The organism is Paenibacillus sp. B2(2019) (assembly GCF_008370385.1).
Lineage (GTDB): Bacteria > Bacillota > Bacilli > Paenibacillales > Paenibacillaceae > Paenibacillus_AQ.
The window spans coordinates 115,344-166,022 of record NZ_VTZR01000003.1; the positions used below are offsets into that span (position 1 = coordinate 115,344).

At 44.6% G+C, this 50,679-nt stretch carries 39 protein-coding genes and 3 riboswitches; of the genes, 30 read left to right on the forward strand and 9 right to left on the reverse strand.

What is annotated here, in order from left to right:
• Window positions 1-158 precede the first annotated feature (158 nt).
• The gene (locus PAENI_RS06130; RefSeq protein WP_076285877.1) at window positions 159-1,199 is read right to left on the reverse strand and encodes an alpha/beta hydrolase; all 1,041 of its coding nucleotides are present in this window, start codon (window positions 1,197-1,199) and stop codon (window positions 159-161) included.
• Between the two features lie 271 nt (window positions 1,200-1,470).
• On the opposite strand from PAENI_RS06130, the gene PAENI_RS06135 reads away from it, so the two are divergent.
• Window positions 1,471-2,214: an IclR family transcriptional regulator gene (locus PAENI_RS06135; protein ID WP_076285876.1), complete on the forward strand. Its 744-nt coding sequence runs from the start codon at window positions 1,471-1,473 to the stop codon at window positions 2,212-2,214.
• Between the two features lie 451 nt (window positions 2,215-2,665).
• Here PAENI_RS06135 and acnA read toward each other — a convergent pair whose 3' ends face one another.
• Window positions 2,666-5,407: an aconitate hydratase AcnA gene (gene acnA, locus PAENI_RS06140; RefSeq protein ID WP_076285875.1), complete on the reverse strand. Its 2,742-nt coding sequence runs from the start codon at window positions 5,405-5,407 to the stop codon at window positions 2,666-2,668.
• Between the two features lie 270 nt (window positions 5,408-5,677).
• On the opposite strand from acnA, the gene PAENI_RS06145 reads away from it, so the two are divergent.
• The 9 genes from PAENI_RS06145 to PAENI_RS06185 all read left to right on the forward strand — a co-directional run bounded on the left by PAENI_RS06145 (window position 5,678) and on the right by PAENI_RS06185 (window position 13,462).
• Window positions 5,678-6,709, forward strand: a complete 1,032-nt coding sequence (locus PAENI_RS06145; protein ID WP_081951017.1) for an amidase domain-containing protein — start codon at window positions 5,678-5,680, stop codon at window positions 6,707-6,709.
• A 22-nt stretch (window positions 6,710-6,731) separates the two neighbouring features.
• Window positions 6,732-7,823 (forward strand): D-alanine--D-alanine ligase, encoded by a 1,092-nt coding sequence (locus PAENI_RS06150; RefSeq protein ID WP_149644661.1) that lies wholly within the window; start codon window positions 6,732-6,734, stop codon window positions 7,821-7,823.
• Between the two features lie 47 nt (window positions 7,824-7,870).
• Window positions 7,871-8,188: a hypothetical protein gene (locus tag PAENI_RS06155; RefSeq protein WP_042123954.1), complete on the forward strand. Its 318-nt coding sequence runs from the start codon at window positions 7,871-7,873 to the stop codon at window positions 8,186-8,188.
• Window positions 8,185-9,192, forward strand: a complete 1,008-nt coding sequence (gene uvsE, locus PAENI_RS06160) for a UV DNA damage repair endonuclease UvsE (protein ID WP_149644662.1) — start codon at window positions 8,185-8,187, stop codon at window positions 9,190-9,192. Before PAENI_RS06155 ends, uvsE begins: the two co-directional genes overlap by 4 nt.
• A gap of 239 nt (window positions 9,193-9,431) precedes the next feature.
• On the forward strand, window positions 9,432-10,316 hold the full coding sequence (locus PAENI_RS06165) for an inositol monophosphatase family protein (RefSeq protein ID WP_042184672.1): 885 nt from the start codon (window positions 9,432-9,434) through the stop codon (window positions 10,314-10,316).
• Between the two features lie 15 nt (window positions 10,317-10,331).
• A complete protein-coding gene (locus PAENI_RS06170; protein ID WP_149644663.1) occupies window positions 10,332-10,592 on the forward strand; it encodes a hypothetical protein in 261 nt (86 codons plus the stop codon).
• Window positions 10,593-10,719: 127 nt separating this feature from the next.
• Entirely contained in the window at window positions 10,720-12,012 is a 1,293-nt protein-coding gene (locus PAENI_RS06175; protein ID WP_149644664.1) for a stalk domain-containing protein, read from the forward strand.
• 100 nt (window positions 12,013-12,112) lie between these two features.
• Window positions 12,113-12,664, forward strand: a complete 552-nt coding sequence (gene def, locus PAENI_RS06180) for a peptide deformylase (protein ID WP_076285953.1) — start codon at window positions 12,113-12,115, stop codon at window positions 12,662-12,664.
• Between the two features lie 177 nt (window positions 12,665-12,841).
• Window positions 12,842-13,462, forward strand: coding sequence for a hypothetical protein (locus PAENI_RS06185; protein WP_149644665.1), 621 nt, complete (start codon window positions 12,842-12,844; stop codon window positions 13,460-13,462).
• Window positions 13,463-13,536: 74 nt separating this feature from the next.
• Here the strand turns inward: PAENI_RS06185 and PAENI_RS06190 are convergent, their stop codons facing one another.
• Together PAENI_RS06190 and PAENI_RS06195 are read right to left on the reverse strand one after the other, a co-directional pair.
• Complete coding sequence (locus PAENI_RS06190; protein WP_149644666.1) at window positions 13,537-14,853, reverse strand: glutamate-1-semialdehyde 2,1-aminomutase; 1,317 nt, start codon at window positions 14,851-14,853, stop codon at window positions 13,537-13,539.
• Window positions 14,854-14,975: 122 nt separating this feature from the next.
• Entirely contained in the window at window positions 14,976-16,028 is a 1,053-nt protein-coding gene (locus tag PAENI_RS06195) for an LCP family protein (protein WP_149644667.1), read from the reverse strand.
• Window positions 16,029-16,133: 105 nt separating this feature from the next.
• Here PAENI_RS06195 and bcp point away from each other — a divergent pair, with 105 nt between their 5' ends.
• Together bcp and PAENI_RS06205 are read left to right on the forward strand one after the other, a co-directional pair.
• Window positions 16,134-16,601 (forward strand): thioredoxin-dependent thiol peroxidase, encoded by a 468-nt coding sequence (gene bcp / locus PAENI_RS06200; RefSeq protein ID WP_410477455.1) that lies wholly within the window; start codon window positions 16,134-16,136, stop codon window positions 16,599-16,601.
• 123 nt (window positions 16,602-16,724) lie between these two features.
• The gene (locus PAENI_RS06205; protein ID WP_262495517.1) at window positions 16,725-21,008 is read left to right on the forward strand and encodes a 2-hydroxyacyl-CoA dehydratase; all 4,284 of its coding nucleotides are present in this window, start codon (window positions 16,725-16,727) and stop codon (window positions 21,006-21,008) included.
• Window positions 21,009-21,089: 81 nt separating this feature from the next.
• Here PAENI_RS06205 and PAENI_RS06210 read toward each other — a convergent pair whose 3' ends face one another.
• Window positions 21,090-21,401 carry a zinc ribbon domain-containing protein gene (locus PAENI_RS06210; RefSeq protein ID WP_262495518.1) on the reverse strand — a complete coding sequence of 104 codons (312 nt, stop codon included), beginning with the start codon at window positions 21,399-21,401 and terminating at the stop codon, window positions 21,090-21,092.
• Between the two features lie 91 nt (window positions 21,402-21,492).
• Window positions 21,493-22,443, reverse strand: coding sequence for a helix-turn-helix transcriptional regulator (locus tag PAENI_RS06215; RefSeq protein ID WP_149644670.1), 951 nt, complete (start codon window positions 22,441-22,443; stop codon window positions 21,493-21,495).
• A 151-nt stretch (window positions 22,444-22,594) separates the two neighbouring features.
• Between PAENI_RS06215 and PAENI_RS06220 the strand changes: the two genes are divergently transcribed.
• Window positions 22,595-23,881 (forward strand): MFS transporter, encoded by a 1,287-nt coding sequence (locus tag PAENI_RS06220; protein ID WP_188114490.1) that lies wholly within the window; start codon window positions 22,595-22,597, stop codon window positions 23,879-23,881.
• On the opposite strand, the gene PAENI_RS06225 is transcribed toward PAENI_RS06220, so the two are convergent.
• Window positions 23,856-24,524 (reverse strand): DedA family protein, encoded by a 669-nt coding sequence (locus PAENI_RS06225; protein WP_076285863.1) that lies wholly within the window; start codon window positions 24,522-24,524, stop codon window positions 23,856-23,858. The two genes, PAENI_RS06220 and PAENI_RS06225, sit on opposite strands and share 26 nt — an antisense overlap.
• Before the next feature lie 107 nt (window positions 24,525-24,631).
• On the opposite strand from PAENI_RS06225, the gene PAENI_RS06230 reads away from it, so the two are divergent.
• From PAENI_RS06230 to PAENI_RS06260, 7 genes are all read left to right on the forward strand, one after another.
• Window positions 24,632-26,044: a polysaccharide deacetylase family protein gene (locus PAENI_RS06230; protein ID WP_149644672.1), complete on the forward strand. Its 1,413-nt coding sequence runs from the start codon at window positions 24,632-24,634 to the stop codon at window positions 26,042-26,044.
• Between the two features lie 58 nt (window positions 26,045-26,102).
• Window positions 26,103-27,518, forward strand: a complete 1,416-nt coding sequence (locus PAENI_RS06235; protein WP_149644673.1) for a DUF58 domain-containing protein — start codon at window positions 26,103-26,105, stop codon at window positions 27,516-27,518.
• Window positions 27,487-29,880 carry a DUF4129 domain-containing transglutaminase family protein gene (locus tag PAENI_RS06240; protein WP_149644674.1) on the forward strand — a complete coding sequence of 798 codons (2,394 nt, stop codon included), beginning with the start codon at window positions 27,487-27,489 and terminating at the stop codon, window positions 29,878-29,880. The genes PAENI_RS06235 and PAENI_RS06240 overlap by 32 nt, the downstream gene beginning before the upstream one ends.
• A 160-nt stretch (window positions 29,881-30,040) precedes the next feature.
• Window positions 30,041-31,579: a glutamine-hydrolyzing GMP synthase gene (gene guaA / locus PAENI_RS06245; RefSeq protein WP_149644675.1), complete on the forward strand. Its 1,539-nt coding sequence runs from the start codon at window positions 30,041-30,043 to the stop codon at window positions 31,577-31,579.
• A 242-nt stretch (window positions 31,580-31,821) separates the two neighbouring features.
• Window positions 31,822-32,535 carry a purine-nucleoside phosphorylase gene (gene deoD / locus PAENI_RS06250; RefSeq protein WP_410477457.1) on the forward strand — a complete coding sequence of 238 codons (714 nt, stop codon included), beginning with the start codon at window positions 31,822-31,824 and terminating at the stop codon, window positions 32,533-32,535.
• 129 nt (window positions 32,536-32,664) lie between these two features.
• Window positions 32,665-33,843 (forward strand): phosphopentomutase, encoded by a 1,179-nt coding sequence (deoB, locus tag PAENI_RS06255; protein ID WP_149644677.1) that lies wholly within the window; start codon window positions 32,665-32,667, stop codon window positions 33,841-33,843.
• Between the two features lie 128 nt (window positions 33,844-33,971).
• Window positions 33,972-34,715, forward strand: coding sequence for a GntR family transcriptional regulator (locus PAENI_RS06260; RefSeq protein ID WP_149644678.1), 744 nt, complete (start codon window positions 33,972-33,974; stop codon window positions 34,713-34,715).
• 100 nt (window positions 34,716-34,815) lie between these two features.
• Here PAENI_RS06260 and PAENI_RS06265 read toward each other — a convergent pair whose 3' ends face one another.
• Together PAENI_RS06265 and PAENI_RS06270 are read right to left on the reverse strand one after the other, a co-directional pair.
• Window positions 34,816-36,393: a carboxylesterase/lipase family protein gene (locus PAENI_RS06265; RefSeq protein WP_223178911.1), complete on the reverse strand. Its 1,578-nt coding sequence runs from the start codon at window positions 36,391-36,393 to the stop codon at window positions 34,816-34,818.
• A 199-nt stretch (window positions 36,394-36,592) separates the two neighbouring features.
• A complete protein-coding gene (locus PAENI_RS06270; protein WP_149644679.1) occupies window positions 36,593-37,465 on the reverse strand; it encodes a helix-turn-helix domain-containing protein in 873 nt (290 codons plus the stop codon).
• A 289-nt stretch (window positions 37,466-37,754) separates the two neighbouring features.
• Between PAENI_RS06270 and PAENI_RS06275 the strand changes: the two genes are divergently transcribed.
• The 10 genes from PAENI_RS06275 (at window position 37,755) to PAENI_RS06315 (ending at window position 50,264) form a co-directional block, all read left to right on the forward strand.
• Complete coding sequence (locus tag PAENI_RS06275) at window positions 37,755-38,489, forward strand: CPBP family intramembrane glutamic endopeptidase (protein WP_149644680.1); 735 nt, start codon at window positions 37,755-37,757, stop codon at window positions 38,487-38,489.
• Between the two features lie 163 nt (window positions 38,490-38,652).
• Entirely contained in the window at window positions 38,653-39,114 is a 462-nt protein-coding gene (locus PAENI_RS06280) for a hypothetical protein (protein ID WP_149644681.1), read from the forward strand.
• A 190-nt stretch (window positions 39,115-39,304) separates the two neighbouring features.
• A riboswitch (purine riboswitch) is annotated at window positions 39,305-39,404 on the forward strand.
• 125 nt (window positions 39,405-39,529) lie between these two features.
• A complete protein-coding gene (locus PAENI_RS06285) occupies window positions 39,530-40,930 on the forward strand; it encodes an NCS2 family permease (protein ID WP_042184716.1) in 1,401 nt (466 codons plus the stop codon).
• A 158-nt stretch (window positions 40,931-41,088) separates the two neighbouring features.
• Window positions 41,089-43,068: a glycosyltransferase family 39 protein gene (locus tag PAENI_RS06290; protein ID WP_149644682.1), complete on the forward strand. Its 1,980-nt coding sequence runs from the start codon at window positions 41,089-41,091 to the stop codon at window positions 43,066-43,068.
• Window positions 43,065-45,119, forward strand: a complete 2,055-nt coding sequence (locus PAENI_RS32510; RefSeq protein ID WP_262495519.1) for a glycosyltransferase 87 family protein — start codon at window positions 43,065-43,067, stop codon at window positions 45,117-45,119. Before PAENI_RS06290 ends, PAENI_RS32510 begins: the two co-directional genes overlap by 4 nt.
• On the forward strand, window positions 45,109-46,887 hold the full coding sequence (locus PAENI_RS32515; protein ID WP_262495520.1) for a phospholipid carrier-dependent glycosyltransferase: 1,779 nt from the start codon (window positions 45,109-45,111) through the stop codon (window positions 46,885-46,887). Before PAENI_RS32510 ends, PAENI_RS32515 begins: the two co-directional genes overlap by 11 nt.
• A gap of 100 nt (window positions 46,888-46,987) precedes the next feature.
• Window positions 46,988-47,968 (forward strand): glycosyltransferase family 2 protein, encoded by a 981-nt coding sequence (locus PAENI_RS06300; protein WP_076285851.1) that lies wholly within the window; start codon window positions 46,988-46,990, stop codon window positions 47,966-47,968.
• A complete protein-coding gene (locus PAENI_RS06305) occupies window positions 47,958-48,362 on the forward strand; it encodes a GtrA family protein (RefSeq protein WP_042184722.1) in 405 nt (134 codons plus the stop codon). The genes PAENI_RS06300 and PAENI_RS06305 overlap by 11 nt, the downstream gene beginning before the upstream one ends.
• A gap of 34 nt (window positions 48,363-48,396) precedes the next feature.
• A complete protein-coding gene (locus PAENI_RS06310) occupies window positions 48,397-49,047 on the forward strand; it encodes a class D sortase (protein ID WP_149644683.1) in 651 nt (216 codons plus the stop codon).
• Between the two features lie 124 nt (window positions 49,048-49,171).
• A riboswitch (cyclic di-GMP riboswitch) is annotated at window positions 49,172-49,252 on the forward strand.
• A 108-nt stretch (window positions 49,253-49,360) separates the two neighbouring features.
• Window positions 49,361-49,441: riboswitch (cyclic di-GMP riboswitch) on the forward strand.
• Between the two features lie 13 nt (window positions 49,442-49,454).
• Window positions 49,455-50,264: a transglutaminase-like domain-containing protein gene (locus tag PAENI_RS06315; RefSeq protein ID WP_081383096.1), complete on the forward strand. Its 810-nt coding sequence runs from the start codon at window positions 49,455-49,457 to the stop codon at window positions 50,262-50,264.
• Window positions 50,265-50,679 lie beyond the last annotated feature (415 nt).

Sequence of the window (50,679 nt, forward strand, 5' to 3'; positions counted from 1 at the left end):
TCAGTCCATTATATGAACGGTCTTGGAAGGTTATGAAGAACATAAACTTAGAGTGCCTCTTTGGCTTCTTTCTTTCCTGGGGATGAAAACAGCCTCTTCCTAGGATACATTTCTTTCTGTCCCTGGAAGAGGCTGTTCGTATGGTTATTAGCGCTTAGTTAATTACTTGCCATCGCCGGCTGATCGCCATTATTATTTTTGGCCAGATGGACATTCCCTAAGAAAGCGGAGACCCGCCGCAAATACTCACGGGGATGCTCGCGGAACAACAGCTCATGATGACTACCCTCGATGATCCAGGAATCAGAGAACGGATTGTTCTGATTTGCTGCTAGTTCTTCGGCAATAGGATAAGGTGCTTTATCGTCTTTGGTTCCATGCATGAATAGGATAGGGAAAGGATAGTCTTTGGATTTAACCTTTGCATAAGGAATTTGATCTAGTCCCGTACCGTTCAGCACCGGGAACAGCATTTCCATAATCGCCAGGGAAGGCTGGCGCGGCAGATCGATATTCTGCTTGATATTATGATACAGCGTGTCTGGTTCTAACAAAAAGGTGCTGTCCAGAATCATCGCGTCGATGTCCTCAGATACTAATCCTGCTTGCAGTGCTGTGCCAGCACCCATGGAGAAGCCCCAAACAACGAGCTCTTTAGCTCCGCGTTCCTTTGCGAAATCAATGGCGCCTAGAAGCTGCTGGGATTCTTTTTTGCCGCCGGTTGCAATATCCTTATTACCTTGGGCAGCAAATCCGTAATCAAACATTACGACATTGAAATTCAGACTGTGTGCATAGTGAGCGAGATCGTACATAGGTACCCAAGACTCTTCGCGGTTGGCACCATAGCCATGACTGAACACGATAGTCTTAGTGGCATCCTTGGCTGGAATATACCAGCCGTTCATCATGCGACTGCCATCCTTAGCTGGGAAGGTTACATCCTCGTAGGCGAGGCCTTTGGCCATCATAGGATTGGAGTACAGTGGCGCGACGGTTGGATTGGATAGTACCCAAGCGATGTAGCCATGGAGCGAGACAAAACAAAATGCTAAAAAGAAAAATATAGATAATAGCAATGCAACGATAATATGCTTAACACGGATCATCCGCAGCGATAGTCGTGATGAACTGCCCTGTTTAGGTAGTTTAGGACGACGGGAGACTGACGTGCCGGCTCGGCTGGTTGTCAGATCCATAAGGTCCCCTCCTAAGTATGATGTGAGTACTAGTGCCTAGGATAATTTGTCGAAAATGATACTAAAGCATTAGTATATTTAATATGTTTATCGTAAGTTGAAGCACTTACAAAGTCAATGAATTGGACCGTTTTGTAATGTAACTGTAAAGTGCGGACCAGTCTTTTTCGGCTCAGTGAATATACTGGACTTTCCGTAGAGTTTTGCACTAAGATAGAGTTAATTATAATGTAACCGCGTTTCATTTGATGAAACACGAGGGGGGATTACTGTGGAGGACCGAAAGCTAACGGTACGCGCGGTAGAACGTGCGCTCGACATATTACTTTGTTTTACGCAGGACAGTGATTTAGGGTTAACGGAGATCGCATCAAAGATTGACTTACATAAGAGTACAGTCCACAGATTGCTGGCAACACTAGAGGAAAAGGGCTTTCTTATTCGCAATCCGGCGACAGAAAAATATAGGTTGGGTATACGAATCTGGGAGTTGTCTACGCATCTGCCTGCTTTTGACGAGTCGGCAGCGGTATTGCTGCCATCTATGGAACGGCTGAGAGATCGACTCGGTGAGACGGTAAGTCTTTACTTAAGGGATGGTATTGAACGCGTACGTATTCAGGCGGTACAGAGCCAGCAGGCGATCCGTAGAGTCGCACAGATCGGTGCGAGGCTGCCATTATCCGTAGGGGCGTCGAGTAAGGTGTTAGCAGCGTATGCACCACCTGAGGTGTTGAGAGAGCTGCTGGAGAGTTCGGAGTGGCCGGATTACGTTGAGAAGAGTGTATACAAAGATCAGCTTAATGAGATCATCCGGCTGGGGTATGCCACGAGTTTCGAAGAACGTGAGTCTGGTGCGGCCGCTGTGGCGGTACCTGTCACAGGCCGTAGTGGAAATGTGATTGCGGCGTTATCGCTGTCAGGGCCGGTCAGCCGCCTGTCTAGGGATACGTTAGTGGAGTATGCCGCTATCTTGAAGGAAGCAGCAAGTGAAATGGGCATGATGATTCCATAGGAAGAACAGGGCGGTCTCATAAAGTGGGCTTTTCGCTGAATGAGACAGACCGTTAAGAAGCAGAACAGCGATCTCTCCGTTACTGGAGGATCGCTGTTTGTTTTTGGAAGGTGCAGCTTATGCTAGAGCCAGAAACCCGTACCACGTAACCGTATCCTTATCCCGTGCCGCTTAATTCGATCACCAGTCATCTGAGTCCTATAAGATAGGCGTGGAATCATAAACACTCCCTATATTCGACAACTGCTTCGAACACGTAAGCATCAACGAATCAAACGTAGCTTAGAGTTAGGAACGTGCATGGAGGTAGGTACAAGAAACAGGGATGCCCCAGCAGCCCATTCGATTCATGGCTGCAAGAACACCCCTCTAATCTATAGAAGCCCCTAATAACTACACAAAAAAACTGCCTCACAGCCACTCATGGCCGCGAGACAGTTCTTTATTAAGTCTATTCTACAGATACAGCCGAAGAATCTGTGGCATCCGCCAGCATTTGACGAAGTACAGTTTGTAGAATACCACCATTGCGATAGTAATCAATATCAACCGTACTGTCGAGGCGTGCTGTGACAGGGAAATCGAACTGAGTACCGTCTTCACGGGTAGCGGTAACAGTTAGATCTTGGCTTGGCGTCACCTCGTTATCGAGACCGGTAATGTTGAAGGTCTCGCGTCCGGTCAGTCCCAAGCTGCTCCAGCCGTGTCCTTCCTGGAATTGCAGTGGAAGCACACCCATACCAACCAGATTGCTGCGGTGAATCCGCTCAAAGCTCTCAGCGATAACAGCTTTAACACCCAACAGAAGCGTGCCCTTGGCAGCCCAGTCACGTGAGCTTCCTGTGCCGTATTCTTTACCGGCGATAACGATGAGATTCTGTCCAGCGTCCTGATACAGCATGGAAGCGTCATAGATGGACATGACTTCATCGCTTGGCAGGAAGGTTGTAACTCCGCCTTCTGTACCTGGAGCTACTGCGTTACGAATCCGAATATTAGCGAATGTACCACGCATCATGACTTCATGATTTCCGCGGCGTGAGCCGTAGGAGTTGAAGTCTGCACGTTCTACACCATGATCGCGTAAATATTCGCCGGCAGGACCAGAGGTAGAGATATTACCTGCAGGTGAGATATGGTCGGTCGTTACGGAATCAGCAAGCAACGCCAGAACGCGTGCATCCTTGATATCCTTGATGTCTCCCAGACCGTCTGCCAGATGCTCAAAGAATGGCGGATTCTGAATATACGTGGAATTATCATCCCACTCATACAGCTCGCCTTGTGGAACAGGGATAGAATTCCAACGTTCATTAGCAGTGAATACATTCTCGTATTTACGACGGAACATCTCCGGACTAAGGGAGAGACCGATTGCTTCACGAATTTCAGCAGTAGTTGGCCAAATATCCTTCAGGAATACTGGCTCACCTTGTGGATCAAATCCGAGCGGTTCAGTCTGTAAATCGATATTTACAGTGCCAGCCAGTGCGTAAGCAACTACGAGCGGCGGTGAAGCCAAGTAGTTGGCTTTGACCTGAGCATGTACGCGGCCTTCAAAGTTACGGTTACCGGAGATTACAGCAGCTACGGTCATATCGTTATCAGTGATGGCTTGGCTAACCTCTTCAGGCAACGGACCGGAGTTACCGATACAAGTAGCACAGCCATATCCCGCCAAGTAGAAGCCCAGTGCTTCAAGTGGCTTCAGCAAGTCTGCTTTTTCCAAATATTCAGTAACAACCAATGATCCTGGAGTCAAGCTGCTCTTAACGTATGCTGGTTTGGTCAGACCACGTTCCACAGCTTTTTTCGCCAAAAGACCTGCACCAAGCATAACGCTAGGGTTGGAAGTATTCGTACAGCTTGTAATCGCTGCGATCACGACCGCGCCTGTGCTCAGCTTGCTTTTGGTGCCATTTTTATGTTCTATTTCTACAACTTGGGCGATTTTCTCATCGCTGAGACCGTAACCGCCTTTGTCTACAGGTGTACGGATAATACCTTCGAAATTTTCTTTCATATGCGTAAGTTCGATCCGGTCTTGCGGACGTTTTGGTCCAGCCAAGCTTGGAACGACAGAAGCTAGGTCAAGTTCAATTACATCGCTGAACTCAGGATCTGGCGTATTCGAAGTGCGGAACATGCCTTGTGCTTTGTAATAAGACTCAACGAGCTCTACCAGATCATCTGGACGACCTGTGCTGCGAAGATAAGCAAGTGTCTCTTCATCTACAGGGAAGAAACCGATCGTTGCTCCGTATTCTGGCGCCATGTTAGCAACCGTTGCCCGGTCAGCAAGACTGATGTTAGCAAGACCAGGACCGTAGAATTCGACGAATTTGCCGACTACGCCCTTTTTACGCAACATTTCAGTCACTGTCAGTGCCAAGTCTGTTGCTGTAGCCCCTTCGATAAGACTACCTGTAAGCTTGAAGCCCACTACATCTGGTGTAACAAAATAGAGCGGTTGTCCGAGCATACCTGCTTCAGCTTCAATACCGCCTACACCCCAGCCCACAACACCAAGTCCATTGATCATCGTAGTGTGGGAGTCCGTTCCAACAAGGGAATCTGGATAAACGACAGTTTCACCATCGATAGTTTTAGTGGTGGCTACGGAAGCCAAATACTCCAAATTCACCTGATGCACGATACCGGTAGCTGGAGGAACTGCACGGAAATTATTGAAAGCGGTCTGTGCCCAGCGAAGGAAACGGTAGCGTTCCTCGTTGCGCTCAAACTCCACGTTCATATTATATTCCAAAGCGTCTGCCGTACCGAAAGCATCAACCATAACAGAGTGGTCAATTACAAGGTCAACGGGAACGAGCGGGTTAATCTGTTTAGGATCTCCGCCGGCTTTCTTTACGGTGTCACGCATAGCTGCCAGATCTACGACTACCGGAACACCGGTAAAGTCCTGAAGTACGATACGAGCAGGGATAAACGGAATTTCTTTATTGCGATCAATGTCGCCTGACCAATCAGCCAATTGTTTCACATGTTCTTCTGTAATCGCCCGTCCGTCAAATTGACGAACAGCCGCCTCAAGTAATACTTTGATCGAGAAAGGAAGGGAAGAGATAGAGCCCAATCCTTGTTCCTCAAGGGAGTTAAGATCATAATAGCGATAAGATTTGCCACCTGATTCCAGGGTGCGGGCCAACGAGAAATGATCCTTGCTTGGCATATGTGCGCCTCCTTGTTTCATCTATTGAAACTCAATTTCACATTGCATGTTATTTAATTATAACGGTTACAAAGAGGGGAGTAAAGTTTTTTTTCCTATATATAAAGCCCGAATATCGCATCTCTGAAACCATTTAGAGTTACCTCTAAAACGTAAGCTATAAGCAAAGCATATGCCCTACCATGTAAATTGAAGCGATCTGTATAGCGGCCTGTTTCCTTTCATATACATAGAGCAGTAGTTAAAAGGGAATGAAGGGGTGCGAGTATAATGGAACAACAGTGGAAGCAGAGTCTATATGTATATGTAGATCAAGTGAATAAGGCCAAGGTGGAACCTAAGTCCTCATCGCAAACAGTTTCCGTATCCGTTAAAGATCCACGTTTTCTGGTGGAGCAAGGGGAACGTTCACGCCGTATCGCTGAATGGTATACCGCTCGTGGGATCACTCCGCTGCGTGGGGAAACAGGTGTAAAGACTTTACGGACCGTCCGGCAGACTCCGACTGAGGTGGTAGCAGAGGTTACGCTGCATAGTGCACTCTATTATGAAAAAGGAGGCGTTAACCACCGCGAGGATAGGGTTGAGCTGGAGCGGTTGACCTTTGTGCGGGACGGAGGGGGTTGGGAAATCGCTGCTATTGAACGAACCATTCCCGAAAGGAATACAGTTCATAGAGCTGAGGTGGAGCTATCAGGCAGGTTGTCCAAATGGGGGGAAGCTTTGCCTGCTCCGCTGCCATCACAGCCCCTTCTAAACCGGAATATTCTTGGTGAGATCTCGGGCTCAAGAGAGGTTCGCTACAACCGTGAAGAAGCGGTGGCTTATGCCGATCGTTGGTGGAAAGACGGGAATCCGGAGTTCGAAACATTTGAGGTAGATTGTACGAATTATGTCTCCCAATGCCTCTTTGCAGGGGGCGCGCCTATCAACTATACTGGTAAAAGAGAAACGGGTTGGTGGTACAAAGGCTACCAAGGAAAACAAGAATGGTGGAGTTATAGCTGGGCTGTATCAGACAGTCTGCAGCGCTATTTGAGCGTTAGCCGGAGCAGTGGCTTGCGTGCGGAAGTCATGGAGCGGCCGGAGCAATTAATGCTGGGCGATATCATTCAATATGACTGGGATGGTAACGGGCAATATCAGCACAGCACGATCGTCACAGCCTTTGATGCTGGTGGCATGCCGCTTGTGAATGCACGTACAGTTAGCAGTCGTCATCGCTTCTGGGACTATCGTGATTCCTACGCATGGACGGATCAAACGAAATACCGTTTTTTTCATATTAACGACTATTTATAAGACAGAAAGAGGTTATAAAGGTATGGGGAACGCAAAACTAACCGTAGGGCTGGTGTACGGGGGCAAATCCGGAGAACATGAGGTATCGCTACAGACGGCTTTTGCCGTGATGAACTCATTTGATTACGATAAATATGAGATTATCCCTTTTTATATTTCAAAACAGGGCTTGTGGAAAGTCGGAGAGACATTATCGGCACCTTATAGTGAGGTAGGGCAGCTCAAGCTTTCAGATGCAACGGAAGATATGGGCACAGCCCTGAATGTAGTATTTAGTGGACTATCCGGTGCGGATAAAGCGGTGGACGTTATGTTCCCACTGCTGCACGGCACATATGGCGAGGACGGAACAATTCAAGGGTTATTTGAAATGGCGAATATTCCTTACATTGGGGCTGGTGTTCTTGCCTCTTCGGCAGGGATGGATAAGGTTGTTATGAAGAAGCTATTCGCTGATGCAGGTCTGGATCAGTGTGAATATTGTTATTTTAACATCAGCGCTTGGAAAAGAAAAAGCCATGAGTTGATTGTGGGTGTAGAGGATAAACTGGGATATCCAGTATTCGTAAAGCCTGCTAATCTGGGCTCAAGTGTAGGTATTTCTAAGGCTTCTGATAAGGAAAGTCTTGTAAAAGCTATAGATTTCGCCTTCCGTTATGACACCAAAGTCATTATTGAGGAATTCGTGGATGCTCGTGAGGTAGAGGTCGGTGTGCTCGGAAATGATGAGCCAGAGGCCTCTGTTCCGGGTGAAATCGTTTCTTCTGGAGAATATTATGACTACGCAGCTAAATATACGGACGGTAAATCGCAAATGATGATTCCTGCGCCAGTAGATTCTGAAGTTGCTGATCGTTTGCGGGAGTCCGCGATAACCGCTTTTAGAGCGATTGAGGGTAGCGGGATTACCCGGGCGGACTTCTTCCTGCGGAGATCGGATGGTAAAATTCTAATTAACGAAGTGAATACGATGCCTGGCTTCACTCCTTACAGCATGTATCCGCTATTGTGGCGTGAGACAGGTGTATCCTATAGAGCTCTGTTAGACCGTATGATTGAGTTAGCCTTAGAGCGCTATAATTTCAAACAAGGTCTTAAGTATGACAACGAGTAATTGAAGCTACTAGCGGGTTCATCCCGACTGGAAAGGGGCGACAAAATATGGGTTTTCAAACTGAATTCAATTCCGTCTGTAAGTTCAAGAATGAACAAGAGCTGTACGAGCTGCTGGAGTATGGGCGTACCAAAATGGTGAAGCAGGGCTTTCGCGTGTATCCGACGGGTCAGAAGGTGATTGCCTACACACCTGAGAATGTAGCTGTAGCGATCGTCAAAATCTCAGCCTCGATCGCAGAGATTAATTTTCAGGGGCATGAGGTTACAGCGGTCGAAATGGAACTCGTGCGTAAATTGAATGAAGAAGAATCAAAAGTGCAAACTGCACTAGCAGATGAAATGTTTTTTGGAGCGCAGGGATGATTGTCCGATTTGGATATGTAGCGATGTCCACCGTTATCAAAGACTGCTCACCATCCAAGACTATGACGATGGCCTCCTTCAAGAAGCTGGATGACCGTGAAGCGGCACTTCGGCGTTTGGAGAACCTCGCTCGGATGAATCTGCACAATACGCTGCGACTAATGAAGCATAATGTGGGTTCGGACATCTTCGTGTACCGTCTCACTTCCAAGTTGATTCCTCTGGCGACGCATCCTGATTTACAGGATTGGAATCCGTTTGCTGCGCTCGCTGAGGAATTTGCGGAAGTGGGGCAATTTGTGAAAAAGCATGGGATGCGGGTGTCTTTTCATCCAGATCACTTTACAGTGCTTAGTACACCCCGTCCTGAGGTGCTAGTAAGTTCCATCCGGGATTTGCAGCACCACACGGACATGCTGAATGCCATGGGACTTCCTGCCATGGCGAAGAACAATATTCATATTGGCGGAGCCTATGGGGACAAGCCGGTGGCAGCCAAGCGGTTTGAGAAGCATTTCCGCGAGCTACCAGCAGCGCTGCAGGCACGTATTACGCTGGAGAATGATGATAAGACATTCACAGCCCCGGAGACACTGGCAGTCTGCCAGAACGTAGGCCTGCCGATGGTGCTGGATATTCACCATCAATGGGTGAATAATGAAGGTGAGCTCCCTTGGGAGCTGTGGCCTGACATTCAGCAGACATGGCGGAGCGAGTTTGCACAGAAGGATGCTCCACTGGGAGAGCTTCTCCCGCCTAAGATTCATGTATCTAGTCCGCGCAGTCCGTCTGATCCGCGCAGCCATGCCGATGGTGTGGAGCCTGCGCCATTAGTAGCTTTTCTAAAGCGAATAGCTGCAGATACCCCTGCTGTCGATGTTATGATTGAGGCAAAACTAAAAGATGGCGCGTTATTTGGATTGATGGAAGCAATGAAGGAGCTGGCGGATGCCGGTAATGGAATTTCTGTATTAAATGGGGCAAGTGTGAATATCGAACCTTAAATAATGAAAACAAGGCGATAGGTCCCGAATACGGGCCCTATCATGACTTGATATGTAACTTGAAATAGGGTACGTTGAATGAAACTTTATTACGATTAGTATTCAAGGGATCATAGAAGTGGGTATGCCCCTTATGGCGGAACTTTGAGAACGTTTTGGCGTATTGAACGGTATTGTGAATAGGATTGCTTTAAATTTCATGCCAATGGCGATTATGTTCAAGGAAGCGGAGTGAAGATATGAGTCCTTTAAAACCAGAGGGTAAGAAAGAACGTGAACCCTATGTAGTAACGAGCAAGGGACATACGGCGGTGGCTATTAATGCTGCTGCCAAAGCAGGAGAATGGATAAAGAGCAGACAGGGCCTGGTGAAGGAACTTAATACAAAGACATCGGCACAGGATCTGGTCACGGAAGTAGATAAAGGCGTTGAACAGATGATCCGCAGGTTGATCCTGACACATTATCCAGATCATGCGATCCTCGGTGAGGAAGGCGTATCCCCGGGAGCAGCAGCGGCAACCGCTGCATTGGAAGAAGCTCGTGAGCATGAATATCTGTGGATTGTAGATCCCGTAGATGGTACGACTAATTTTGTACACGGATTTCCTTTTTACTGTGTTTCCATTGCTTTAGTGATTCGTGGAGAATTAACGGTGGGTGTAATTTACGATCCGATTCGTGATGAAATGTTCGTTGCTGAAAAAGGTAAGGGAGCCTATATGCATGGTGTTCCTACCGCAGTTTCTACGGAGGACGTTTTTGGAGACAGCTTGATTGCAATGGGCTTTCCGCCGGACCGTGAATTTGCGCAACCTGTGAATATGGCAGGACTGCAGAGCATTCTTCCGCAGATTCGTGGTATTCGTGCAGGAGGTTCAGCTGCTCTACACTTGGCTTATGTGGCAGCTGGTCGGGTAGATGGATACTGGGAAGTAGGCTTAAGCCCTTGGGATTGTGCAGCAGGAGTACTGCTAGTGCTTGAATCAGGGGGCAGAATTACGGATACGCTTGGGCGTCCATACGATATTGGCACTCGTCATATAGTAGCAAGTAATGGTCATATTCACGAATATTTGGTTTCGTCACTGAAGAATGCTGAAGCAACAGGATATAAGCTTTAGGGAGGACGATGCATCATGAGCGAGAAGGATGATCTGGAACGCAAGCTAAGCGAAATGTTGGTTGATGGTGAGATGGAACAGGGTGACCGTATAGCTAAAGAAATCCGTGAGATCTCTCCGAAGTATGAAATTCGTATCCAGACCACAATGGATCCTATTGTGGAGGAGACGCTGCGGTATCGTAAGATTGGACATGAACTAGACGATCGTTATGATAAATATCTGGAACGTGCCGGGAAAAATTTGAATTCACAAGAGGATTCAAATAAAGAATAGGACATTCGTTTCTTGCTGTGATAATAATTGTGATTTTCAGAGCGGTTTCCCGAATATGGGAGGCCGCTCTTTTGCGTTGCTATCAGGGATGGTAGAATGAGAATTAGAACATTTTGGGAGGGATACGATGCTAAGCAGGTGGAGAAGAATTTTAGCAGCTAGCACAAGCAGTATGCTTTTGTTATCTGTGCTGATTGGCGTAGGTGCCGGATCAGCAAATGCAGCTGACACGTCTACAACACAAGGTACAAGTCAGGATGTCTTTCGCATCGTAGCTCTTGGCGATTCGATTACTGCCGGATACGAGCCGGGAATGACGGATGTGAATACCAAGCCTTACGGTTATGCGGAGCGACTACTGGAGCAGGGGTGGTATCATGGCCGGAGCGAGCTTACCAATTATGGTATTCTTGGATTGACCACTGCTGGATTACGTAATTACACAGGAGCCATCAAGGAGGGTTCAGTGATTACTGCTGAAGGTATTCAGTCAGGTCTCCCAGATCCGCGGATAGACCAGTTCGTAAAGTTAACCCCACAGATCGCATCAGAGCTGAAGGAAGCCGATCTGATTACGATTACCATTGGCGGGAATGATGTAAGCCGTCTTTTCTTACAGGTTAAGGAGCTGACAGATACAGATTTCGAATCTCAGCTGGAGCAGAAGCTAGCGGATTACAATACGAATGTGAAGGCCAGTCTTGAGAATATTCGTGCGATAAATCCTCAAGCAACAATTATACTGGCTGACCAATATCAGCCTGCTCCTAAGATCGCTCTTGGTGCAATGTACACTAAATTGATGACCGCAGCAGCGAAATTTACGGATTCGGCAGATCGTGTGGCTGCAAGTATGAATCAAGAGGGAGCCAAGGTAGTAGTAGCTCATGTAGCGGCAAAGTTTGCCGGCTCAGAGGGATCACTCACGCATATTATCGGGGCAGGACAAGCGGATTTTCACCCTACGCAGCTCGGATACGAGACCATTGCAAAAGTATTTGCTGAATTACAATGGGGGGAATACCGCATTCCCACTGTAGCGGCGATGGCTACGGATACTGTACCGATGTCGATTGTTGTAAAGGGTGTAGAGTTAAATACGCCGAATAAGCCCATCCTTAAGAATGGTCAGAACTTCTTGGCGCTTAAAGATATTCTAAATGCCGTAGGCGCTAACGGAAAGTGGGATAATAAGACCTCCAGTGCGACTATTGAATACGGTGGACGGACGGTTGTAATCACGATCGGCAGCAAATTTATTAAGGTGAATGGACAGAATGTAGCCATTGATACCCCTGCTTTTCTGCAAAAGGTAGGCAAAGAAGATAAAACTTATCTTCCCCTTGCTGCATTGGCGACCGGACTTGGATTTGATGTTAATTATAGTAGCAAACTGCGAACGGCTTTCATAAATCCATAAATCTGCATACTATATCATAGGTACTTTAAATTAAGCCCGTAAGGCAAAGGTGGATGGAATATTGTCTAGTTCAAAATTTAGTGCTGAATATATCATCACTATGGATGATATTGTACGGGAAGGTCATCCCGTACTTCGTACCGTAGCTCAACCAGTGGAGCTTCCTCTACATAAGGAGGATCGTGAGACTCTGCAATGTATGCTTCAGTTTCTGAAGAACAGCCAGGACCCGGAGATTTCCGAAGAATACAATTTACGCTCTGGCGTAGGTCTGTCGGCGAATCAAATCGGACTGTTGAAGCGTATGTTCGTGATGTATTCTACGGACGAGAGAGGGAGGATTGTAGAGCATGCTTGGGTTAATCCTAAGATCATCAGTCACTCACTAACCATGGTGTACTTACCGGAGAGCGAGGGGTGTCTGTCCGTTGATCGGCCGGTGCATGGTTTTGTACCTCGTTATGAATCTGTGAAGGTAAAGGGATATGATCTTGAGGGGAAGGAAGTGGTCCTTAAATTTAAGGGCTACCAAGCCATCATCATCCAGCATGAGATTGATCATCTCGATGGGATCATGTTCTACGACCGAATCAACAAGGAAAATCCATTCAAGCTTCCTCAGGGAGTGGAAATCCGTAACTTGTACGAGTAAAAGAAAATCTCTGAATCATAAAGCGTGTGGTCTTTGCAGCATAAAGCTGAGGGGCGCATGCTTTTTTTTGCTATCTGCAAGATTGAATGATTTCGAATATTTTACAAATTAATCCACAGGAGGTACCATGTAGCTAATGGGTAGAAAGTAACTTTATTATCAGAAGGAGGTTATTAAATGGGTTGGGGTAGAATGCCAATAAGAGGCGTGGTCAACGAATATAATGATGAGGTTAAGAAGATTGATGAGCAGATTTTGACTCTGATTCAGGAACGTAAAGCTATAACAGGCAAGAAACGGTTTTCCCCCGAAAGTGAGGTCCTTGAGGAGTGGTCAACTAGATTCGAGATGGACACTTCTCAGATTGTACAGTATATACACAGTCTGAATGAGGCTGTACCCAGACGGAAATATTGGGAAGAACCCGGCTTGCTTCTCGGTGTACTTCCAATCGTGAAGCGGATAGTCCTCGAAGATTGCGAATATACACTTACACATGCTATGCAGTATGAAGCTCTCAGCATCGTTACTGTGGAAATTAAGTATTTAAAAGAAACGGTGGAGCACGTTCATCTTAGAGCCGCCCTAACATTGGAAATTATGAGTGAGGCAGCCTATGAAATCCAACCGCATGGAGGCCACGGAGGGGGCGCACATACACAAATGAAATTCTTGGTCTGGCCACCGCTACCAACGGATCTGGATACGGTTCAATTTTCCTTAATACCTGGTGAAGATAGAATGTTTGGGCCTTCAATGACGGAGATTATATTGGACAAGCAAGTAGACTTCGAATAGTACCTATGCAAAAAAACCTACCACCAGAAGCTTGGTGGTAGGTTTTAGTATGTTTAGTGGCCGTAAATAACGTCTTATTTCTCAGCCGCCATAGCACGGAATGACGCTTCTGCTGCAATTAGCGTAGCTTCGATATCAGTAACGGTATGTGCTGTGGTCAGGAACCAAGCTTCATATTTCGAAGGGGCAAGGTTAATCCCGCGGTTCAACATGTGACGGAAGAAGCTAGCGAACAATTCGCCATCTGTATCCTGTGCCTCATCGTAATTCGTAACTGGATGCTTGCAGAAATGAGTAGAGAATGAACCACGGATGCGGTTGATCGTCAGTGGAATGCCATGACGGTCAGCAGATTCATGGAGTCCGTCGACGAGACGGATCGCAAGCCGTTCCATCTCATCGTATACGCCTTCTGCACTCAGCACTTCCAGACAGGCGATCCCTGCGGAAATGGAAGCAGGATTTCCCGCCATTGTTCCCGCTTGGTATGCCGGTCCTAGTGGGGCTACTTGTTCCATCACATGCTTACGTCCGCCGTACGCGCCGATCGGTAGGCCGCCGCCGATGATTTTGCCGAGTGCTGTAAGGTCAGGAGTAATGTCTTCATGGTTATCCAGTCCTGCATATGTCTGTGTGGAACCATAGTGGAAGCGGAAGGCAGTAATGACTTCGTCATAAATAACGAGTGAGCCGTTATCATGAGCCAGCTTGCAGAGTCCTTCGAGGAATCCGGGCTTCGGCATCACCATACCGAAATTACCGACGATCGGTTCAACCATTACAGCGGCGACATCTTCGCCCCATTTTTCCAGTGCTTCTTGCAGGCTGTCCAGATCATTAAAAGGAACAGTGATTACTTCCTGTGCAATACTGCTAGGAACGCCGGCACTATCTGGAATACCAAGCGTAGAAGGCCCGGATCCTGCTGCTACGAGCACCAGATCAGAGTGGCCGTGATAACAGCCAGCGAATTTCACGATTTTGCTGCGCTTTGTATAAGCACGAGCGACACGAATGGTAGTCATAACCGCTTCTGTGCCGGAATTGACAAACCGGACTTTATCCATAGACGGAATAGCTTCTTTAAGCATTTTAGCAAGCTTGATTTCGAGCTCTGTTGGGGTTCCGTAAAGGACACCATTCTCAGCTGCTATGGTAATTGCCTTCGTTATATGTGGGTGAGCATGGCCGGTAATGATCGGTCCATAGGCTTGGAGATAGTCGATATATTCATTGCCATCTACATCCCAGAAGTGAGATCCACTGGCACGTTTCATAAATACAGGTGCTCCGCCTCCAACGGCTTTAAAAGAGCGGGAAGGGCTATTTACACCTCCAACGATATGCTGGAGGGCTTCGTGATAAAGTTGTTCAGATGTGGAACGATTCATAATGTGATCATCCTTTCGATTGTCGATGCTCATGGGAAAGGGCGAACATCGGTGTTTCCGCTGTCCGCCCGTATTATACCATTGCCTGCTGTGTCTACTTGTGGACGTTGCTTGTCAGATCCTTACTTGGTTCCGCTTGTATTACTATTTGAAGTAGTCTCTGGTGAAGTTGAAGGTGTAGGCGTTGGCTCAGGACCATTCAAGGTATCCTGTACAAATTCCCTCAACTTATTTTCACTGCGAATGCCGATAACCTGTGATCCGTCACTTGTAGTTTTCTCTTTGAGCAGATCCATGGGCGGAATTTGCTCACTACCGCCCATGGTGCTGTCGTACCCAACGGTTGCCAGCTTCCACATGTCATTGACTGACATATTGGTTTCAATATAAGGTGTAACTTGACCTAGGATATTCGGGAGCTTGATTATGGATGTGGTCTGGATCAGTTTGTCAGCTACAACCTTGAGAAATGCACGCTGGCGTTCGGTCCGAGTAAAGTCGGAGGTGGCGTCATGCCGAAAACGTACATATTGCAAAGCTTTATTACCGTCGAGATGCTGATATCCTTTTTTTAGATCAATGTCATACTCGGGACCATCTGCAATGGTCTTGTACACCATATCTTTCTCGACTTCATAATCTACACCACCAACGGCATCTACTAGCTTGATGAATCCTTGGAAGTCCGTGTAGACATAATATTGAATCGGGATGCCGAGCAGATCGCTTACAGTCTGCATCGCCGTGTTAGGTCCATAAATGATAGCTGAATTAATACGTTTTTCGCCGTGATCTGGAATCGGAACGTAAGTGTCTCTAAGAATTGAGAATACGCTGATTTTCTTCTTCACGGGATCAAGTGAGGCGACGAGCATTGTATCGGAACGAGGAATTTCCCCCTTCTTGACACCGCGGGCATCCACACCCATTAGTAGTATATTAACAGGTTCTGTACCTTCCCACTTTGGAGGTTCTGGCGTGTCAACATCAACGGTTTCAGCATTCTTGAATGGTGAATTCTCGGTGTTCGACATGCTGCCAAGCTCATTGTAAATGGTTGTAAAGTAGTAAATGGCCCCGCCGATAATAAGGAGGAGTATAATGGCCAGTATCCAAAGCAGCGGTTTCTTCTTTGACTTACCAGTCTTTGCGTGCCTTTTCTTTCTAGGTGGCATTTCTCGTTCTTCCTTTCGCATTCACATTCTCTACATTATAATTTCTTTTGGGGATACGCGCAATTCATGCTCGATCCTCCAATATCAAGAAGGAGTGGATATAACTTGAACGAAGTAGCGATAGGACATAAAGTACCGAATTTCACCCTTCCGTCTTCCAACGGGCAAGAGGTTAGTTTAAGTGATTACCTGGGCCGAAAGGTCATTTTATATTTTTATCCTAAAAATATGACACCAGCCTGTACACAGGAGGCCTGCGAATTCCGGGACGCCCATGATCAGATTACTACGCTTGGTGCGGTTGTTCTAGGCATCAGTCCAGATCCTTTGGCTTCGCATATGAGATTTACGGAGAAGAATAGTCTAACCTTTCCACTGTTGTCTGATGAGGATCATAAGATCAGTGAAATGTTCGGTGTATGGCAGCTTAAGAAGCTCTATGGTAGAGAATACATGGGCATAGTACGTTCTACTTTTCTGATCGATGAGCAGGGGACCTTAGTCGAGGAATGGCGGAAAGTACGAGTGAAAGGTCATGTAGCATCAGCCATAGCAGGGATTTCCAAATCATAAAGTTTGTTAATAACTTTTTGTAAAAGTCTGTTACATTTTTAACAGCTTTCATAAGGTGTTGTCATGATATAGTTTCCTCATAATTGCTTCAAATTTGGAGCAAGACGAGGTGGTGTAGTGATAATGCTGCGTATTGGCCTTGATATCGGATCAACTACTGCAAAATTGGTTGTTATAGAGCGTAACACTATTGTTTATCAGGACTATGTAAGACATTATAGCGATATAAAAAAAGCAGCCCTTTCTCTTCTATCTGACGTACAGAGCAGATTTCCAGAGAGAGGAGCGGCCTTAACTGTAAGCGGTTCCTCAGGCTTATCTTTATCCAAACTGGGAGGCGTACCGTTCGTTCAGGAGGTGATCGCCTGTACGAAGGCGATTGGCGAGCTGATTCCAGAATGCGATACGGCGATTGAACTGGGTGGTGAGGACGCCAAGATCATCTATCTCCGAGGCGGCATTGAGCAGCGTATGAATACGGCTTGCGCGGGAGGAACGGGAGCATTCATTGATCAGATGGCATCGCTGCTACAGATCGACCCAGCGGGCTTAAACGCATTGGCAGAGAAGCATGAGCGAATCTATCCTATCGCTTCACGCTGCGGTGTATTCGCCAAAAGCGATGTGCAGCCGCTATTAAACGAGGGGGCTCGCCGGGAGGATGTGGCGGCTTCAATCTTTCAGAGTATTGTTAATCAGACGATCAGTGGTCTCGCTTGCGGACGTCCGATTCGCGGACGGGTGGCTTTCCTTGGCGGACCGCTAACCTTCCTGCCAGCCCTGCGTCAGCGTTTTGCGGAGACGCTTGAACTTGCGGAGTCAGATATTCTTTTCCCCGAGCGGTCGCAGTATTTCGTAGCGATTGGATCAGCACTCTCTGAAGCGGATCCTACTATTTTGCCGCTTTCAGGTTGGATCGCGCGAATAGCGGCTGTGGATTTTACAGCGGATCGGGCAGCGGATGCTGAATTACCACCGCTGTTTGAGAACCCCGAAGAGCTTGCTGCGTTCCGTCAGCGCCATGGTAAAGCTTCTGCTGCCAGATCAGACCTGGCTGTGTATCGTGGCCCTTGTTATCTGGGGATCGATGCGGGGTCAACAACAACCAAACTCGTATTGACCGGCTCTGCTGACGAAATTCTACATACCTTTTATGGCAGCAACAAGGGGAATCCCTTGTATTCTGTCAGTGAGGCACTGAAGGAAATGTATCGGGTTCTACCGGAAGGCTGTTATATTGCAGGTTCTTATGTAACAGGTTATGGAGAGGGGTTAATCAAAGCCGCTTTATGGACGGACGGCGGTGAAGTGGAGACGGTTGCTCATTACAAGGCCGCATCTAAGTTCATGCCGGAAGTAGACTTTATTTTGGATATCGGCGGACAGGACATGAAATGCATCAAGATCCGCGGCGGTGCTATCGACAGTCTAATGCTCAATGAAGCCTGTTCGGCAGGCTGCGGCTCTTTTCTGGAGAGCTTTGCTTCTGCGCTCGGATTAGGTATCGAGGAGTTTGCCAAGTCAGCGCTGGAAGCGGTCAAACCGGTTAATTTGGGTTCCCGCTGTACGGTATTCATGAATTCTAAAGTGAAGCAGGTTCAGAAGGAAGGTGCGTCGCTGGCTGATCTTTCGGCAGGTCTTGCCTATTCCGTGATTAAGAATGCCCTGCAAAAAGTAATTAAAATTCGCAACCCTGAGGAATTAGGGCGGAATATTATTGTTCAGGGCGGCACCTTCTATAACGAAGCCGTATTGCGGGCCTTTGAGCGCCTAACGGGGAGAACGGTAGTCAGACCGGATATTGCTGGCGTTATGGGAGCGTACGGTTGTGCACTGATTGCCCGTGAGCAGGCAGGGGCTGACGGAAAAAGTACACTGCTTGGACCGGAGGAAATAGCCAACTTTAAGTACGAGGTATCTTCAGGTCGCTGTGGCCGCTGTGGAAATAACTGTGCGTTAACGATCAGTCGGTTCCCGGACAAGAGCTTCTACGTTACAGGCAATCGCTGCGAGCGTGGTGCAGGAGGCAGGAAAGAGAAGAATGTACTGCCAAATTTGATGCAGTATAAGTATGAACGTTTCTTTGACTATGAAGCATTACCTGAGGCAAGTGCAGCACGGGGCACTGTCGGTATTCCACGTACGATGAATATGTTCGAGAATTACCCGTTCTGGCACACTTTTTTCACCAAACTTGGCTACCGGGTAATTCTCTCTCCTAAATCAAGCAAGAAGCTCTACGAAAGTGGGATGGATACGATTCCTTCAGAATCGATCTGCTATCCTGCAAAGATGGCGCACGGACATGTGCAGAGCTTGATTGGTAAAGGCGTCGATTTTATTTTTTATCCTGCGGTGGTATATGAGAAGAAGGAAGATGAAGCAGCGGATAATCATTTCAATTGTCCGGTGGTCGCCTCTTACCCTGAGGTCATTCGCAACAATATGGATGGGCTAAAGGATAATGGAATCACGCTGGTCAGTCCGTTTCTGACCTTCGACGATAGATCTGCGCTGACTAAGGGACTCGTGAAGACATTTACAGGGATTCCGAGAGAAGAGATTGCGAATGCTGTGCAGGCAGGACTTGCTGAAGCTGACCGCGCCAAAAGTGATGTGCGTACCAAAGGTGAAGAGACGCTTGCGTATCTTGCCAGCACTGGGAACAAGGGAATACTTCTCTGTGGTCACCCTTATCATGCGGATCCTGAAATTAATCACGGCATTGCAGATATGATTACCGGTATGGGACTCGCCGTGCTGACAGAAGATTCTGTCTGCCATCTGGACCGAAGTGAAGGGGATGTGGCGGTAGTTAATCAGTGGACCTATCATGCCCGAATGTACCGCGCAGCCCGCCTTGCCGCAGTCCGAACCGACCTGGAGCTTGTTCAATTGACTTCCTTCGGTTGTGGGATTGATGCGATCACCTGTGATGCCGTACAAGACATTATGGAAAGGCATAACAAAGTATATACGCTGATCAAAATCGATGAGATTAGCAACCTTGGCGCTGCGCGCATTCGGCTGCGTTCACTGCTGGCAGCGATGCGCGAACGGGAAAAAGGAAAGGTGCTGCCACAGAAGCCGCCTAAAATACAGGCTAATGTAGCATTCACGAAGGAAATGAAAGAAACGTACACGATCCTTGCGCCGCAGATGTCGCCCATTCATTTTGAATTGTTTGAACAGGTCTTCCGCGATGTGGGATACCGTCTCAAGATCCTTGAAACCACTGGGCCTGAAGAGACGGAAGAGGGCCTTAGATACGTAAACAATGATGCATGTTATCCCGCTATTGTAACGATAGGGCAGATTCTGTCGGCACTGAAGAGTGGGGACTATGATCCGAATCGTACCGCTGTAATCATGTCACAGACGGGCGGTGGCTGCCGGGCGACGAATTATATTTCTTTGCTCCGCAAAGCCCTAAAGGATTCAGACCTAGAACAGATTCCTGTGATTTCGCTGAATGCTTCTGGAATGGAGAACCAGCCAGGCTTCCGAATCAGTCTTAAGCTGGCAAATCGGCTGATCGCTGCGGCTTGCTATGGTGATCTAATGATGCGGTTGCTAAATCATTTTAGGCCGTATGAGGTCGTTCCACAGAGTGCTGAGCGTTTATTCCGTAAGGGGATGGAGCGCTGTAAGGTCAGCCTAGTCAACTTCTCGTTCCGAGAATATAAACGTCTGATTCGTGAAATTGTAGCTGATTTTTGTAAGCTGCCCGTTACAGGTGCTACTAAACCAAGAGTAGGCATTGTTGGAGAGATCCTGATTAAATTTCATCCGGACGCCAACAACCGCATCATCGAGATGATTGAGGCAGAGGGCGGAGAAGCGGTAATGCCAGACTTCTTAGATTTCATCTTTTATTGCGTGTATAATCCGATCTACAAAGCCGAGCAATTCGGTAAAAGTAAACGGCTAGGATATATTAATCCGATGTTGATCTCCTATCTGGAGATTTATCGCAAGCCGATAAAGGTAGCTCTTGAGGATGCCGGACTGGCTAAAGGACGGGAAAATATTTATGGTCTTGCTGAGAAGGCCAGTCGACTGGTATCCGTAGGAAATCAGATGGGTGAGGGATGGTTCCTGACTGCAGAAATGATGGATCTGCTGGATAATGGTGTGAATAATATTGCTTGTATTCAACCGTTCGCCTGCTTGCCCAATCATATCACCGGGCGTGGGATGATTAAGGGCCTTAAGGAGTTGTATCCAGGTGCGAATATCGTCGCCATTGATTATGATGCTGGAGTTAGTGTAGTTAACCAAGCGAATCGAATCAAGCTGATGATGTCGATTGCTAGCAGTCATGAAGGGAATACTGTGTCTGATTTAGAACCATCACTTAAACCGCTGCAGCAGACCCTACTTGAAGGCTCGTACAGTTTGACCTGAGCTTAAAAAGGTAACATATAGAAGAAGTGCCTATAAAAAGCGGACCAAGAATTCACTTGGTCCGCTTTTTTGTGCTGATTATTAGTTTGTTGAGGGATAGCTGGCTACGCCTCTCCACCGTTTCAGATGAGGCAGCTGTTCGGCGAGTAATTTGCGGGCAACAGCCTCATCCATTCCTTCTTGAACCAAGTAGCCTGTACAAATGTCAGACATTTCTTGCAGCGTAATATCAGGCTGTTTAAATGCTCCATCTTCGTAGCAGTATACACAATAATCCTCGATCTTTTGCCCTTCCTTGTTCGTTCCAAGTAAATCTTCCGTAGGCATAGGCATCCCACAGCTTTGACAAAATTTCGGTTCGCCTTGCATTTGCCCTACATGCTCTTGATTCATATACAGCACTCCTTTTAAAAGTATGCGAAGCTTATGAGCACTCGCTTTAAGTACATTATAGAACTATGAATCTGACGACATACCGTCAAGTTTAAAGCGAGGTTGCATATTTTTTGGCAACCCCAAGAGCCAACTCTCCAAGCTTCTGACGAATATGTTCCGGCTCTAGCACTTCTAAAGCCGTTCCGAAGCTGAGCAAGAAACCATAGAGCCATCCGTCCTCGGGATAATGGATGGACACGTTATATCCACCATGTCCGTCCGGTTGAAGCTCAGTGGAGTCAAAGCGATCTTCCGCTAGATGTCTGCCTTCAGCTGTGAAGTGCAGAAGGATTGGCGACACTACTGAGGCAGAAGTCACTCGCTGATAATCAGTGCTCCAGGGCAGCTCATGCATGTCCCTATCTTCTCTAATGAATTCCCGTTTTTCTTTAGCGAGTCCTTTCATACGATGCAGCTTGAATAATCTGAAATCCTGGCGTTGCAGACAGTAACCATACAAGTACCATGCTTGTCCTTTTAAGACTAAAGTATAGGGCTCGACAGAACGCAGACTGGACTGCCCCTCGGCATTGACATAATCAAAGGCCACAGTTCTGTTTTCTTCCAGCGCCTCTTTTAGAGTTGCGATCTTCTCTTCTAGGATAGGCTGAAGACCCCAAGGAGAGAAATCGATGATAAGCTGGGTCGTTTTGCTTCGGAAAGCGGCGGTCTGTGAGGGCGGGATTACGCTGCTGATCTTCTCCATGAGCAGAGTGTGTTCAGTTCCGCCATAAGAGGAGACGCTTTGCAGAGCGGAGAAAATATCAGCCAGCTCGCGGTCGGTCAATACATTGCGGTCTAACCGGTAGCCTTCCATAAGGCCGATTCCACCACCCGATCCCTGATAGGTGACGATAGGAATTCCAGCCCCATTAATACTTTCAATATCACGGTAAATGGTACGCACGGACACTTCGAACATGTCGGCGAGCTCCTTCGCCTGAATGAGACGCCGGTTCATTAGTAGAATGACGATAGAGAGCAATCGATCAATTTTCAAAAGGTAGAGCCCTCCTTTTCGGATAATTTCGTTATGTAATGATGTACTACATCTTAGCAAATTCTTGAAAATAAAGCATTGTCATAAAATAATGATTCGATTAATATCTAATTAGATGTTCATATAAATAGATGAAGCGAGGTTTATGATAATGGGTAACCAACCAGCTATTGCAATTTTTAAAGCTCAAAAGGGATATTCACGTCTGTTCACAGCCGGACTAATCAATGGAATCGGTGATCGTTTTACTAGTGTTGCCGTGCTGGCATTGGTGCTGCAATTAACGGGGTCAGGGATGGCTGTGGGGATATCGCTAGGTGTGCGGCTGCTTCCTTATTTGTTTCTGGCACCGCTTGGAGGTGTACTTGGCAGCAAATTCCCTCGTAAATACATTATGATCGCTATGGATGTGCTTAGGGTTCCGGTTGCACTAACCTTTTTGTGGGTAGATGGGGAAGATAAGCTATGGCTGTTATATATAGCGAGTTTTTTGCTGGCGGCGGGGGAAGCGATCTACAGTCCTGTTCGTAAATCCTCCATTCCTTTGTTGGTGACCAAAGACTCTTTACTGACCGTTAATGGACTAGAGCAGCTTATGAGTGGCTGTGTACTTATATTGGGTGCATTAAGTGGGGGTGTAGTTTCGATGTGGTTCGGCCCAGAGGCAGCATTCGTGATGAATGCAATATCCTTTATGGTCGCAGCGCTCTTAATCTTCGGTATCGATATTCCACAAAATACTAATAGGGTAAATGAGGATAAGAGAAAGATAGATTCTCCGGATAAACTCAAAACTAAAGTAGACCGTCAGCAAAAGACAAGTAAAATGCGTGCGCTGTGGATTTTAATCAGCGGGAGTATCACGTTACAGGTTATTTTCGGGTATGAGCTGCTTGTTCCGATGCTGAATGGTCTGGATAATGTACTGATTAGTGTATATGCAGTACAGGAATTTGAAGCGGGAGATATAGGAGTAGGGGCTTTTTATGCAGCGCTCGGAATCGGGCTTAGTCTCAGTTTTTTTGCCGGACGATATGTAACAAAAGGGCTACTGGGTGTTGCGATTGGTGGGCTTATGATCGAAGGATTACTGCTGATGAGCATCAGTGTTAGCAATCAATTTACGATGGTTTTTATGTTATATATTTTATTATCTTTTGCCGGAGGGACGGGGAATGCTTGCCTGGATACACTGGTTATGCGAGAGACGCCTTCCGCTATGCAACCTGTTATTTTTGGACTCTTGTCGGCAGTAGGAAATACGCTGCTTGGGTTATCCATGCTGGTCGCGGGGTGGTTATTAGAATGGATGGAGCCTCGGGCGCTGGGTTTTGCTGGGGGAGCAGGGTTTTCTGTAATTGCTATACTGTTGGCAGGGTATGCGTTGATACGTAGTAAAAAGAGCGGTGAATTCACCGCTCCTTGGAAGGTTTTTTAATCTGTGCCTGAATCCGAGTGGCAGCTTTGCCAGGGAAGAGGCGGGCACCAATGTTTTTGCGATAACGGTAAATGATCACAAGAGCTGCTATTACTGCACCACCAGAAATAATCCAAAGCGCATATGACTCGAACAAATGGAAGATGCCCATCCACTGTGGACCAAACACCTTTCCGATGCTAAGAAACAGTACTACCCAGAATACGGCTCCACTATAAGCATATAGGGCGAATTTACGGAAGGGAAGCGCGATAATACCAGCAAAATAACCTGTAAAGTGCCGTACCCCTGGAATGAAATAACCGATAAAAATTAGAAAGCTTCCGTATTTCTCAAACCATTTCTGTGTTTTTTCTAGCTTAGTAGGTGAGAATAGAAACCATTTTCCATATCGCTGGATAAAGGGCATACCGGCTTTTAATCCGACAAAATAGGTGAGGGTCATCCCAGCTGTGGTGCCTGCAAAAGCAACTACAATTAGCGTAAAGAAATCAAGTCTCCCAGTATAGGAAAGGAAACCGGCAAACGCCATAGTGGTCTCTCCGGGAAAGGGCAGGGCAACGAACTCGAGAAGTAATCCAAAGAATAATACGCTATATCCATATTTGGTGAATAATTCTTGTATAAAACTCAGCATTTCCATAAGATTGTCACTCTCCAAGAGGCAGTTGCCTTATTCTATTTTACAGCTTGTCTTCATACAATCTACCAAATGGCTTTTAAGCCAATAGAATGCTGGAGGTAGAGAAGATGAAGGGTAATAAAAGCGCACACAGCCGCCGAAAGTTGATAAGCGGATTGCTCGTTATGGTTGTAATATTCATTGTAATGCTCGGATGGAGTATAGGGAAAAACTTGAATTCATGGGAGCTCCGATCCTTGCAGCCCGCTAGCGCGGAGTCTATATCTGTTAAGAATAAGCTTACCACAGCGACGATGCAAGATTTGCCATCTGCAGTAGAACCACTCGCTTCTGCATTTCCGGAAGTTCACTCCTCTTCAAGTGCGGCCCTTACTGTGACTCAACTCCCTCAAGCTAATGGGGTAGAGAAAATATCCAAGGTTTCGACAACGAGTTCTGCAATCACAGCAGCCAAAAAATCAAAAAAAACAGTCTATATTACATTTGACGACGGACCTAGCGATAACACCTTCAATGTACTTGAAATTTTACATCAGGAAGGTGTGAAGGCAACCTTTTTTGTTCTTGGTAATCAAGCGAAAAGCCATCCTGAGCTCATCGACTCCATATGGGAACAGGGCCATGCGATTGGCAATCATACCTATAATCATAATTACCATGATTTATATAGTGAATTCACGGAATTTTGGAATCAAATTAAACAGACTGAAGATATTGTTCAGGGGATTACAGGGGTTCGGCCACAGCTTATCCGCGCCCCAGGTGGAACCTATGATCATTTTGATAATACCTATTTCAATTTATTGAAGCAAGCAGGTTATAAGGTGATGGATTGGACGGTGGATAGCGGCGATTCTAAACGGAAAGGCGTGCCAGCCTCAGAAATTTTGAAGGAATCCACAATGGATATGAAGTCTTCCCAGGTTATTTTACTACTACATGATGGTGGCGGTCATCAAGAGAGCGTCAAAGCGCTGCCGGACATTATTGCACGCTATAAGGCGGCTGGATATGACTTTGGCCTATTGGATGAAACGGTAGAACCTGTACAATTTAGAGTCTCTTCAAAAGCCACTAATTTGGGGCGGAAAAAGCCTTCAGAAGCTTGGGTCGCCTCAAATATCACACCGAATGCGGAGCTCTTTGCGCCTGGAAAGCCATTGATTCTGGAGGTCGGAAAGTTGGAGACGAAGCTGAATCCCGGGGAATATTCCGTGCGAAATGGACAGTATATGGTTCCGCTTCGTGCTGTAATTGAACGGCTTGGAGGGCGAGTTAGCTGGGATGTGAATAGCCGAAGTGGAGAAATAGATTGGAACGGGAAAGCGATCATTGCCGATGTAATGAACAAACAATTGATTCTAAACCATCCTGATAACGGTCAAAAGACAATCGATGCGAGGGTAGAAATGATTGGTGGATCGATCTGGGTATCGCTACGAGAACTGCTGGAGACAACAGGTCATCCTCCGCTTAATATAAGCGTTACTGAAGTAGAACGCCGAGTAAAAACATTCTGAAAGAAGAGCTGAGGCTGTCTAGTAAAAAGAAAAAACAAATGTCTGGGCACCCTTTTTCATGGGAAGAATAGATAGTAATAAGTTCCTGAGCTGGGAACAAGTCTATGACCAAAGGATGGGTGTCCCATTGTCCTCTTCATCACTAATTGATCAATTGAAGAAAGATGCCGGAAGTGTCAAAAGCTTCTCTTATCCGCGTAGCCGAAGTGCTCTGATGGAATGGTTAAGGATGCTGACTGTGGCTGGAATTATAGGTGCTTTATATGTTTGGCGAGGAGGTCCGTCTTTGCTGTTTCTCCTGATCGTTGTTGGAGTTATTATGCTCGGTGGACTTATGCTTCAGCTCTCTGGTCCACGGACGATTAAGCTAGTTCGTACAATTACTCCTGCGAGACCGATGGCTGGAAATACACTTCATGTGAAGGTGCAGCTGAGCTTCTCTTCTCGGTTGCCTCTCCCTTGGATGACCATTGCCGATTATTGGGGCGATAGCCATCATCAGAAGCTGCTATTTCCTGGATTCAAACGTTCTTTTTCATACACATACACGATTGAAAATTTATCTCGCGGCAATCATCATCTGCTTGGCTGTAGAGTAACTTGGGGAGATTTTCCGGGTTGGTTCACGGGAAGGTCTGAACCGGATGGAGGACAGAGTTTTAAGGTGCTGCCAGCGCCTTTATACTTTGGTGGAACTGTACCAGATAGCGGATTTATGACGGGTGACACCTTGTATTCTAGACGGGGAAGAAGCATCAGCGATGAGGCTTTGGAATCCAGGGATTATGAGCCAGGAGATCCACTTAGCCGAATTCATTGGAAGAATAGTGCAAGAACGGGAGCACTGCAGAGCAAAGTTCCAGAACGGGAAAAGGCAAGAATGACCTGTATCGTTTTGGCTAATGACCCGTTCAGCTACGAAGTTCCTACAGATGCGCTTAAACCTCGTGGGAGCCGAGACGATTCGCCTCCAGCATTTGAGAAAGCGGTGTCGACAGCGATGGGGCTGATGCTCTCCGCTGAGCGTTCAGGTGCTTATGTTCAGTTGTTTAGCGGCGGTTGGCCAGAAGGTATGGCTAGACATGAAGGTCTGGGTAAAATCCCAGGGAGAGTGCTGGATATTCTGACTGAAATTTCTCTGAATGGCACTAGAAATCTGTCGCTGCTGCTTGATGATGCCTCCCGAGGCTGGATTCCGGGGATGACAGTAGCCATTATCACGGGACGACTAGAAGAGGAATCTGCCAAGGTGATTGCCAAGTTCTTGATGCAAGGTGTGAAGGTGGAGCTTTATTATGCTTGGGACCAATCAGCACCAAAGCCAGGGGAGGCTCGCCAGCCTGGAAGGGGAACTGTCGGAGATAGTTTGGCTCGTCTTGGAGCACGAATGTTTTGTCTGGATGATGCATTGCCAGCATTCAGATTCAGGGAGGTAGAGTTCCATGAATCATCCGGAAAACCAACACTACGGTAAGGGAAAATCGGGTGATACAGAACTGGCTATGAATGGCTTTCAGTTCAACTTGGGGCAAATAGAGAACAGACATGCCGGTAAGCAGAGAAAAGTGCCTCTGTACTATCGTTTGCTGTTCTCTTTGGCCATTATGGGGCTATTTATTGAATGGTTACTCCCTTTATATAGGTCTGCTTTATTAGAGGATACCTCCAAGATGCTACAAGTTCTAATGGTATTGGCGGCAGTGTTGCTGTTATGGGGGATATTTCAGATTCCGGGGTGGCTTCTGCTAAGTATTCAATTTCTTATTACTGTTTCAGCATGGCTTTACTTATGCAGTGGGGGCGAAGGCATAGGGTGGTTAGGGATTTATGCGGACGAAATTCCGAATGATCTTATTCTGCTTCTTTCTGGACATGTTTCTCAGTTAAGCGAGATCAGCAGGCTTTTGATATTGATTGTAGGTTGGGGGCTATTGGTATCCTCAGTACAGCAGCTTGCACTCTTCCGAGGGAGTACAGTGCTATTCACGGCAGTTACAATCATTTACTTGCTGATCTTGGATATGGGCTTTGACGTCAATACCACAATGGATATTGTGATATCAATGGGTCTTATTTTTTGGATGCACGCGATGAGTGGTCTCCTGCGTCTTCAAGAACGTGAGGGAGTTACTACACTGCCTTATGCGCGTTGGGGAGGGCTGACTTTGGCGACAGCCATTGTCGTGATGGCAACAGCATGGTTCGGTGGGCAGTTGTTGGGGGCAAGACCAACCAGCGAGCTTACGCTGCAATCGACATTTCAGAAGCTGCAGACTTGGGCTTCAGGCCATTTGCCAGAAGATAAGGCGTCTAATGCTTCAGGAACAACAGGGTATAGTTCGAATGACGGTGAACTCGGTGCCCCGTTATCCCGCAATACTGAACCAGTCTTTACAGCTATAACTAGCGAGCGTACTTACTGGCGAGGTGAGAGCATTGCTTACTATGATGGTCGCCGATGGATCAGGGGGGGCGAAGAGTTTATGCCCCTTAATCTGTCCGGTATTCCAAAGAATCCTTCATTGATGCTAAGCGGTGAAACTAGGAAACGAACACTTCAGCAGCGGATACAATTTGCCACCCCTTCTTCCGGGGGAATTCCTTTATTCAATGCGGGAATAATAACTGATGTTGAGTCGGTTGAACTCTTGGGCGGAAGTAAATTGGGATATGTGCTGTCTAACATAGACAGAGAGAGTTTTCGTCTGCCTGATTCAATAGGCTCTGCACGGATCACAGAATATTCAGTGGAGTCCTTACTTCCTGAGAGCGATCCAGTACTGCTTCGTGGTTTAAGCAGTGGCGATCCCCAGGAAATTATGGGCAAGTATTTGCAATTGCCAGATTTGTTACCCGTACGAGTGAGAGATCTGGCGGAGATGCTTACAGCTTCTTCAGGTAACCGCTATGACTCCGTAACTGCCATTAAGGATTACTTACAACATGGATATTCCTATACGTTGAACACAACGGTTCCACCATCCGGATCTGATTTTGTGGATCACTTTTTATTTGAGACGAAACAAGGCTACTGTGTTCATTTTGCAACAGCTATGACCGTACTGCTGCGCAGTGCAGGAATTCCTGCTCGTTATGTCCAAGGCTTTGGGCCTGGGACCTTGCAGGACGATACTATGCCGGCGAAGTATTTAGTCACCCAGGGCGATGCCCATGCTTGGGTGGAGGTCTATTTCGCCGGCGCCGGTTGGGTCCCATTCGACCCAACGCCTGGCCCCGCCCTTGCCGCCGGCTTCGCCGCACCGGCGCTGCCAGCGGCAGCCTCGCTCGCGCCGCAAGCTGCGCGAAGCGCGGGCCTGCCCGCCCTGCCGCTGGCGGGCGAAACCTCTGCCGCGCCGCTCGCTGCCGCGGCGCTGCTTCCCGCCGCCGCTTGGCGCTGGCGGCGTAGCCTGGCTCTGCTGCTGGCCGCGCGCAGCGCCAGCAGCATGAGCCGCGAGAGGCAGCTGCGCGCTGCCTCTCTAGCTTGGCACGGGCTGGCGGAGCGGTATGGACCGCCGGCGCCCGGTGTCACTGGCAGGGAGTATGTGGACTCCCTGCAGATCTACGATGCCGGACTAAGCGAAGCCGTCCGGCAGTTCGTACGCCAGTGGGAGACCCTGGCGTACGCGCCTTCAGCCATCGTCGCAGCCGATCCCGTGAACGAAATGCCTACAATGTCTGCAACGTCTAGAATGTCAGCAAGGTCGATGATATCTGCAATCCCTGCAATGTCTGCGGCGCCAGCATCACCCGCACCGGCAGAGATCAGCGAGCTTACTACTCATGATGCGTCCGCGTTTATTCGTGAATGCCTGATCATCACCTTCCGGTTAACTTAATCGGTCAGAACAGCTGATGCTGCTATACAATTCCTTCCATGGAAAGGAATGTTCTTCATGAAGTTTAACTCTCTCCTATTATGAGAAGTGTGTTCTCCTTTCCTTGACGATGAGAATTAACCATGAGTATAATGAATCCAATAATCAAGGGAGGCTCGTAATGAATAAGCCAAATGAAATTATCGTCGTTCTCGATTTTGGGGGACAATACAACCAACTTATCGCGCGCAGAATTCGGGACTTGGGAGTATACAGCGAACTTTTGCCGTACAATACGCCAGTAGACAAGATCAAAGCACTTGCACCTAAAGGGATTGTCTTCTCTGGTGGCCCTAGCAGTGTATATGCTGAAGATGCTCCACATGTAGATCCAGCGATCTATGATTTAGGAGTACCGATCTTCGGTATTTGCTATGGTATGCAGCTAATGGCTCACCAACTTGACGGTAAAGTGGAACGCTCCGCTAAACGTGAATATGGTAAAGCCGATATTGATTTTGAAGAAGGTACTGCACTCGTTGCTGGGCTAGAGAGCCGTCAGACGGTATGGATGAGCCACGGTGACCATGTAGTTGAACTTCCAACAGGATTCAAGCTGGAGGCAGGAACTGAAAGTGCTCCAATCGCGGCAATGAGCAATGATGAGCGTAAATTGTTCGCGGTTCAATTCCACCCAGAAGTACGTCACTCTGTACATGGTAATGAGATGATCTCGAACTTCTTGTATCAAATTTGTGGTTGCGAAGGCAAATGGACGATGGAATCATTTATTGATGAAGCCATTCAAGATATTCGTAACCAAGTCGGAGATAAGAAAGTACTCTGCGCACTTAGCGGTGGCGTGGATTCCTCTGTGGTTGCAATGCTAATTCACCGTGCTATCGGTGATCAATTGACTTGTATGTTTATTGATCACGGTCTTTTGCGTAAAGGTGAAGCTGAAAGTGTTATGGAGACCTTCGTAGGTAAATTCGATATTCATGTAGTGAAAATCGATGCACGCGAGCGCTTCATGAGCAAGCTTGCAGGCGTTGAAGATCCAGAGCAAAAGCGTAAAATCATTGGTAATGAATTCATCTACTGTTTTGATGAAGAATCGGCCAAGCTTGGAGATTTCGCATTCCTTGCACAAGGTACCTTGTATACGGATATTGTTGAGAGCGGAACGGCTACAGCTCAAACGATTAAATCCCATCACAATGTAGGCGGTTTGCCGGAAGATATGAAATTCAGCTTGATTGAGCCATTGAATACCTTATTCAAGGATGAAGTTCGTAAATTGGGTGAAGAGCTAGGAATGCCGCATGCAATTGTTTGGCGTCAGCCTTTCCCAGGTCCGGGTCTTGCTATCCGTGTATTGGGTGAAGTTACAGAAGAGAAGCTTACTATTGTGCGTGACTCTGATTTCATTTTGCGTGAGGAAATCGCTAAAGCAGGCTTAGATCGTGAAATTTGGCAGTACTTCACTGCATTGCCGAACATGAAGAGTGTAGGGGTTATGGGTGATGCTCGTACGTATTCTTACACTGTGGGCATTCGTGCAGTAACTTCCATCGATGGTATGACTGCGGACTGGGCACGTATTCCGTGGGACGTGCTTGAAAAGATTTCTGTACGTATTGTCAACGAAGTAGAGAACGTAAACCGTATCGTATACGATGTAACTTCGAAACCACCTGCAACAATCGAGTGGGAATAGGATCGGTGCAACTATAGATTTCAAAAAAACTCTCTTTTATTTGCGTTATTTAGCAAATAAAAGAGAGTTTTTTTATTTCTCAAGTAAAGGGTTGTGCTGGAGACGCCGTTTTCACAAATCTTTCATGAACACGTTTTGTTGAAAGGGCTTGCAACCCTCGAAAAGTTATGATAAATTGTACTTGTCTAAAAAATAGACAAGATAAACAAGTACATTTTCTACTAAAGGGGCCAATCAAAATGATGACTATTTCCAAAGAGACACCTCATATTAAACCGAACGGGGTAGAGATCGCTGAATCGATTCTGTTGCCTGGTGATCCTTTAAGAGCTAAGTTCATTGCGGAAACTTTTTTAGAAGATTACCATTGCTTTAACGAGGTAAGAGGAATGTTAGGATATACCGGTACTTACAAAGGGAAGAAAATCTCTGTTATGGGTACGGGAATGGGTCCAGCGAGCATGGGGATTTATTCTTGGGAATTAATCAATGTATTTGGAGTTAAGAATTTAATCAGAATTGGTACCTGTGGTGCAATGCAAGAAAACATTGAGCTATACGATGTAATTTTTGGTATGGGAGCTGCAACGGATTCCAATTATGGTCATCAATATAATTTACCTGGACAATATCCACTAACGGCTTCTTTTGAGCTTTTGGAGAAAGCTAAGAAAATAGCAGATGATAAAGGACAAAAGGTTCATATTGGTAATATTTTATCCAGTGAAATATTTTATAATGCGGATCAGGCAGCTAATAAAAAGTGGCAGGATGTAGGGATTTTGGGTGTTGAAATGGAATCTGTAGCCCTCTATTGGAACGCTATCCAAGCACGTGTAAATGCGCTGTGCATTCTAACAGTGAGTGATCATCTTATTACAGGAGCACAGACCACTTCGGAGGAACGCCAAACTGCATTTACTAAAATGATGGAGATCGCATTAGAGTTAGCGTAAATGCCCTCCTTCTATGTGAAACTAATGTAAACGATATAAAGTTTATACAGCATGAGATATTGGAAGCCTATTATGTAAAGTCGTTCCGGTTATATTATTTTTAATTACTAGATAAGGGATGAGAGTAGAATGAAGAAATTTAAACGTGTACATTTGATCGTCATGGATTCAGTAGGCATTGGAGAAGGAAAAGACGCGGATCAATTTAACGATGTTGGCTCCCATACCCTATTACACATTGCAGAACATATGAATGGATTAAATCTGCCCAACCTAGCCAAATTGGGTCTATCTAATATTGAAGAAATTTTGGGTGTTCCGAAAGCTGAGAAACCACTTGCTTATTATACTAAATTACAGGAAAAATCAGTCGGGAAAGATACAATGACAGGTCATTGGGAGATCATGGGTTTAAATATTGATCAACCCTTTAATGTGTATCCAAATGGATTCCCTGACGAATTAATTAAACAGATCGAGGACATAACTGGCCGAAAAGTAGTAGCGAATAAACCTGCAAGTGGAACAGCTATCCTTGATGAATATGGCGAGCATCAAATGAAAACAGGGGATCTAATCGTTTATACCTCTGCTGACCCGGTTCTGCAAATTGCAGCTCATGAAGAAATCATCCCATTAGAAGAGTTATATGATATTTGTGAAAAGGTTCGGGAAATCACCAAAGACCCTGCCTATTTAATTGGTCGTATTATTGCCAGACCTTATGTAGGCCAACCCGGGAAATTTACGAGAACCTCCAACCGTCATGACTATGCCTTAAAACCATTTCATAAAACCGTTATGAATAGCTTGCAAGACGGAGGTTATGATGTAATCGCCATTGGTAAAATCAATGATATTTTCGATGGTGAAGGCGTTACAGAATCCATTCGTACAAAAGACAATATGGATGGTATGGATAAACTGCTTGATGTAATTAAGAAAGATTTCACTGGAATGAGCTTTTTGAATTTAGTTGATTTTGATGCTTTATACGGTCATCGTCGTGATCCGGAAGGCTATGGAAGAGCATTAGAGGAATTCGATAAACGATTAGATGAGGTATTCGATTCTATCCGAGAAGATGATTTGTTAATTATTACGGCTGACCATGGAAATGACCCAACCTTCCCTGGTACAGACCATACTCGTGAGTTTATTCCTGTCCTAGTCTATTCCAAGCAATTAAAGGACAGTGGCGCATTACCTGAGCATGATACCTTTGCTGATATCGGTGCGACTATAGCGGATAACTTTGATGTTAATATGCCAGACAACGGTGAGTCTTTCTTGCCATTTCTTAAATAATTGATATCACATAAAAACCTCCAAAGTTTCTTTTTGGAGGTTTTTACGTTGTGATTGAAGCAGAGAAGGACATTCCTTGTCGCTTGAAAAATGATGTGTCATAATGGGGAGAAAAGGACATCAGATGAATGAACACACATAAACTAGATAAATTGAAACGGCCGCTTTATATCAATGTATATGATGAGCTTCTTCTTCAGATTAACAAAGGAGAATACCGCGTAGGTAGTCAGCTTCCTTCAGAACCGGATTTAGCCAAAAAACTTGGGGTTAGTCGCGCTACTTTACGGCAAGCTTTAGTTCTTTTGCAAGATGATGGATTAGTAAGAAATGTACGTGGTAAGGGAAACTTTGTACTTGAGTCTTCTTATAAACAAGAGGATATTCAATTAGAGAAACTGAGCAACCCCATGCATAAATGTCATATAAGCATATTTGACCAAGTAGATTTACATTATCGGCTGGACCCGCAAACGGAACATACCAAACAAGTATTAAGAAGAGATTCAGCTACAGTTGTAGCTTTGGAGCGTTTGTATAGAAAGGGAGGCGAGCTACATGCTTACGCTTTTACTTTTATGTCTATGCAAACAGTAGAGAGGTTATCTTTGGATCTTGATAATAAAGAGAAAATGCTGGATTTTCTAGAGAAACAGGCTTATGTAGATGCTAACCATGGGAATATTGAAATAAAATATACGCATACCGTTAACTTATCTGATCGGAAAGATAAATTAATGGGACGGAACGAGTGCTTTTTACTATTAGAAACCCTTTACGACAAAACAGAGCCAGATTATCCGTTAATGTATAATAAATTTTATATTCCACAGCAGTTCTCAAATTTAAAATTAATTTTGTCTAAAGGCTAACCAATAATAGATTAGAAAAACTCCCTTTTATCTGCGATATTTAGCAGGCAGAAGGGAGTTTTTTTTGACCCGAATCAAAGAGTTTTCGAGGGGGGATTGCTTAATGCAAAATAAATCCTTCTTCTTCGGCTTCATTGCTTGGCAGGAAAGGCAGCTTCGGGTTCGTTTTCAATAAAGTATCCATCAAAGCATGATCAAAATTATGCTTTACTACACAGTTGCGGTCAAAAATCATGGTTGCCTCATCTCCCGGTTTACATGCCGGCCACTGGGGGAGGGAAGGGATGTTAGGATTGCCATAGCGTGCAAAGCTTACCCAGGCACCACAGATGCGTTCCTCCATCCGATCGGAAACTCCCGGAATGAGGCACACGGGAACACGTTCCGTATTATGGAACACGAAAGGGATCTCAGCACAGTGCCATGCTGTCTTGCCGCCCTCAAAAGGAAATTCATAAGTAAACAAGTAGGAGTAGGTAGGAGCTTCCTCGTGTCCGGATTTCTTCTCAATAAAGTCCTTGGTTGGAACACGGAAGAAGGTATCTAAGAATAGCAGGTCGGACAAGTGTTTATCCGGATACGCTTCCTTAAATTGTGTGACCAGCTTCTCCGTATGATTGCCATACTTTTGAGTCAGCATCTCCATGGTGGCATCCTCAGACACGTCCTGCTTGTTTGGAACACCGGGACCAAAAGCGAACTCACCAAATACGCTACCAATCAATACCGGAATGGTCTTCGCATGCTCGGTAAAGCCCACCTCTCTTGGATCGCCTACATAGAATTCATTAGGCATAGGATTACCGCCAATGTATTCCCCTTGCATTGCGAGCGCCGGTGCAACTTTATTATAAGCTGCTGCTAACTGAGGATAAGGAACCGCTTCCAATTTTTTTGCTTCGTCCTCGCCAAGATTAAGCTCTGCTAACAGTGCCTTTATTATGGCGGTGCTATCGGTCTTGCGGGTGTCCAAAAAACCATCAATTAATCCGCTCTGGATAACGCCCTTATGGAACAGGGCGTCTGCTGCCGGAGTATTCATTAGTGTCCATACCTTCATACCGCCACCAGACTGTCCGAAGATGGTCACATTGTCCGGGTCGCCGCCGAAAGCTGTAATGTTTTCCTGGATCCATTTTAAAGCTGCCACCATATCGGCATTTCCGGCATTAGCGGAATTGACGTATTTATCTCCAAAAGCAGACAGGTTCATGTATCCCAGAATATTCAATCGGTGATTTAAGGTTACTACGACCACATCGCCGAACTCGCTAAGCTTGTCTCCTTCATAAGCTACCTGTTCAATAGAAGAGCCAGCTGCGAAACCGCCCCCGTGTAGCCATACCATAACAGGTTTTTTGGCCTGCGGTTCAAGGCTCTGGGTCCAGATGTTCAGATACTGACAATTCTCATCCATAGGCCAGTAACGGTGAGGAACCAGCACTTCCATGACGGGCTGATCCTGGGTTAACATGGGAGACACATAACCGTAAGCGAGTGCATCCTTAATTCCCTCCCAAGGTGCTACCTCTGTGGGCATCTGGAAGCGCTTGGCATCTGCGTACTTTATCCCGTGAAAGGTATAAGTGCCGTTGACCTGAAAGCCTCTCATTTTTCCGGCTTTAGTCTGTACAATGGGTTCTGCTGAGGAACATACGAAATTATTTACTGTCATCATGGAAATCCTCCTTACATCAGATAGCCCCATTATAATAAAAGAAGGATAGTGAAAAATACAGGAAACTTATCTGCTTTATCCTTATTCTTTGCTTCTTTTCTGGAGGTCAGCAGGTCTGGTCTCAGGATAAGAAAATAATCATGATAAAAAAGTCAAGATTCCCTTATGCAGCAGAATTCATCACCACCCTCTAGAAACTTTATTGTAAGATCTGTGACAATATAGACTCTAATGTTTTTGCTTGATAGGGCTCGCCAAATTCATATAATGCATCGATTGCTGATTGAGCAAGCTTCGTTCCTTCTTCTTTACTGTTCCTTTTTATTTTAATTAGACCGTTATAATACTTATATACAATCTTAAAGAACAGCATTTGATATTGAGGACTGCTAATATTATTTAAGTTCTCTAATAAGATCTCTGCAGAGCTTATTTGATTGATCATAATTAATTCATAAATCATATTGGTTAGCATTACACATATGACATCTCGTCCGCGTTCGTGGGCTTCATATTTTTTCATTGACTTGATAAGTGTTTTAAAGAGTATATCTCTCTGATCGTAATCTATGTAATTTAAAGTATTTGTGAACAGCTGTATTTCTTGAAGGGTCCAGGATTGGAGATTGTTGAGATAGTTAGTGATCGTCTCAATATCTTCTGTTAAAATGACAGAGTTCTCAAACTTACCAGTTAAGTTAAAGTGCTTCATTAATCTTATACGAGACCTGACTTCTGCCAGATGGACTTGAGAGATCAGATCCTCTCTCTGATGTAGTTCTTGATATAGTTCAAATAATGCCTCAAGATCGTTATTATTTCCAGCTTTGGAGTATTTATTGGTAAATGTGTCGTGTTTAGATAGTTTATAACCTCTATAAATGTAGAAAAACTCGTCAATCCCCATCATAAGTCGATCTAAAATTTGTTCTAACAGTCTTAATGTGATCTCATGGTTTCCTTTTTCAAATTCAATGGCATATGATTTCGAGATAATATCTAAATATAGTTCTTTTTGACTTAATCCCTTGTTGGTCCGTATATTTCGAATAACCTCACCGTAGGTATTCAAATCGTTCGCCACCCTCTTATTGAAATCGTGAGCTTTTATTATATTTCAGAGAGAATCTAATTTGATTACGAAAAAATTATATTTTGATATTTGAAAACCTACTGACTGTGGTTTTTCGGGCTACGTGGAAATATTAGTAAATAAATCGAATCCGCTGGAAATTTCTTAAAAAGATGGTCCTATTTATAAGACCTTTGTCGTTATTGGACATAAAAGCAATTATGATAAGTACGTTAGATGGATTAATAGAAGATAGGTTTTATATTTCCTTGGAAGGATTTGATTTATTATGAAGAATAAAAGTGATTTTTTCAGATTTGAGCGTAAAAACGATGATTTTCCGTTCTACAATGATTTGCAATCTCCTACTTTGAATTTGAAGAGTGGCCTCATATTTCTTCTTGCTGTAGCTGTGGGCTTCGCTCTGTTTCTTATTGGTTTTGGCGGCCCAGTACAACCGTTTATGAATGTGATTTTTCCATTGGCAGCAGTGATTTTTGTTGCACGAAGCCAATGGACGTCTTTATTCAGAAAATTAGTTGCTAAAGATATTATCTTAATTATTGGAACGTACATTGTGAATATTATTGTGACATTTGTTGCTGGTTTCGTTATTTCAAAATTGTTTAATGTGAGCGCTAATCCTGTAGGCGAAAGCTTCAATGGTAATTTTGCGGATGCACTTCCGATGTTCTTGAAGATGGTCCCCATGCTGTTTGGTGAAGAATTAATAACAATACTTCCATTCTTAGTTATTCTAGCATTTGCAGTGAAAAAGCTTAAACTGAGTAGAAAGTCTGCAATTATTTTAGCGTGGGTTGTAGCATCCATTATCTTTGGTGCATACCATTTACAAACATATAATTGGAACCTTGTACAAGCCATTCTTGGTATCGGTATTGCACGGGTCGTTCTGCTTTATCCATACATTAAGACTAAAAATATCTGGACATCGTTTATAGTGCATGTAATGAATGACTGGACACTTTTTGGATTTGCATTTTTATCTTCAATGCACCATTAATTAGGTTCAAGCGTTTACGATAGAGTCTAATCAAACACCTGCAACTCCTTATTGAACAAGGGGTTGCAGTTTTTTTGTATTTAAAAAAATGTGATAGACGCTATATAGCTGCTCTATATGAATGTGATAAAATGGGAAAAATCTATCATAGGGAGAAATTAACATGGGGTTTTCTCTTCTCGGCACACTAATGGCCTTAATTATCCTTGCACCTAGTTTGTTAATGATTAAGTTTCCACCTGAGAATGCCCCTGCCGGTGTTCGAGATGCAGGACCGGTCTTTACAATTTTGGAGAGAGTAGGGCAGTTGGGTTGTATCGGCATTCTTGCAATCTCAAAGGATAACTTTCAACATGTGAAATTCGGTGTGGTAGCTGCCTTCATCGTCTTGTTTATCGTTGTTTATTATGGTCTATGGGTTCGATATATAGTTAAGGGGCAGCAATTTAAATTATTATGGGACCCTTTAGTTTTTATTCCGATCCCGATGGCAGTTCTTCCAGTATGTGCATTCGGATTGGCAGCGATGTGGGGAAAATCTATTTGGCTGAGTATTGCAGTCGTTTGTTTAGCGATAGGGCATTTAGCTAATTCTTGGCATAGTTATAAGCATAGTAAAGATTAATAATTAGAATTATAGTAAAATATACCCATACAAAAAGTGATTGAATAGTTAATAAGCTACGTGACTAGAAGAGGTTTGAAGGTAGATGAAAGCATAAAAATGTATGAATTACGAACATTGGAAAAAATAAAGTCGAAAATGTTCGCTTTTTATCATTGACAACTTATATGATGTCCACCTAAAATGATAGAGCACAACAACATAATTCTTTCGTATATTTCCGGGAATCGGCCTGGAAGTTTCTACGAGGTCACCGTAATGACCTGGCTACGATTAAGAAGAGCAGAGCAACCCCGCATTGTCCTTAATTAGGACTATGGTCATGGGGGACTACTCTTTTTTTCGAGCCGGTGTCTAACAGATACCGGCTTTTTGTTGCTGTCAGACACACAACATACCTTAGGGGGAGAACAATTTGAATCGGTTTTTCAAGTTGAAAGAGAACGGCACCACAGTTCGTACAGAGATCATGGCGGGCTTGACCACGTTCATGGCAATGGCTTACATCTTGTCGGTTAATCCGAGTACTTTAACAGCATTTGGCCGTATTGATATGGGCTGGTATTCTGTATTTCTAGCGACTGCGCTGGCAGCAGGTATTTTCACCATCGCAATGGGCGTGTTCATAAACTTTCCAGTGGCATTGGCACCTGGTATGGGACTTAACGCATATTTTGCTTCCGTAATTCTATCTTCCGCCACATCAGAGCATCCATTCACTTGGCAAATGGGTCTGACAGCCGTATTTATTTCCGGTTTGATCTTTATCTTGCTGACTGTAACTCGAGTGCGACAGATCTTACTAACTGCAATTCCTGACAGTTTGAAACATGCGATTACAGTAGGTATCGGGATGTTCATTACGATCCTTGGTCTTAAGAACAGTGGACTCATGACGATTGGTGTTGAAGCCGGTAAAGACATTCCTGCTAACACTTTCACAGATGTCCTTTCCTTTGAAACTATCATTCACATGGGTAGCCTAGAGAATTCCAATGTCCAATTGGTAATTATCGGACTTCTTCTAATCTCTATCCTGATGGTATTGAACGTTAAAGGTGCGATTTTATTCGGTATCTTGGGAACAACTGTCGCTGGTATGTTGATGGGCGTAGTTGATTTCAGCGCATTGTCCAGTCCGGCAACGCCTTGGGTTCCTGATTTCACACAATTGAACTTCTTCCAATTTGACTGGGATGGTATCCTGCACACAGGTATTGTTTCAGCGATTGCAACCTTCACATTTGTAGAGTTGTTTGATACATTTGGTACACTTGTAGGTACGGCTCAACGCGCTGGTATTATGGATAACCCTGAAGAAGGTAATAGACGTGTAGGTAATGCAATGTTTGTCGATGCAGTTGCTGTAGCAGGTGGTGCGGCACTGGGTACTTCGACTACTACTGCTTTTGTAGAAAGCGCGGCAGGTGTTGCTGAAGGTGGACGTACAGGTCTTACAGCTGTAACAACTGGCGTATGTTTCTTGCTTGCATTGTTCCTTGCTCCAGTGGTTGCTCTTATTCCTGGATCTGCTACAGCCGCAGCATTGATCGTCGTAGGTGTGCTGATGGCACAATCGATCCGTCAAATCGATTTTCAAGATATGGTTGTTGCGATTCCAGCCTTCCTAACACTTGTAATCATGCCTTTCACTTATAATATCGCTAACGGTATTTCCTTTGGTATCGTAACTTATGTAATCCTTGCTTCTGTTGCTAACCTTGCGGGTAAGAAGAAATACGATATTCACTGGATGATGTGGGTACTTGCGATTCTGATCGTTCTCCGTTATGTATTCCTTGGTAGCGAGGGCTAACATATATACAGTATTTCTGAAATTCATCTCGGGCTCCTTCATTACTGAAGGGGCCGTTTTTTTTTTTATTTTGGATAATGTATTCTCCTATTTAACTTGTTGGATGTTCTTCCTTTCCATCATCCAATATTTAGATTATATTGTTGAAGAGGTGATGAATGTTGTCCACAAGATTTAGCAATTGGTCTTCTTATTTTAAAAGTAATCCTTGGCCTCTCTTATTGTTTTTGCTGGGGGCTGTGATTCGCATTTTTTACTTTGGTTCGATTCCAGGTGGCTTGAATCAGGATGAGGCATCTATAGGTTATGATGCTTACGCTATTCTTCATTATGGAATAGACCGCAATGGTATTCATTTACCTATTCACCTCATTGCTTGGGGAAGCGGACAGAATGCACTTTATGCTTACTTATCAATGCCTTTCATATTATTGTTCGGACTCACTCCAATGTCTGTACGTGCTGTTAGCTTAATCATGGGTCTACTGGGTATGCTCGTATTCTATCTTCTTTCCAAAGAGCTATTTACTTCCAGAACTGCTGGTATTGTGGCGATGTTTTTTATCGCAATTAATCCTTGGCATATTATGATGTCAAGATGGGCACTGGAATCTAATTTATTTCCCACCCTGATTCTGTTCTCCGTTTATATGTTACTTAAATCATTTCATATTCCGAAGTGGTCTTATGGATTTACAATTATGCTTGCCCTTTCACTTTATGCTTATGGAACATCCTATTTTTTTGTGCCGATATTTGCTTTAGGTGCTGGAATTCTTCTATTCTATACAAGAGCGCTAAAGCTTCGGACCATTCTATGGAACTGTGCTCTGTTTATATTAATGTCACTTCCAATCTTCCTATTTATTATGATCAATCGATTGTCGCTAGAGGGGATTTTGACCCCATTATTCTCAATTCCGAGATTGACAACGCCGCGTGTGGAACAGGTAACTTCTATATTCGGAGGGCAACTATTACATACAGCATTAAGCAATTTCCGGGAATTTTTGAAGATATTAATTAGCGGATCTGATGGTTTGCCTTGGAATTCGATTTCACCTTATGGATACGCGTATCCTATTGCGTTACCCTTTGTACTTATAGGACTTATATTTATGTTAACGACAATACGGAACCGTGGTCGTGAGCGGACGGGACTGCTCGTTATTTTACTTTGGCTGTTTGTTTCCGTTTTGATGACCTTTGTTACGAACGTAAACATTAATCGGATGAATGTGATTTTCTATCCAATCATTTTGCTGATTGTTGCAGGGTTTATGTGGTTAAGCAAGAAAGTAAAAGTATTAGCAATTCTGTCGGCTGTAACCTTTAGCTTATTTTTTGTTCTATTCACTACAGTTTATTTCCGCGATTATCCTAAAGAGATAGGACCAGCTTTCTATGAATCTTTCGGTGAGGCTATACAATATGCGTCTGAAGAGAGTGCTGGGAACATCTACGTGACTGATAAAGTTAATATGCCTTATATTTATGTGCTTTTTTATGAGCAGATCAATCCCCATGATTTCTTAGCAACCGTTAATAATTCTAATCCTGGAGGTGCATTTCAGCAGGTGTCTTCCTTTGGAAGATATAGATTTGGATATTCAAGCATAGTTCCAGGAGAGACAGCGACATATATCTTGTGGAATGGTGATCCCATTCCTGCTGAAAGCGATAATTATTCGGTTAAACGGTTTGCCAACTATACTGTTGTGACCGCTAAGACTGGGGTAGTAGAGGGAATCTCGGAATTTACAAATGGAGGATTTGAAGAGGGGATATCAGGCTGGAGCTTCTCATCCGGTACGGGTGTGGCGACCAATAATCCCTATAATGGAAGTTATCTGGCCTATCTTGATCCGGGATTTGACAAAACGATTACACAATCTATCAGAATAGCAGAACCTGGAGAATATAAGCTTGGTATAATGGTTAGTGCCGGTGGAGAAGAAGGAAGGGTTGGCGTCCGAGTTAATGGCGTAGTGCGGACGGAGGCTGAAATACCTGCTAGTGAGGTTTATCAAGAGCTTACACTTCCAATGGTATCTATCGGTCAGAATGAGCAAACTGAAATTTTTATTAAAGGCGGTAAAGGCTGGATTAATATAGACGAGGTGAGGTTGGAACGATGATCAAGAGTACACGTACGGCCGCAATGACTGTATTGATGCTGTTATTGTTTTTGCTTCCTGTAACAAGCATTTATGCAGACGGAAATCTATTGCAGAACCCTGGATTTGAGGAGGGAGGAGAGGATGCTCCTTCTAACTGGACTAAGGATATGTGGATTTCTGGAGACAACTCGGGCATACTTTCAATCCAATCGGACGAGGTTCACTCCGGTAGTAAAGCGGCAGTCATTGAGAATATCGAGCCCAATCATTTGAAATGGGTGCAGACGATTAAGGCAACGCCGGACAGCTATTATAAAATCTCTGGATGGATCAAAGTAGTAAGTACCGCAGGCGAGGGAATGGGCGCCAATATACTTGCCGTTGGAGTAGGTGGGGGTTATCCCAGTGTAACGGATACGGCAGGAGAGTGGCAGTATCTTGAATACATAGGCCAGACAGGACCTAAGCAGAAAGAATTCGGCATAGGTGCAAGTTTGGGAGGTTACTCCAGCTTGATTCAAGGTAAAGCTTATTTTGATGATTTGTCTGTAGAAAAATTAGACGCTGCTCCCGAAGGGGCCAACGTCATTTCGCTGGATAGTGCAGCAGTTAGTCAGGATGCTGGTGGCAAAAAAGCGGATATCCCACATAAGGTATCTCCAACCAAGATGCTGCTGATCTCAGCGCTTTTCAGTGTATTTTTTGCAGTGCTTTATACCAAGGCATTCCGCAGTGAGAAGCTTATGAAGCAACCTGAGAATGTCTATTCCAAATGGCTGAGCATTGCCATCGGGGTTGCTTTTATCCTAAGGGTCTGGATTGGTCTGACTGCTCAAGGCTATCAGAACGACATGAATACCTTTATAGCTTGGGGTCAGCGCATGGTTGATTTAGGTCCAGGCAAGTTTTATGAAGAAGGGTATTTTGCCGATTATCCTCCTGGTTATTTGTACATTTTGTACATGCTTAGTCTTATTCGCGGTGTATTTGGCTTTGCGCATGGTTCGGGTGGAGAGAATCTGCTATTCAAACTGCCAGCGATTATTTCTGATTTGGTATTGGGTTACTTCATATATCAAATGTCCCGCAAAAAACTCGGCTCAGGGATCGCTTTTGGCTTAACGCTATTATTTCTGTTTAATCCGGCGGTGCTTGTTAATTCAGCGGCGTGGGGACAAGCGGATTCGTTCTTTTTGATTTTCCTGTTGCTCAGTATCCATGGCGCTGCGAACAAAAAGTTTGTTCAATCCGCGATTTTGTTTGCATTAGCAACTTTAATTAAACCACAATCGTTAATATTCACACCGGTATTATTGTTTGCTTTCTATCATCACCGTGCTTGGAAGCAGCTTGGATTTGGAGCTTTGTATGGATTAGGGATATTCGGATTGCTCGCGGCACCATTTTTCTGGAATAACGGTGGTTTAGTTGGCCTTATTAATCTGTATAAGAGTACGTTATCTTCCTATCCCTATTCTTCTGTGAATGCATTTAATCTATATGCACTGACTGACCCGATGTGGTCATCTCTTGACCTAACTTGGTTAGGTATTACTTACCGTGTATGGGGCTTCATATTTATTTTAGTGGCAGTAGCCATAGCAACGGTTTATTCCTTCAAAAAAGATCGCTTGGATTTATCCAAATCCTACTTTATCGGTATGGCGCTCATTGTAGTAGTCTTTGTGCTTGGAACCAAAATGCATGAACGTTATATGTTCCCTGCTGTTATTCTATGTATGTTCACTTATATAGCGAGTCGGGATCGTAGGTTTTTATCCCTATTCCTTGGATTCAGCTTAACGCAGTATATCAATGTGGCTTATACGTTAACTCATCTAAATGCAGGTGTAAATCCAGGTGCAGATGGAATCGTTTTGGTTACTTCTATAGCTAACCTGTCATTATTGCTATACATGCTCTACATTGGTTATGACGTGTATGTTCGTGGGGGAGTAAAGCCTCTTCCAGCACCACCAACACCTGAAGAAAAATATGAAGAAGACCTTAAAGTCGTCGAGCAAATAAGACCGCACCAGAAGGGAGGGAGATTGAGCGATGAAGTTTAAGCGTATAGATTGGATATGTATTCTTGCCATTACTGCCGTTTACGCGGCAATTGCTTTATATAATTTAGGTTCTACTAAATCTCCAGAGACCTTGTGGGAGCCAGCTGCCAGCGGTGAAAGCTTCTATGTAGATCTAGGACAGAGTAAACAATTGGAACGCGTGAATATCTTCGGTGGCGTAGGTACCGGGAAGTTTAAGCTCGAATTCAGTGAATCCCCTGATGTCTGGAGTAGTCCTCTGGATGTAAGCGAGGATGTTGGGAATGTCTTCATCTGGAAAAGCCAACCTCTGAACGTTGCAGCAAGATACGTGAAGTTTACAGTCACCTCTCCAGGGTTCACTTTAAATGAAATGGCCTTCTATGAGCAGGGAGGCGAAAGAGTGCCTCTTCCTATAGCCGGTGTTACACCGGATGCTAGTGCAGTCGCTAAAAGAGGAGAACCTGCCAATCTTTTTGACGAGCAGTCACTCATCCCTGAATATTCTAACTTTATGAATAGCACTTATTTTGACGAGATCTACCATGCACGGACAGCTTATGAATATACACACGGGATTGTGCCTTATGAGAACACGCATCCACCACTAGGCAAGCTATTGATCGCAGTAGGGATGGAACTGTTCGGAGTTAATCCTTTCGGCTGGCGTATTATCGGAACATTGTTCGGGATTGCCATGCTGCCTCTCATTTATGTAATGGCACTACGGCTCTTTAAAAAGAGCAAATACGCAGCACTTGCAGCTGGATTGTTCGCACTGGATTTCATGCATTTCACACAAACAAGAATCTCTACGATCGATGTATACGGAGTATTCTTCATTATGTTAATGTTTTATTTCATGCAGCGATATTACACTATGAATTTCTTCAGGCAGCCCTTAAGAAAAACGCTAATTCCGTTGTTCTGGTCCGGCCTATTCTTCGGAATTGGTGTCGCCTCCAAGTGGATTGTATTGTACGGAGGAGCTGGGCTGGCCATTATGCTAGCTATCTCGCTCTTCGAGCGCTACAGAGAATACCAAGCGTCAGGACGGTTGCTCGCGGAAGGGAAGATCAAAGACAAGGAACTGCTAGGCACTTGTCGCGAAGCTGTAAATTCGTTCTGGAAGAATACCATCATTACGCTAGCTAGTTGTGTTGCATTCTTCGTAATCATACCGGTCATTATTTATAGTTTATCTTTTGTTCCGGGTTTATCTGCATCCGCAGAGGGCTTTACTATAAAAGGCTTGATTGATTCCCAAAAGAACATGTACAACTATCACAGTCAGCTTGTAGCTACACATCCTTTTGCGTCCTCCTGGTGGCAATGGCCGTTTATGAAGAGACCAGTCTGGTTCTTTAGTGGCAGTGAGGGTTTGCCGCAAGGTCAGGTCAGCAGTATAGTGACTATGGGGAATCCGCTTATCTGGTGGACGGGTATTTTCGCAATGCTGGCAACGCTGTGGATTACACTGAAACGCAAAGATAAGACCCTTTATATGATCTGGATCGCCTTTTTCTCACAATATGTTCCATGGATGCTTGTCCCAAGGGAAACCTTTATCTACCATTATTTTGCTATGGTTCCTTTTATGATTCTTGGTATTGTATATATAATGAAGTTGCTAGATAGCAAATATCCTGAGGCTCGTTATGTTAGTTATGTCTATGTGGCTGTTGCTTTACTGCTCTTTGTCGCGTTCTACCCTGTCCTGTCAGGGATGCAGGTAAGCGGAGATTATGTGAAGAATATGCTGCGTTGGTTCCCATCTTGGGTTTTCTAAGATTTTTTTAAAATATCTATAACAATAAGTTTATGCTTACAGCGTTATTATGAAGTACAGAAAGATGTAACGCTCCATAAAGCTTTTAGGAGGAATAAAGGTGAAAGCCAGATATAGTGTAATTGTACCCATGTTCAATGAGGAGCAAGTAATTAGCGTTACTTACGAACGTTTGAAAAAAGTAATGGACGAATGCGGCGATACTTATGAGCTAGTCTTCGTTAATGACGGAAGTCGTGATCGTTCGGCCCAGATGATTCGGGAGATCAGTGATCGGGATGAATGCGTCAAGCTAATTGACTTCTCGCGTAATTTCGGACATCAGGTAGCGATTACAGCTGGCATGGACTATGCCGAAGGTCAAGCGGTTGTTGTTATTGACGCTGACCTTCAAGATCCACCGGAGGTCATTTTGCAAATGATCGAGAAGTGGAAAGAGGGCTATGACGTTGTGTATGCGAAGCGGCTGAAGCGCCGTGGAGAAACGATGTTCAAAAAGGTAACGGCCAAGATCTTTTATCGATTGCTCAGCAGCATGACAAGTGTAGACATTCCCACGGACACAGGTGATTTTCGTCTTATTGATCGTAAGGTATGTGATGTCTTGCGAGGTCTCAAGGAAAAAAACCGGTATGTTAGAGGTTTAGTGAGCTGGGTCGGCTTCAAGCAGACGATGGTGGAATATGAGCGGGAAGAACGATTTGCAGGAGAAACTAAGTATCCTCTTAAGAAAATGATTCGTTTTGCGCTGGATGGGATCACTTCCTTTTCGCATAAGCCACTTAAGATTGCTACGTATGTCGGATTCTTTCTTTCCTTCTCCAGCTTTCTCTATTTATTCTTCGTATTGTTTCAAAGAATCTTTTTCACCTCATGGACGGTTCCAGGTTGGGCTTCCATTGTAGGGGTCAATTTGCTCTTTAACGGTATCGTTCTGATGCTGCTAGGTGTAATCGGTGAGTATATTGGACGAATTTATGACGAGTCTAAGGATAGACCGTTGTATATTGTCAGTGAGACCATAGGATATCGTAACGAAGAAGAAGTGGATCGCCGGAAGGATTACAAAGATGTCAGATAAGAACTTTCGGACTGCTTTCATACAGTTTCTCAAGTTTAATGCTGTAGGTCTGGTAAATACCCTCATTGATTTCGTAATCTTTACATTACTGAACTCACTTGGGATGGTATATGCGTTGGCACAGGTGATTTCTTATAGTGCAGGGACAGCGAACAGCTTTATTTTGAATAAAAAAGTAACCTTCAAGGATCGTGATCGTGGCAATAAAGAGGGTTTTGATAAGACGCAGTTGCTGAAGTTTATCGTACTGAATCTGGTAGTACTCGGAATATCGCTGTTGCTAATGCATCTGTTGACTGACAAACTAGGCATTCAAGTGTTGATCTCTAAGGTATTAGTGACGTTTGTGACGGTGATCATTAACTTCTTCGGAAGTCGTAAATGGGTATTCTAAAGTTCAGTAGAACCAATCTACGGAGGTGAAAATCATGCGTAAATTCTCGTATGTGCTCATACTGGCGGGGATCCTTATCATGCTCTATCCAAAAGCTAACGAATGGTATAACGACTGGCAGCAGGATAAGCTATTAGAATCGGCTGAACTGAGCACCAGTGAAAATACTTCACCACCTGATCTGAAGAGCAGATATGCCGAGGTCACTCAGCTACTAGCGGAGGAATCAGCTCTAGATGCACAAGCACAGCCGCAAGAAACAGAAAAGCCGGAGCCGGAAATTGAAGTGGGTGGCAAAGTTATCGCATTAATTGAGATCGATAAGATCGATCTGAAGCTGCCTGTATTAGAAGGGGCTACTAAAGCGAATATGAAGCATGCCGCGGCCCATATGAAAGAAACAACTCCAATAGGAGAAATAGGGAACGCCGCAATAGCTGCACATAGAGCTAGAACTACGGGCAGATTGTTTAACAGATTGAATGAGGTTGTGATTGGGGATACGATTACGGTAAAGACTAGCGATCAGACTTATAATTACGAGGTTTATGATATTTCTGTTGTACTTCCTAGTGATGTGTCTGTTCTAGACGGGAATAACAAAGATAAAATTCTTACTCTAATTACGTGTGACCCACTAGTAGATCCTACACATCGTTTGATTGTTCATGCCAAGCTTTCCTAATCGTTGACGAGAAATAACAAGAAAACTCAAATACAGAGAAATAACTATAAAATAATAGTAAATCTAGCAATTTTGTTCTTGTTTACGAGGATAAATATGGTAGTATAAGACTATAAAAGCTAAACACGATAAACGGCAAACCTATCGAAAGGTAGGGACGCAAAGCTAAAGGGCCTTCCCGTAAGGATGGCAGCCAGTTACCGAATGAAGAGGCTTTTTTTGTTTTTATAAAATATATAAGAATCTTAGATTCGTATTTCTACTTGGACTGATTCTGTTAATTTGTCTAGTGAAATTAGAACAGATAGAGCTTATACGATAACGGCAAACCTATCGAAAGGTAGGGACGCAAAGCTAAAGGGCCTTCCCGAAAGGATGGCAGCCAGCTACCGAAAGGGGTTTTATCCGTGAAAAAGGTTTATTTTATGATGGTGGCGCTGTTCGTACTGATTACTGCGGTTCCGGTAAGCACAGCTCAAGCCGCAAGTGTAGATGCGAGCTGGTTGATTACATCGAAAGTGGCTCAAGGTGTTATTGGGATTAACTATGATATTCCGAAAGATAAAAGAATCAAACTCATGATCACAAAAGACAACAGCAGCTATACATATAACTTATATGCTTCTGGACAAGCTGAGGACTTCCCTTTACAACAAGGAAATGGTACTTATAAGGTTTCTGTTCTTGAGAACACAACCGGCAATAAATACAAAGCGTTATATTCCGAAGTAGTAGACGTAACTATGAGTGACTCGAATTCCGTATATTTGGGCTCCGTACAGAATGTGAAATGGAGTTCTTCTGATAAAGCGATCCTTAAGGCAAAAGAGCTTACAAAAGGCAAAACAACAGATGAAGAGAAAGTTAAGGCAATCTATAACTATGTAGTTGCTAATGTACAATACGACTATTCTCTTGCTAATAACGTAACAACAGATTACATTCCGAACATTAACAACACTTTGAATACTAAAAAAGGAATCTGCTATGACTATGCTTCTCTTTTTGCCGCAATGCTGCGTAGTGTAGATGTGCCTGCTAAATTGGTGATGGGGAATACTAGCTACGTTACGCAATACCATGCATGGAATGAAGTGTTGATGGATGGGAAATGGGTTACTATTGATACCACGGTAGATGCATCGTCAGCGAAGAGTAAGAAGAATACGGATTTTATTAAGGCTTCAAGTAAGTATACTGCAGCAAAATACTATTAATTTGCATCGCTAGAATCATAACTCTATTAAATAAACAACCAGCTTAATTATTAAGCTAGTTGTTTATTTTTCTATTAGGGGTTGCTTTTCTATGAATAGATAGGTTATTATAGTTAAGCGTTGTTAGACAGCGTACAGGCAATGTTTGAGAGAGTTATATAAACGGCTTTCGAAAAATAAAGCTTGCATTACTGAGAACAACATGATATATTATAAGAGTTGCTGCTGAGACATTAAACGGCGTCAACGAGAACTTGATCTTTGAAAACTGAACAACGAGTGAGTAGGAAATCACGAAAGTGAAATCCAAAATTAGAGAATTAATTTTCTCGTCAGATGTTTCAAAATGAGCATATCGCTCTTTTCAATACTAATTGGAGAGTTTGATCCTGGCTCAGGACGAACGCTGGCGGCG

Coding starts and splice junctions, on each gene's coding strand:
- PAENI_RS06170 (WP_149644663.1), top strand. CDS start 10,332: ATGAGCGAGAAGGATGATCTGGAACGCAAGCTAAGCGAAATGTTGGTT.
- PAENI_RS06190 (WP_149644666.1), bottom strand. CDS start 14,853: ATGAATCGTTCCACATCTGAACAACTTTATCACGAAGCCCTCCAGCAT.
- uvsE (WP_149644662.1), top strand. CDS start 8,185: ATGATTGTCCGATTTGGATATGTAGCGATGTCCACCGTTATCAAAGAC.
- PAENI_RS06260 (WP_149644678.1), top strand. CDS start 33,972: ATGAACACACATAAACTAGATAAATTGAAACGGCCGCTTTATATCAAT.
- PAENI_RS06235 (WP_149644673.1), top strand. CDS start 26,103: ATGGGAAGAATAGATAGTAATAAGTTCCTGAGCTGGGAACAAGTCTAT.
- PAENI_RS06150 (WP_149644661.1), top strand. CDS start 6,732: ATGGGGAACGCAAAACTAACCGTAGGGCTGGTGTACGGGGGCAAATCC.
- acnA (WP_076285875.1), bottom strand. CDS start 5,407: ATGCCAAGCAAGGATCATTTCTCGTTGGCCCGCACCCTGGAATCAGGT.
- PAENI_RS06230 (WP_149644672.1), top strand. CDS start 24,632: ATGAAGGGTAATAAAAGCGCACACAGCCGCCGAAAGTTGATAAGCGGA.
- PAENI_RS06310 (WP_149644683.1), top strand. CDS start 48,397: ATGCGTAAATTCTCGTATGTGCTCATACTGGCGGGGATCCTTATCATG.
- PAENI_RS06265 (WP_223178911.1), bottom strand. CDS start 36,393: ATGATGACAGTAAATAATTTCGTATGTTCCTCAGCAGAACCCATTGTA.
- PAENI_RS06225 (WP_076285863.1), bottom strand. CDS start 24,524: ATGGAAATGCTGAGTTTTATACAAGAATTATTCACCAAATATGGATAT.
- PAENI_RS06290 (WP_149644682.1), top strand. CDS start 41,089: ATGTTGTCCACAAGATTTAGCAATTGGTCTTCTTATTTTAAAAGTAAT.
- PAENI_RS06195 (WP_149644667.1), bottom strand. CDS start 16,028: ATGCCACCTAGAAAGAAAAGGCACGCAAAGACTGGTAAGTCAAAGAAG.
- PAENI_RS06130 (WP_076285877.1), bottom strand. CDS start 1,199: ATGGATCTGACAACCAGCCGAGCCGGCACGTCAGTCTCCCGTCGTCCT.
- def (WP_076285953.1), top strand. CDS start 12,113: ATGGATGATATTGTACGGGAAGGTCATCCCGTACTTCGTACCGTAGCT.
- PAENI_RS06275 (WP_149644680.1), top strand. CDS start 37,755: ATGAAGAATAAAAGTGATTTTTTCAGATTTGAGCGTAAAAACGATGAT.
- PAENI_RS06185 (WP_149644665.1), top strand. CDS start 12,842: ATGGGTTGGGGTAGAATGCCAATAAGAGGCGTGGTCAACGAATATAAT.
- PAENI_RS06205 (WP_262495517.1), top strand. CDS start 16,725: ATGCTGCGTATTGGCCTTGATATCGGATCAACTACTGCAAAATTGGTT.
- PAENI_RS06280 (WP_149644681.1), top strand. CDS start 38,653: ATGGGGTTTTCTCTTCTCGGCACACTAATGGCCTTAATTATCCTTGCA.
- PAENI_RS06240 (WP_149644674.1), top strand. CDS start 27,487: ATGAATCATCCGGAAAACCAACACTACGGTAAGGGAAAATCGGGTGAT.
- PAENI_RS06175 (WP_149644664.1), top strand. CDS start 10,720: ATGCTAAGCAGGTGGAGAAGAATTTTAGCAGCTAGCACAAGCAGTATG.
- PAENI_RS06210 (WP_262495518.1), bottom strand. CDS start 21,401: ATGAATCAAGAGCATGTAGGGCAAATGCAAGGCGAACCGAAATTTTGT.
- guaA (WP_149644675.1), top strand. CDS start 30,041: ATGAATAAGCCAAATGAAATTATCGTCGTTCTCGATTTTGGGGGACAA.
- PAENI_RS06305 (WP_042184722.1), top strand. CDS start 47,958: ATGTCAGATAAGAACTTTCGGACTGCTTTCATACAGTTTCTCAAGTTT.
- deoB (WP_149644677.1), top strand. CDS start 32,665: ATGAAGAAATTTAAACGTGTACATTTGATCGTCATGGATTCAGTAGGC.
- deoD (WP_410477457.1), top strand. CDS start 31,822: ATGACTATTTCCAAAGAGACACCTCATATTAAACCGAACGGGGTAGAG.
- PAENI_RS06220 (WP_188114490.1), top strand. CDS start 22,595: ATGGGTAACCAACCAGCTATTGCAATTTTTAAAGCTCAAAAGGGATAT.
- PAENI_RS06145 (WP_081951017.1), top strand. CDS start 5,678: ATGGAACAACAGTGGAAGCAGAGTCTATATGTATATGTAGATCAAGTG.
- PAENI_RS32510 (WP_262495519.1), top strand. CDS start 43,065: ATGATCAAGAGTACACGTACGGCCGCAATGACTGTATTGATGCTGTTA.
- PAENI_RS06165 (WP_042184672.1), top strand. CDS start 9,432: ATGAGTCCTTTAAAACCAGAGGGTAAGAAAGAACGTGAACCCTATGTA.
- PAENI_RS32515 (WP_262495520.1), top strand. CDS start 45,109: ATGAAGTTTAAGCGTATAGATTGGATATGTATTCTTGCCATTACTGCC.
- PAENI_RS06155 (WP_042123954.1), top strand. CDS start 7,871: ATGGGTTTTCAAACTGAATTCAATTCCGTCTGTAAGTTCAAGAATGAA.